Genomic DNA, 57,671 nt, shown 5'->3' on the forward strand with positions numbered 1-57,671 from the left:
CACGGTGCGGGGCGGCAGCGCGCCGTGCTCGCGGATCACCTGCTGCAGCGAGGGCCCGGGCACGTACGCGGTGACCAGCCACGGGGCATCGGCGTCCGGGCCGGCGTCGATCACCTGAGCGGTGTACAGGCCGTGGATCCGCTGCGCGTTGGCGACCTCCTGGGCGAAGCGCCGCCGGAACTCGCCGTCCTCGGCGAACTCCGCGCGCACCACCTTCAGCGCGACCGGCCGCCCGCCCGGGGTGTAGGAGAGGTACACCCGGCCCATGCCGCCGGCGCCGAGCCGGGCGAAGACCCGGTAGCCGCCGACCTCCCTCGGGTCCTCCGGCTGCAGCGGCTGGAACACGGACGGCAGATCGTTGGACATGCGGCGGCTCCCCCGGAGGTGCGGTACGACGGGCCCTACCGTAGCGACCTGACACCCCGGCAGGAGAGCCGGGGCGCCGGGGACGCCGGAGCGTGGGTGGGGAAAGGCCGGGGCCCGGCCCCGCCTGGACGGCGGGACCGGGCCCCTGTGACGGTGCGTCAGCGGCGACGCGTCAGAGCGAGAACACCTCGTCGACGAGGGCCTGCTGCTCGGCGGCGTGGCGCTTGGCCGAGCCGACCGCGGGGGCCGAGGAGGCCGTCCGGGCGACCCGGCGCAGGCGGGCGCCGTTGGCGTTGCGGCCGACGACGACCTGCAGGTGGTCGACCAGGTTCATCGCGATGAACGGCCAGGCACCCTGGTTGGCCGGCTCCTCCTGCGCCCAGACGAACTGGACGTCGTCGCCGTAGCGGGCCAGCTCCTCCTGGAGCTCGGCCACCGGCAGCGGGTAGAGCCGCTCGACGCGGACGAGGGCGGTGTCGGTGACACCGCGCTCGGCGCGGGCCGCCTCCAGGTCGTAGTAGAACTTGCCGGAGGTGATGACGACCTTGCGCACCTGCGACGGGTCCACCGTGGTGTCCCCGATGACCGGCTTGAACGAGCCCGACAGGAACTCGGCCCGGGCCGACGCCGCGGCCTTCAGACGCAGCATCGACTTCGGGGTGAAGACGACGAGCGGCTTGTGGTGCGGGTTGTGGGCCTGCCAGCGGAGCAGGTGGAAGTAGTTCGACGGCGAGGTCGGCATGGCGACCGTCATGTTGTTCTGCGCGCAGAGCTGGAGGAAGCGCTCCGGGCGGGCGGACGAGTGGTCCGGGCCCTGGCCCTCGTAGCCGTGCGGCAGCAGCAGGACGACGCCGGAGTGCTGGCCCCACTTCTGCTCGGCGGAGGCGATGTACTCGTCGACCATGGTCTGGGCGCCGTTGACGAAGTCGCCGAACTGCGCCTCCCACATGACCAGCGCGTTGGGGCGGGTCAGCGAGTAGCCGTACTCGAAGCCCATCGCCGCGTACTCCGACAGCAGGCTGTCGTAGACGGTGAAGCGGGCCTGGTCCTCGGTCAGGTACAGCAGCGGGGTGTAGTCCTCGCCGGTGTTGCGGTCGATGAGGACGGCGTGGCGCTGGCCGAAGGTGCCGCGGCGGCTGTCCTGGCCGGCGAGGCGGACGGGGTGGCCCTCCATCAGCAGCGAGCCGATGGCGAGGGTCTCGCCCATGGCCCAGTCGATGGTGTTGTCCTCGACCGAGGCGGCGCGGCGCTGCAGCTGCGGCAGCAGACGCGGGTGGACGGTCAGCCACTCCGGCAGGTTGACCTGCGAGGCGGCGATCCGCTTCACCATCTCCTCGGAGATGCCGGTCTGGATGGAGACCGGGAAGTCGGCGACCGGCTTGCCGTTGGTGGCCGGGGCCGGCGCGGTGGCCGCCTCGCGCACCTCGGCGAAGACCTTCTCCAGCTGGCCCTGGAAGTCCTGGAGCGCCTGCTCCGCCTCTTCCATGGTGATGTCGCCGCGGCCGATCAGGCCCTCGGTGTACAGCTTGCGGACCGAGCGCTTCTTGTCGATCAGGTCGTACATCAGCGGCTGGGTGAAGGACGGGTTGTCGGCCTCGTTGTGACCGCGGCGGCGGTAGCAGATGAGGTCGATGACGACGTCCTTGTGGAACTCCTGCCGGAATTCGAAGGCGAGCCGCGCGACGCGGACGACGGCCTCGGGGTCGTCGCCGTTCACGTGGAAGATCGGCGCCTCGATCATGCGCGCCACGTCGGTGCAGTACATCGACGAGCGGGAGGAGGCCGGGGCGGCGGTGAAGCCGACCTGGTTGTTGACCACGAGGTGGATCGTGCCGCCGGTGCGGTAGCCCCGCAGCTGCGACATGTTCAGGGTCTCCGCGACGACGCCCTGGCCGGCGAAGGCCGCGTCGCCGTGGACCTGGATGGGGAGCACCGGGAAGGTGGTGCCGCCCTGGTCCAGGACGTCCTGCTTGGCGCGGACGATGCCCTCGACGACCGGGTCGACCGTCTCCAGGTGCGAGGGGTTCGCCGCGAGCGAGACCTTGATGGTCTCGCCGTCCAGGCCGGTGAAGGTGCCCTCGGCGCCCAGGTGGTACTTCACGTCGCCGGAGCCGTGCATCGACTTCGGGTCGAGGTTGCCCTCGAACTCGCCGAAGATCCGGGCGTACGGCTTGCCGACGATGTTCGCCAGCACGTTCAGGCGGCCGCGGTGGGCCATGCCGATGACGGCCTCGTCCAGGCGGTGCTCGGCGGCGGCGTCGATCGTCGCGTCGAGCAGCGGGATCAGGGACTCGCCGCCCTCCAGCGAGAAGCGCTTCTGCCCGACGTACTTGGTCTGCAGGAACGTTTCGAAGGCCTCGGCGGAGTTGAGGCGGCGCAGGATGCGCAGCTGCTCCTCGCGCTCGGGCTTGGTGTACGGCTTCTCCAGGCGCTCCTGCAGCCACTTGCGCTGCTTCGGGTCCTGGATGTGCATGTACTCGATGCCGACGGTGCGGCAGTAGGTGTTGCGCAGCAGGCCGAGGATGTCGCGGAGCTTCATCATCTTCTGGCCGCCGAAGCCGCCGACCGCGAACTCGCGCTCCAGGTCCCACAGGGTGAGGCCGTGCTGGACGACGTCCAGGTCGGGGTGCTTGCGCTGCTTGTACTCCAGCGGGTCGGTGTCGGCCATCAGGTGGCCGCGCACGCGGTACGCGTGGATGAGCTCCATGACGCGGGCGGTCTTGTTGACCTCGTCGTCGTGGGTGGCGGCCACGTCGGTCGCCCAGCGCACCGGCTCGTAGGGGATGCGCAGCGACTCGAAGACCTCGTCGTAGAAGCCGTGCTCGCCCAGCAGGAGCTGGTGGATCGTGCGCAGGAACTCGCCCGACGCGGCGCCCTGGATGACACGGTGGTCGTAGGTCGAGGTCAGCGTCATGATCTTGGAGACGCCGAGACGCGCGAGGGTGTCGGGGGAGGAGCCCTGGAACTCGGCCGGGTACTCCATGGCGCCGACGCCGACGATGGTGCCCTGGTTCTGCATCAGGCGGGGCACGGAGTGGACGGTGCCGATGCCGCCGGGGTTGGTCAGCGAGACGGTGACCCCGGTGAAGTCGTCCATGGTCAGCTTGTTGGCGCGGGCGCGGCGGACGATGTCCTCGTAGGCCTGCCAGAAGCCGAAGAAGTCGAGGGTCTCGGCCTTCTTGATCGCCGCGACCACGAGCTGGCGGTCGCCGTTCGGCTTGACCAGGTCGATCGCCAGGCCGAGGTTCACGTGCTCCGGCTTGACCAGGTAGGCCTTGCCGTCCTCGACCTTGTAGCTGTGGTTCATGCCCGGCGAGGCCTTGACGGCCTGGACGAGCGCGTAACCGATCAGGTGGGTGAAGGAGACCTTGCCACCGCGGGCGCGCTGCAGGTGGTTGTTGATGACGATGCGGTTGTCGATCAGCAGCTTGGCCGGGACGGCACGCACCGACGTCGCGGTCGGCACCTCCAGCGAGGCGTCCATGTTCGTGGCGACGGCCTTCGCGGGGCCGCGCAGCTGGACGAGCTCGGTTCCCTGCGCGGCCGGCGCGGGCGCAGCCGGGGCGGCGGCCTTCGGCGCGGGCGGCGCGGCAGGGGCTGCTGCCAGCGGCGCGGCGGCCGGCTGGACCGGCGCGGCCGGTGCAGCGGGCGCCGGCGCGGCGGCGGGAGCAGCAGGGGCAGCAGGAGCAGCAACGGGGGTCGGCACGGAGCCGACCTGGGTTGCGGCCTGGGTCACTGGAGTCACCTCGGTACCGGGCTTGTAGTCGGCGAAAAAGTCCCACCAGGCTCGGTCGACCGAGTTCGGGTCCTGGAGGTACTGCTGGTAGATCTCGTCGACGAGCCACTCATTGGGGCCGAAGCCAGTGGAGCTTGCCGAGCTGGGGGTTTCAGGGTGTGGCGACATCGGGGCAACCGCCCTCTTCCGCTTCCTTTTGGGATGGTGGACAGCGGGGATTAAGGCTACGCCTCCGACCAGTGATCGCGCAGTCCCCCCTGGCCAGGCGTCGCCCAGATCACAGTGATAGGCCGGAATTTGGCCGGTTGTGCGCGTTAGAAACCCGCGGGTAGGGGTAGCTGGACACGTTCGGTCTGCACCATTATCCCCACAAAATCAGACAACATGGGCACCCGGAGGTGGACGGGGGCCGGTCCGATGCCGGGCCGGCCCCGTTGTGTCCCAGTTGTGTGACAACGTTCGGGTACGGCGTGTCACCCGGTGGGGAGCCTCGTGGCGAGGGGTGCCTCGCCGGGCAGCGTGACCTCGATCCGGCAGCCCCGGTCCGTCTCGGCGACGCGGATCTCGCCGCCGTGCAGGTCCACCGCCCAGCGGGCGATGGCCAGGCCGAGTCCGGTGCCGCCGTCGCTGCCGGGGCCCTGCGCGGTCGCGCTGCCGCTGCGCCCGAAGCGCTCGAACACCCGCGCGCGGTCCTGCAGCGGGATGCCGGGGCCCTCGTCCTCGACCTGCAGCAGCAGGGCGCCGCCCTGCTCGCCCGGCCGGGCCCGCACGGTCACCGTGCCGCCCGCCGGGGAGTGCTTGCAGGCGTTGTCGACGAGGTTGGCGACCACCTGGTGCAGCCGTTCCTCGTCGGCGACGGCGGTCAGGCCGTCCGGCTGCACGTCCAGGCTCAGCCGCACGTCGCCGCGGCGACCGTAGGCGCCGCCCGCGGTGGCGCCGTCCACCGTCACCCCGCGGAGCACGCCGTCCAGGAACGGCCGCACCTCGAACGGGCGGGTGTCCAGCGGCACCACGCCGTCGTCGAGCTTGGAGAGGTCCAGCAGGTGGGTGATCAGCCGGCCCAGCCGCTCGGTCTGCTCCAGCGCGGCGCCCAGCGTCTTGGGCTCGGGCCGGACGACGCCGTCCACCACGTTCTCCAGGACGGCCCGCAGCGCCGCGATCGGCGTGCGCAGCTCGTGCGAGACGTTGGCGATCAGCTCCCGGCGGTGCCGGTCGGCGGCCTCCAGATCGGCCGCCATGCGGTTGAAGGAGTCGGCGAGCTCGCCGATCTCGTCCCGGGAGGAGGTGTCCACCCGGGTGCTGTAGTCGCCGCGGGCCATCGCCCGGGCCGCGGCGGTCATCGCGCGCAGCGGCGCGGTCAGTCCGTGCGCGAGGAACTGCATGAACAGCAGCGACGCGATCATCGAGAAGATCATGATGATCCGGATCTGCGTCTCGGACCGGATCGCCACGACCACCATCCCGGTGGCCAGGCAGACGGAGACGATCACCAGCAGGGCGAGCTTGCCCTTGATGGACCGCACCGGGTCGAACGGCCGCATGTCGTCCCACACCCGGCGGGCGGCCCGGCCGGCCAGGCCGGGGCCGGGACGCTCGGCGGCGTCCCCTCTGCGTTGCTGTGGAAAGGTCATCGTGCCCCTGCGGTCGGAGCGGTGCATCGGCTGAAGGCGTGGGCCCCCCGGCGGCCCAGCCCTCGGTGCACCGGCTCAGGAAAGGGGTGCCTCCAGGGCGTACCCGACGCCGTGCACCGTGCGGATCCAGCTGGCGCCGATCTTCCGGCGCAGCGCCTTGACGTGGCTGTCGACCGTGCGGGTGCCCGAGGCGTCCGTCCAGTCCCAGACCTCCGCGAGCAGCTGCTCGCGGGTGAGCACCGCGCGCGGCTGCGCGGCGAGGCAGGCGAGCAGGTCGAACTCGGTCGGCGTCAGGTGGACGTCGCCCGAGCCGAGCCGCACCCGGCGCTGCACGTGGTCGATCTCCAGCTCGCCGAAGCGCAGCGAGCCGAGCGCCGGCGTCCTCGCCGCCTGCTGGGCGCGCTCGACGCGGCGCAGCAGCACGTTGACGCGGGCCGCCAGCTCGCGCATGGAGAACGGCTTGGTCATGTAGTCGTCCGCACCGACGCCGAGGCCGACCAGCAGGTCCGTCTCGTCGTCCCGCGCGGTCAGCATGAGCACCGGCACCGGGCGCTGCGCCTGGATCCGGCGGCACACCTCCAGGCCGTCGAAGCCCGGCAGCATGATGTCGAGCACCACCAGGTCGGGCTGCCAGGTGTGGAAGCCGTCCACCGCGCCGGGCCCGTCGTGGGCCACGGCGACCTTGAAGCCCTCCGCTCCCAGGCGGGCTGCGATGGACTCGGCGATGGTCGGTTCGTCCTCCACCACCAGTACTCGCCGCTGCGTACCGACCGGGCTGCTGCCGGTCTCTTGCTGAATCTCTGTCACGGTCACGCCACCGCCCCCAGGGCTGCGGGCCGACACCTGTGGGGGTGGCGGCGCCGCGTCGTAGTCGTTTCGGTCCGTATGTGGGCTGTGCCCGGCCTGCCGCGTCGGCTGGGTGCCGTTCCGCCGTCGGCCCCCTGCGCGGCGTGGATGCGCCGTGTGTGGTCCGCACACCCGACCCGCACTCCACGCAGAGTACGGACACCGGGGGCGTTCCGGCAGGTGGCCCGGACACATCCGGGCCACGGATCGATGCCGATCCCCGTCGGGACCGGGCACGGGGCGATACCTTACCGGGCGAAATTCGCAGTTGTAACGATCCGTATGGTTCCGAATGCGGCTTGCGCCCCTTACTTTTGGGCTGCTCCTCCGTGAACGGAGGGCAGGTACGGACCAAGGCGTGCAGCCGGTGCGTCGAAGCTCAAGCATTCTTCACAGCTCTTCCCCAGCGGGCTCCCAGCCTGGGAACGTATCGTGGTCACGACAAGGGCCACCGGTGTCTCCGCGGGCACCGTCCGTGCGGATCCCCGCACGCCCTCGACACGTTGCACACGGGGGCGGGTGACGGCAGTCCGGCGGACGGAGGGCCCCATGGCGGCGAGCGGTACCGGCCGTGCGGCGGCACGCCGCGACCTGGTCCGCGACCGCGCGCGCGACCTGCTCCGGGGGCTGCGCGCAGCGCTCCCCACTCCGCGGCGCAACCCCTTCGCGCTCGGCTACCTGGCCCTGCTGCTCGGCACCACCCTCTTCACCCGGTTCGGGGACCCGCAGCTGGTGCACCGGCTGCAGGCGCTCTCCTCCACCGACGTTCACAACCTCGCGCACCACCCCGTGCTCGCCCTCGCGGCCAGCGGCCTCTGGGTGGCCGGCCCGGTGTGGACCCCTTATCTGTGGGTCTTCCTGCTGACGGTCGCCCCGCTGGAGCGCCGGGTCGGCGGCCGCCGGGCGGCCGGGGTGTTCGCCGCCGGGCACGTCGGCGCCACCCTGCTCTCCCAGGCCGTGGTGCTGGCGGCGGTCGCCGTCCGCGCGCTGCCCGTCGACGCCCTCGGCGACCTCGACATCGGCGTCAGCTACGGCGTCCTCGCCAGCCTCGGCGCGCTCGCCGGCCTGCTGCCCCCGGCCGGCCGGAACCTCGCCCTCGGCATCGCCGCCGTCCTGGTCGGCGAGCAGTTCCTCGACGGGACCGACCTCGTCACCGGTATCGGCCACCCGGCCGCGCTGCTGATCGGCATCGCCCTCTGGCGCCCGCTGCGCCGCGGCCCCCGGCCCCCGCTCCGGCGCCGCCGGCCCGCCCCGGCCCCGCTGCCCGTCCGCGTCTGACCGGCGCTTCCCTGCGCCTCCGCGCGCCCGACCTGCGCTTCCCCGGTCACCGCCGGTGATCGCTCACAGCGAACGACGCCCCGGGAACAATCGCGCCCCGCCAATCCTTAGTCAGGTCAGCTCAACTTCACTGACTGGGGAGAGATCATGGCATCGACGTCCGTTCCGCTCACCCTGCCCGTGCTGCCGCTCGACGACGAGGTGGTGCTCCCGGGCATGGTCGTCCCGCTCGACCTGTCCGACGCCGAGGTCCGCGCCGCCGTCGAGGCCGCCCGGGCGGCGGCGACCGGCCCGGGCAAGCCCCAGGTGCTGCTGGTGCCGCGCCTCGACGGCTCGTACGCCGCCGCCGGCACGCTGGCCACCGTCGAACAGGTCGGCCGCCTCGCCGACGGCGACCCGGCCGCGCTGGTGCGCGCCGTGCGCCGGGTGCGCATCGGCGCCGGCACCACCGGCCCCGGCGCCGCCCTCTGGGTCGAGACCACGCCCTTCCGGGAGTCCTCCGCCGGCACCGCCGTGGCCGGCCGGGCCGCCGACCTCGTGAAGGAGTACAAGGCGCTCTCCACCCAGTGGCTGCGCAAGCGCGGCGCCTGGCAGATCGTCGACCGGGTCGCGGCCATCGACGATGTCGGCGAACTCGCCGACAACATCGGCTACGCGCCCTTCGCCACCGCCGAGCAGAAGCTCAAGGTGCTGCTGGAGGCCGACCAGCTGGCCCGTCTGGAGTACGCGCTCACCCTGCTGCGCGACCACCTCGCCGAGGAGGAGGTCAACGACACCATCCGCAAGGACGTGGAAGAAGGGGTCGCCAAGCAGCAGAAGGAGTTCCTGCTCCGCCGCCAGCTGGAGGCCGTCCGCAAGGAGCTCGCCGAGCTGAACGGCGAGTCCGCCTCGGAGGAGGACGACTACCGGGCCCGCGTCGAGGCCGCCGACCTGCCGGAGAAGGTCCGCGGGGCGGCCCTCAAGGAGGTCGACAAGCTGGAGCGGTCCAGCGACCAGTCGCCCGAGGGCTCGTGGATCCGCACCTGGCTGGACACCGTCCTCGAACTGCCCTGGAACGAGCGGTCCACCGACTCCTACGACATCGCCGGCGCCCGCGCCGTGCTCGACGCCGACCACGCCGGCCTCTCGGACGTGAAGGACCGGATCGTCGAGTACCTGGCCGTCCGCAAGCGCCGCGCCGACCAGGGGCTGGGGCAGATCGGCGGCCGCCGCGGCGGTGCGGTGCTCGCCCTGGTCGGCCCGCCCGGCGTCGGCAAGACCTCGCTGGGCGAGTCCGTCGCCCGGGCCATGGGCCGCTCCTTCGTCCGGGTGGCGCTCGGCGGCGTCCGCGACGAGGCCGAGATCCGCGGCCACCGGCGCACCTACGTCGGCGCGCTGCCCGGCCGCGTCGTCCGGGCGATCAAGGAGGCCGGCTCGATGAACCCGGTCGTCCTGCTCGACGAGATCGACAAGGTCGGCTCCGACTACCGCGGCGACCCGGCCGCCGCCCTGCTCGAAGTCCTCGACCCGGCGCAGAACCACACCTTCCGCGACCACTACCTGGAGGTCGAGCTCGACCTCTCCGACGTGGTCTTCCTCGCCACCGCCAACGTGCTGGAGGCGATCCCCGAGCCGCTGCTCGACCGGATGGAGCTCGTCCGGCTCGACGGCTACACCGAGGACGAGAAGGTCGTCATCGCCCGCGACCACCTGCTGCCCCGGCAGCTCGCCAAGGCCGGGCTGAGGGACGACGAGGTGGCGGTCGACGAGGGCGCGCTGCGCAGGCTCGCCGGCGAGTACACCCGCGAGGCGGGCGTGCGGAACCTGGAGCGTTCGATCGCGCGCATCCTGCGCAAGGTCGCCGCGCAGAGCGAACTCGGCGAGCGCGAGCTGCCCGCCGCGATCGGCGCCGACGACCTGCGCGGGCTGATCGGCCGGCCGCACCACACCCCCGAGTCCGCCCAGGAGCCCGCCGAGCGGCGCACCGCCGTCCCCGGCGTCGCCACCGGGCTGGCCGTCACCGGCGCGGGCGGCGACGTCCTCTACATCGAGGCCTCGCTCGCCGACGCCGAGACCGGTTCCACCGGGCTCACCCTCACCGGTCAGCTCGGCGACGTGATGAAGGAGTCCGCGCACATCGCGCTCTCCTACCTCCGCTCGCGCGGCGCCGAACTCGAACTGCCCGTCACCGGGCTGCGGGACCGCGGCATCCACCTGCACGTCCCGGCGGGCGCCGTCCCCAAGGACGGCCCGAGCGCCGGCATCACCATGACCACCGCGCTCGCCTCGCTGCTGTCCGGGCGCAAGGTGCGCACCGACGTGGCGATGACCGGCGAGGTGTCCCTCACCGGCCGGGTGCTGCCGATCGGCGGCGTCAAGCAGAAGCTGCTCGCCGCCGACCGGGCCGGGGTCAGCACGGTGATCATCCCGCGGCGCAACGAGGCGGACCTGGACGACGTGCCCGCCGAGGTGCTGGAGCGGCTCACCGTGCACGCCGTCGCCGACGTCCGCGAGGTGCTGGAGCTGGCCCTGGAGCCGGCGGAGGTACTGGTCGCCGCCTGAGGCGCGGCGGGCGCAGGGGCGCGGGGTGCCGAGCGGCACCGCGCGCCCCTGCGGCGTGCGCCCCGGGTCGTTACCCCGTGCGGACGTCACGAATACGCCGCACGGACCCGGGCGTGCGAGACTGCCGAAATGCCGTCCCCTACGCAACGCGCGTTGGCCCGAGTCCCGGAGCGGTACCGGCCGTTCCTGGTGCGGCACCGCAAGCTGGTGAAGTTCCTGCTGGTGGGCGGCACCTGCTTCGTGCTGACCACCGTCGTCGACCTCGGGCTGAAGTTCACCGTGCTGCAGCACAAGCCGGTGGTCGCGCTGACCGTCGCCACGGTGATCGCGACGGTGGTCTCCTACGTCCTCAACCGCCAGTGGTCGTTCCGGGCGAACGGCCGGCAGCGCGAGGCGATCCTCTTCTTCGTGGTCAGCGCGCTCGCGGTGGTCGTCAACGACCTGCCGCTGATCTTCTCCCGGTACGTCCTGGACCTCCGCGAGCCGGACGTCACCGCGCTCACGCAGGAGGTCGCCGACTTCCTCAGCGGCATGATCGTCGGCACCTTCCTGGCCATGATCTTCCGCTTCTGGGCGATGAACCGCTGGGTCTTCACCCGCAGCGGGCTCCAGCCGCCCGCCGAGGACCTCGAACCCGAGCGGGTCTGAGCGCCCCCGGCGGACGGCCGGTGCGGCACGCCGCTCAGCGGACGCCGAGCAGGTGCTCCATGGCGAGCTGGTCGAGCTGCTCGAAGGCCATGCCGCGGGCGGCCGCCGCGTCCACGTCGAAGTCCTCGAACGCACCGCGGTCGGCGACCAGCGCCGCCAGGCCGTCCTCGGCGGTCGGCCGGGCCAGCTCGTCCAGGCGGGACGCCCGCAGGGCCTCCTGCACCGCAGGGTCGGCACGGAACGCCAGGGCCTTCTCCTTGAGCATCAGGTAGTTGCTCATGCAGGCGGCGGCCGAGGCCCACACGCCCTCGAAGTCCTCGGTGCGCGGCGGCTTGAAGTCGAAGTGCCGCGGGCCGTCGTAGCCCGCCGACTCCAGCAGGTCCACCAGCCAGAAGGCGCTGCGCAGGTCGCCGGCGCCGAAGCGCAGGTCCTGGTCGTACTTGATGCCGGACTGGCCGTTGAGGTCGATGTGGAAGAGCTTGCCGTGCCACAGCGCCTGGGCGATGCCGTGCGCGAAGTTCAGCCCGGCCATCTGCTCGTGGCCGACCTCCGGGTTGAGGCCGACCCGCTCCGGGCGCTCCAGGCTCCCGATGAAGGCCAGCGCGTGGCCGACGGTCGGCAGCAGGATGTCGCCGCGGGGCTCGTTCGGCTTGGGCTCGATGGCGAAGCGCAGGTCGTAGCCCTGCTCCTCGACGTACTCGCCGAGCAGGTCGAAGGCCTCCTTCAGGCGGTCCAGCGCGACCCGGACGTCCTTCGCGGCGCCGTGCTCGGCGCCCTCGCGGCCGCCCCAGGCGACGTAGGTGGTGGCGCCGAGCTCCACCGCGAGGTCGATGTTGCGGATCGTCTTGCGCAGCGCGTAGCGGCGGACGTCGCGGTCGTTGGCGGTGAAGGCGCCGTCCTTGAAGACCGGGTGGGTGAAGAGGTTGGTGGTGGCCATCGGGACCTTCAGGCCGGTGGCGTCCAGGGCGGTGCGGAAGCGCTTGACGATCGCGTCGCGCTCCGCGTCCGAGGAGCCGAACGGGATCAGGTCGTCGTCGTGGAAGGTCACGCCGTGGGCGCCCAGTTCGGCCAGCCGGTGCACCGTCTCCACCGGGTCGAGGGCCGGGCGGGTGGCGTCGCCGAAGGGGTCGCGGCCCTGCCATCCGACGGTCCACAGGCCGAAGGTGAACTTGTCCGCGGGGGTGGGGGTGGGCATCTCGGTGCTCCAGGGGGTCTATTCGTCAGGGCAGAAAACAAACTAATATCCCAGCGTACGGAAGGGAAGGCCCCGACGCGGCGGACGGAGAGGAAGTCATGGCAGGGATCGTCATCGGGGTGGACAGCTCCACCCAGTCCACCAAGGCGCTCGCGGTGGACACCGCCACCGGCGAGGTGCTCGGCGAGGGCCGGGCGGCGCACACCGTCACCGGCAGCGGCGGCGCCCGGGAGAGCGATCCGCGGCAGTGGTGGCAGGCACTGCAGGAGGCGATCGCCGGCACCGGCTGCGCCGGGCGGGCCGAGGCCCTCGCGATCGGCGGCCAGCAGCACGGGCTCGTCGCCCTCGACGCCGCCGGCGACCCGGTGCACCCCGCGCTGCTCTGGAACGACACCCGCTCGGCCGGACAGGCCGCCGCCCTGGTCGACGAGCTCGGCCGGGAGGACTGGGCCCGGCGCACCGGCAGCGTCCCCAACGCCTCGTTCACCGTCGCCAAGTGGGCCTGGCTGCGCGACCACGGCCTCACCGGCCGGGTCGCCGCCGTCCGGCTGCCGCACGAGTACCTCACCGAGCGGCTCACCGGCCGCCCCGCCGCCGAACGCAGCGACGCCTCCGGCACCGGCTGGTGGGGCGAGCACGGCTGGGACACCGGCATCCTCGACCTCGTCGGCCTCGACCCCGGCCTGCTGCCGCCGCTCGCCGCACCCGGCACCGCGGCCGGCGAGACCACCGGCCCCTTCGGCGGACTGCGGTCCGGCATCCCCGTCGCCCTCGGCGCCGGCGACAACGCGGCCGCCGCCCTCGGACTCGGCCTCGGCGGCGGCACCGGCGCCGTCCACGGACAGCCCGCCCTCTCGCTCGGCACCTCCGGCACCGTCTACGCCGTCACCCGCGGCCGGCCCGCCGACCCGACCGGCACCGTGGCCGGCTTCGCCGCCGCCCACGGCGACTGGCTGCCGCTCGCCTGCACCCTCAACTGCACCCTCGCCGTCGACCGGTTCGCCACCCTGCTCGGCCTCGACCGGCAGGCCGTCGAACCCGGCGGCGAGGCCGTCGTCCTGCCGTTCCTCGACGGCGAGCGCACCCCCGCCCTGCCGCACGCCGCCGGCCTCGTCCACGGCCTGCGCCACGACACCACCCCCGGCCAACTGCTCCAGGCCGCCTACGACGGCGCCGCGTACGCCCTGCTCGCCGCCCTCGACCTGGTGCTCGCCGCCGGCAGCGAGACCGCGGGTGGCGCGCCGCTGCTGCTCATCGGCGGCGGAGCCCGCGGACGGGCCTGGCAGGACACCGTGCGGCGGCTCTCCGGCCGGGCCGTCCAGGTGCCCGCCGCCGGCGAACTCGTCGCCCTCGGCGCCGCTGCCCAGGCCGCCGGTCTGCTCACCGGCGAACACCCCGCCGAGGTCGCCCGCCGCTGGGGCACCGCCGCCGGACCCGTCCTCGACCCGGTCGAGAAGGACGAGGCCGCGGCCGCCAGGATCGCCGCCGTGCTCGCCGCCGGCGCTCCACTGCTCGGCGCCTGACCGGCCGCCCGCGAGCCGGCCCGCGACGAGCGCGGCCGCGGGCCCCCGGTGCAGGTCGGGGCCCGTGCGGCCGGTACCGTTCGCGCGGCCCCGAGTGCCGCGCGAACGGGACCGGCGCACGTGGATACCCTGCAACCGGTCGACCGGGTGTTCGGCCGTCGAACGAGAGGTGACGAGGAGATGAGGGACACGGACGCCAGACGGGCCCGGCCCGCGAGTCAGCAGGGCATGCGCCGGGCCAACCTGGCCCTCGTCCTCGGCGAATTCGCGGCCGGACCGCGCTCCCGCGCCGAGGTCGCGGCCACCACCGGCCTCACCCGGGCGGCCGTCTCCTCCCTGGTCGACGAACTCACCACGGCCGGCCTCCTCGCCGGATGCGGCCCCGCCGTCCCCAGCGGCAAGGTCGGCCGGCCCGGCACCGCCCTCGCCCTCGACCCGCAGGGACCCGCCGGCCTCGGCGGCGAGATCGGCGTCGAACACCTCGCCGCCTGCGTCGTCGACCTCCGCGGCGAAGTCCGCGGCTGGCTGCGCCAGGACGTCACCAACCGCGACCGCCCCGCCGAAGCCGTCCTGCGCGACCTCGCCGTCCTGCTCCGCGAGGTCGCCGACTCCTGCGGCCTCACCCCGGCCGGCCTCGCCGTCGCCGTCCCCGGCCTCGTCGGCGCCGCCGAGGGCGTCGTCGAACGAGCCCCCAACCTCGGCTGGTCCGACCTGCCGCTCGCCGCCGAACTCCGCCGCGCCCTGCGCGAGGCCGACGCCCACCCCCTCGCCGACCTGCCCATCGACGTCGACAACGAGGCCAACCTCGGCGGCCTCGCCGAACTCTGGCTCGGCGAAGGCCCCGACGACTTCCTCCACCTCTCCGCCGAAGCCGGCATCGGCGCCGCCCTCGTGGTGGACGGCCGCCTCCTGCGCGGCGCCCGCGGCTACGCCGGCGAGCTCGGCCACGTCCCCGTCCACCCGGACGGGCCCGCCTGCCCCTGCGGCGCCCGCGGCTGCCTGGAGCAGTACGCGGGAGAGGCCGCCGTGCTCCGCGCCGCCGGACTCGCCGACACCGGCGGCGACTGGGTCGCCCTGCTCGCCCGCCGCGCCGCCGACGGGGACCCGGCCGTCCTCGCCGCGCTGGAGGCCGCCGGCTCGGCGCTCGGCGTGGCCGCCGCCGGCGCCGTCAACCTGCTCGACCCGGCGGCGCTGGTGCTCGGCGGCGGCTACGCGGAGCTGGCCGCCTGGCTGCTCCCCGCCATGCGGACCGAACTCGCCGACCGCGTCACCGTCCGGGCCTGGCACGACGACTGGCTGACGGCCTCACGGCTGGGGCGGCGGGGGCCGCTGCTCGGCGCGGGGATCGGGGTCGTCCGCGCCGTCGTCGCCGACCCGGGCCGCTTCGCCGCCGCCGAAGCCTGAGGGCACGCCGCCGACGGGGCTCATCGCTTCGGACGGTTCGCCGTACGGGGGGTGCGCGGTTCCCCACGCCCCCGGGCCGCATCCTCCGCCGGGGTCTGGCTGGTGCGGTCGGCGGTGAGGAGGGTGATGGCGACGCCGGCGACGGCCCAGGCGGCGAGGACGAGGAAGGGCGGGGTGAGGGCGGTGCCGCCGAGGTAGACGATGGAGCGGGCGGCGTCGGTGCCGGCGCCGTTCGGGATCCAGGAGCCGATCGCCCGCCAGAACGGCGGCAGCAGCGGCGGCGGATAGACCCCGCCCGCGCTCGGGTTGCCGAGCACCACGAAGATCAGCACGGCGATGCCGATCCCGACCACCCCGAAGAGGCACTGCATCGCCATGGTGAAGGCCCCGACCGCGAAGACCACCAGGGTGCCGAGCCCCCAGATCGGCAGGACCGGGCCGGGCAGGGCGTCCAGGACCGGTCCGGTGATCAGCGCGCCGCCGAGGCCGGCCGCGGCGGAGTAGAGGAGGAGCGTGCCGAGCCGCAGCAGCGCGCGGTCGGTGTCGGCGGGCCGGGAACCGGCGCTGATGCCGAGGATCGAGGCCACCAGGTAGCCGCCGACGCACCAGCCGACCACCAGGTAGAAGGAGGAGAGGCCCTCGGCGTCGCCGGGGGCGAGCGGGACGACGTCCTCGGTGCCCAGGGTCCGCTGCTGGGCGGACTCCAGCGAGCCGACGATCCGTTCGGCGGCGGTCGCCGCGGCCGGTCCGCGGGCGGTGGCGACCAGCAGGGTGTCCTCGCTGCCGGTGGGGTCGATCAGCCAGGCGGCGTACACCTTCTGGTCCTTGATCAGCTGGACGGCGCTCGCCCGGTCCTCCGCCGTGCTGGGCCGGACGGCCCGGTCCGGGACGTCGTGGAGGGCCGAGGTGCCCTGGAGGACGGCCTGGGCGGGGCCGACCACGGCGATGGAGAGCTGATGGGGGGTCGGGTCGTGGAGCGCGCCGACGTAGCTGGCGGTGAAGGCGAGTTGGAGCAGCAGCACCCCGAGCACGAGCAGGAAGGCGCGCGGGGTGACCGCGTCCTTGACCTCGGTGAGGAATCCGGGGCGCGGGCCGGCCATGGGTCGCCTCCTTGAGGGCGAGGGGCAAAGGGTGTGAAACGGATGCTTCATAACATGAAGCAGTTGTCCGGGGGTGGAGGCGCGGCCTACGGGATACTGGCGCCATGAATGACCAGGAGTCGGCCGACCAGGCGTTCCGCGCGGTCGAGCGGGAGGTGGCGCTGCTCTTCCGCCGCGGGCGGACGCGGGCTGCGGAGATGGCGCGGCGGGTGCATCCGGAGCTGGAGGCCGCGGCGTACGTGATGCTCGCGTACGTGGAGGAGTCGGGCCGGGTGCGGCTGACCGACATCGGGCTGCACTTCGGGATCGGCAAGGCCTCGATCAGCCGGCAGGTGAAGCACCTGGAGGTGCTGGGCCTGCTGCGCCGCGAGGTCGACCCGCTGGACCGCCGTTCCTCGCTGCTCTCGCTCACCGAGGACGGCGCCGCCCGCTACCTGCGCGCCCGGGACGCCCGGATGGAGCGGTTCCGCGAGCTGATGTCGGCCTGGGGCGAGGAGGACGTGGAGCGCTTCGCCGAGTTGCTGCACCGCTTCAACGAGCTGGCCGCGGAGTCCATGCGGGCCGAGGGGTCCGCCCCGGCCTGACCGGTCCTCCGGGTGCTGCCCGGCCCTCCGCCGTCGCGGCAGGGCCGGGCTTTGCTTGCGCTTGAAGAAAGTTGCCTAACTCAACCATCACGCTTACGGTTGCTTTAGGCAACGAAAATTCACGCTGAAGGACCTCCATGACCCCGACGACCCCCATGACGCACCGGCAAGTCCTGGAAGCGCTGTCAGGCCTCCTGCTGGGCCTCTTCGTGGCCGTGCTCTCCTCGACCGTCGTCTCCAACGCCCTGCCCACGATCCTCACCGACCTGCACGGCGGCGAGTCCGCCTACACCTGGGTGATCACCGCGACCCTGCTGTCGCTGACCGCCTCCACCCCCATCTGGGGCAAGCTCTCCGACCTGGCCAGCAAGAAGCTGCTGGTGCAGATCGCCCTGGTGATCTACATCCTGTCCTCCGCCCTGGCCGGCCTCTCGCAGAACACCGGCGAGCTGATCGCCTGCCGCGTGCTGCAGGGCATCGGCGCCGGCGGCGTCACCGCACTCGCCCAGATCTGCCTCGCCGCGATGGTCACGCCCCGCGAGCGCGGCCGCTACAGCGGCTACTTCGGCGCGGTCTTCGCCCTGGCGACCATCGGCGGCCCGCTCATCGGCGGCGTCATCGTGGACACCGACTGGCTCGGCTGGCGCTGGTGCTTCTACGTCGGCATCCCGTTCTCGCTGCTGGCGATCGCCGTACTGCAGCGCACCCTGCGGCTGCCGGTCGCCCCGCGGCGCAAGGCCCGGATCGACTACCTCGGCGCGCTGCTCGTCACCGCCGCGGCCAGCCTGCTGATGATCTGGGTCAGCCTGGCCGGCAAGAACTACGACTGGGTGTCCTGGCAGTCCGCCGCGATGCTCGCCGGCACCGCCGTGCTCGCCGTGCTCTTCGTCGCCGCCGAGCGCCGCGCCGCCGAACCGGTCATCCCGCTCCACCTCTTCCGCCACCGCACGGTGACGCTCTCCGCGGTCGCCAGCGTCCTGGTCGGCGTCGGCATGTACGGCGCGACCACCTTCCTCAGCCAGTACTTCCAGCTGGCCAAGGAGAAGTCGCCCACCACGGCCGGCCTGCTCACCCTGCCGATGATCCTCGGCCTCGCCGTCTCCTCCACCGTCGCCGGCAAGCTGATCACCCGCTACGGCCGCTGGAAGGGCTACCTCGTCGCCGGCACCCTGCTGCTCGCCGTCGGCTTCGGACTGCTCGGCACCGCCCGCGCCGACACCGCGTACGGGCTGCTCGCCCTCTACATGGCGGTGGCCGGCCTCGGCCTCGGCCTGACCATGCAGAACCTCGTGCTCGCCGTGCAGAACACCGTGCCGCGCGAGGAGCTCGGCTCGGCCAGCTCCGTCGTCACCTTCTTCCGCACCATGGGCGGCGCGGTCGGCGTCTCCGCGCTGGGCGCCCTGATGGCCGACCGGGTGGCGCGCTACCTCGCCGAGAACCTCGCCCGGGCGGGCGTCCACCCGACCGGCAGCGCCCTCGGCGGCGGCGAGATCCCCGACCTGCACCGACTGCCCGCCCCGATCGTCCCGCTGGTGACGGACGCCTTCGGCCACGGCGTCGGCACCGTCTTCCTGCTGGCCGCGCCGTTCGCGCTGCTCGCCTTCCTGGTCGTGCTGTTCATCCGGGAGACCCCGCTGCGCACCACCATGGACGCGCCGGCGGCGCGCACCCCGGAGCTCGTCGAGGACTGAGACCCGGCCGGCCGGGTCGGTCCGGCCGGCCCGGGCACGCGGAAGGGCCCGCGGGGTGCGTACCCCGCGGGCCCTTCCGTCGTGCGTGCGGCTCAGTGCCCGGCGATCAGGGTGATCCCGTAGAAGACCACCGAGGCGCAGATGCTGAAGCAGAGCGCGGCACCGGCCAGGGCCAGGTTGCCGCTGCCGGCCCCCGGGATCCCGGACCGGACGGCCTCCTGCGCGGCCTCGCGGCGCGACAGCGCCAGGATGCCGAGGGCGAAGGCGGCGACCACCGCGACGGTGATGGCGAAGCTGAGGCCCGCGGTCTGCGCGAGGGCGTCCCACTTGATGTGCACGGCTACCCGTCCTCTCTGACTGGTCGGCCGGTCAGGCCGCGACGGTGGTGGTGGCCGGGGTCGGGGTGGCCTGCGCGGGCACCTCGACCTCCTGGACGTCGTTGACGTTGCCGGCGTGCACCGGCTGCCGGCGGGAGGCGATCCACATCGCACCCGAGCCGGCGACCAGCGTCGCACCGACCAGGGCCACGCCCCAGGCGCCCTGGTCCGCGACGAAGGCCGCGAGACCGGCCACCGCGGCGGCGGCGGGCAGGGTCAGGCCCCAGGTGTAGACCATGCGGCGCACCAGGCTCCAGCGCAGCTCGCGCTTCGGGCCGCCGAGGCCGGCGCCCATGATGCCGCCGGAGCAGACCTGGGTGGTGGACAGGCCGTAGCCCATGTGGGTCGAGGTGAGGATGACCGTGGCGGCGGCCGTCTCGGTGGCGAGGCCCTGGCGGGGGCGGATCTCGGTCAGGCCGTTGCCCATGGAGCGGATGATGCGCCAGCCGCCCATGTAGGTGCCGAGCGCGATCGCCGCACCGGCGCTGACGATGACCCAGGTCGGGGGCAGCGCGCCGGGCTTGAGGGCGCCGACGGAGACCAGGGTCAGGGTGATGATGCCCATGGTCTTCTGCGCGTCGTTGGTGCCGTGCGCCAGCGAGATCAGCGAGGAGGTGAACATCTGGCCGCGCCGGAAGCCCTTCTCGGTGGTCTCCTCGCGGCCGCCGCGGGTGATCAGGTAGGCGAGGCGGGTGGCGCCCCAGGCGGCCAGACCGGCCACCAGCGGGGAGGCGACCGCCGGGATCAGGATCTTGGTGACGACGACGTCGAAGTTCACGCCGTTCATGCCGACGCCGACCACGGTGGCGCCGATGAGGCCGCCGTACAGCGCGTGCGAGGAACTGGAGGGCAGGCCCTTCAGCCAGGTCAGCAGGTTCCAGAGGATCGCTCCGACCAGGGCGGCGAAGATGATCGACGGCTGGAGGCCGGCCTTCTCGTTGACGATGCCGCCGGAGATGGTGGTGGCCACCTTCACGGAGAGGAAGGCTCCGGCGAAGTTGAGGACTGCGGCGATGGTGACCGCGACCTTGGGCTTGAGGGCTCCCGTCGCGATGGAGGTGGCCATCGCGTTGGCGGTGTCGTGGAACCCGTTGGTGAAGTCGAAGGCGAGCGCCGTGATGATCACAACGGCCACCAGGAACGTGATGTGTTCCATAACCAAACAATCGTCGTAGTTGTCGGACTGACGCTGCTGTCAGGCGTGACCGTAGGGAGCCCGGGTGAACGGAAGGTGAACAGGGTTGGGAATCGTGGTTCCGATGGTGGATCGGGGGTTGCACGAACATTGCGAAAGTGTGGAAACCGAGGCTCTGTAGGGCCGTTGTGTCCGCTTGGATCCACCTTCGTGGGGGTTTGGTGAGACTTGCCTCACACCCCCTCGGCCGGGCCGGTGAACCCCCCGGGTGAGGACTCGCTGAGAATTCACCGGACGGACCGCAGGCCCCCTGCCGTTACCTGCCGGTCACATGGCAGGATTCTCCGGAGAGATCACCGGGCGCGGGCCCGGGCCGGGCTGGACTGGGGAGGGCGGCCGATGTCGGCTGGGCAGCGTACGGAGAACGGCGTCCGACCTTGGGTGCGGGCCGCCATGCGGTGCGGGGCCGTGCTCGCCGCGGCCGCGCTGTCGCTGCCGCTGGCCACCGCCGCGTACGCCGCGCCGACCCCGGCGCCCACCCTCACCGCGGCCGCCGGCGCCGACCCGTTGGCCGACGCCAAGACCACCCTCGGCCCGATGCTCGACCGGCTGCACCAGCTCTACCAGGAGGCCGAGGCCGCCACCGAGCAGTACAACGCCGCCGTCGCCCGGCAGGCCGCCCAGCAGGCCCAGGTCGCCGACCTCCGCGCCCGGGTCGAGTCCCAGCAGGCCGCGGTCAACGCCGGCGTGGAGATCGCCGCCCAGCTCGCCGCCGCCCAGTACCGCAGCGGCCGGGCCTCCGACCTCGCCGACTTCATGCTCGCCGAGAACCCCTACCAGGCCGTCGTCATCGCCCAGCTGCTCGACGCCGCGGGCCGCTCCCAGAAGGCCTTCCTGGACCGCCTCAAGTCGGACCGCGCCACCCTCGTCGAGCTGCAGGCCCAGGCCGAGCAGGCGCTCGTCCAGGCCACCGCGCTCGCCACCCAGCAGGAGGCCGCCAAGGCCGACGTGGCCAAGCGGCTCGCCGCCGTCGAGGACATGGTCGGCTCGCTGACCGGCGCCCAGCGCAGCGAACTGGAGGCACTGGAGCGGCAGCAGGCCGACGAGGCCCAGCTCGCCTTCCTCGCCTCCGGCGCGCTCGGCAAGGGCGAGCGCACCCCCTCCGAGGCCGGCCGCAAGGCGGTCGCCTGGGCGCTCAAGCAGCTCGGCAAGGACTACGTCTGGGGCGGCGCCGGCCCGGACGTCTTCGACTGCTCCGGCCTCACCTCGCAGGCCTGGCTGAACGCCGGCAAGCCGATCCCGCGCACCAGCCAGGAGCAGTGGGCGCAGCTCAAGCACGTCCCGCTGAACCAGATCCGCCCCGGCGACCTCGTGGTCTACTTCGGCGGCGCCACCCACATCGGCATGTACATCGGCGGCGGCCTGATCGTGCAGGCGCCGCACACCGGAGACGTGGTCAAGGTCTCCAAGATCGGCGCCATGCCGATCCTCGGCGCCGTCCGGCCCGACCCGGACTCGGCCGCCGACGACAAGGGCGGCGACTGGAAGGTGCCGCAGGTCACCGTCGGCGCCTCGCGGATCGCCCCGGCCAAGCCGACCACCCTGCCGCCGCGGCCCACCCAGCCCACCCCGACCAAGCCCACCCCGCCGCCCGCCACCGGCGCCCCGACCGGCTCCGGAACGCCCACCGGCAGCGGCACGCCGTCCGGCTCCGGCACCCCGTCCGGCTCGGGCACCCCGTCGGGCTCCGGCACGCCCACCGGCAGCGGCACCCCGTCCGCCTCGGCCGGCTCCACCGAATCCGCCTCCCGCACCGCCTCGGCCCCGGCCTCCGGCAGCCCGACCGCCCAGTAGGCAAAGGGCCGGCGGCCCACCGTTCACGGACACGACGCAGAGCGGCGCGCGGGGGAGCCCCCGTGCGCCGCCGTGCGTTGCCGTCTAGCCGACGGGCGCGCCGGTGTCCGGCTCGAAGCGGATCACCACGGCCTTGGAGGTCGGGGTGTTGCTGATCTCCGCCGTGGAGTCCAGCGGCACCAGCACGTTGGTCTCCGGGTAGTAGGCGGCCGCGCCGCCCGGGGCCACCGGGTAGTGCACCACCCGGAAGTGCGGGGCCCGCCGCTCCACGCCGTCCTTCCACTCGCCGACCAGGTCGACGTACAGGCCGTCGGCGAGGCCGAGCCGTTCGGCGTCGGCCGGGTTCACCAGCACCACGCGCCGACCGCCGGTGATGCCGCGGTAGCGGTCGTCCAGGCCGTAGATCGTGGTGTTGTACTGGTCGTGCGAGCGCAGCGTCTGCAGCAGCAGCCGGCCCTCGGGCACCTCGGGCGCGGTGAGCGGGTTGACCGTGAAGTTGGCCCTGCCCGTCGCGGTCGGGAAGGTCCGGCTGTCGCGCGGCCCGTGCGGCAGCGCGAAGCCGCCGGGCCGGCGCACCTTCTCGTTGAAGTCCTCGAAGCCGGGCACCACCCGGGAGATCCGGTCGCGGACGGCGTCGTAGGAGACCGCGAACTCCTCCCACGGGGTCGGGTCCTCGGGGCCGAGGGCGGCCCGGGCCAGCCGGCAGACGATCGCCACCTCGGAGAGCAGGCCGTCGGACGGCGGCCGCAGCCCGCCGCGCGAGGAGTGCACCATGCCCATCGAGTCCTCGACCGAGACGAACTGCGCGCCGGCCTGCGTCCAGTCGCGGTCGGTGCGGCCGAGCGTCGGCAGGATCAGTGCGCGGGCACCGGTCACCACGTGCGAGCGGTTGAGCTTGGTGGAGACGTGCACGGTGAGCCGGCAGCGGCGCATCGCGGCCTCGGTGACCTCGGTGTCCGGGGTCGCGGCGACGAAGTTGCCGCCCATGGCGAAGAACACCTTCACCCGGCCGTCGCGCATCCCCCGGATGGTGTCGACCGAGTCCAGGCCGTGCTCGCGCGGCGGCTCGAAGTCGAACTCCCGGCCCAGCGCGTCCAGGAACGCCGTGCTCGGCCGCTCGAAGATGCCCATCGTCCGGTCGCCCTGCACGTTGCTGTGCCCGCGCACCGGGCAGACGCCCGCCCCCGGGCGGCCCACGTTGCCGCGCAGCAGCAGGAAGTTGACGACCTCGCGGATCGTCGGCACGGCGTGCCGGTGCTGGGTCAGGCCCATCGCCCAGCACACGATGATCTTCTTCGAGGCCAGCACCAGGCGGGCCAGCTCCTCGATCTGCTCCCACGGCAGACCGGTCGCGGCCAGCACCTCGGCGCGGTCGGTGGACTTCGCCTCGGCGGCGAACTCCTCGAATCCGTGGCAGTGTTCGGCGATGAACGCCTCGTCCGTGCCGCCCTCGGCGGCCAGCACCAGCTGGTTGAGCGCCCGGAACAGCGCCAGGTCGCCGCCGAGCCGGATCTGCAGGAAGAGGTCGGTCAGCTTGGTGCCGTTGGCGGCCAGGCCGCGGGCGTTCTGCGGGTTCTTGAACCGCTCCAGGCCGGCCTCCGGCAGCGGGTTGACCGAGACGATCGTCGCCCCGGCCCGCTTCGCCCGCTCCAGCGCGGAGAGCATCCGCGGGTGGTTGGTGCCCGGGTTCTGGCCCGCCACGATGATCAGGTCGGCCTGGTAGAGGTCCTTCAGCGAGACGCTGCCCTTGCCCACGCCGAGCGTCTCGGTGAGCGCCGACCCCGACGACTCGTGGCACATGTTGGAGCAGTCCGGCAGGTTGTTGGTGCCGAGCCGGCGGGCGAACAGCTGGTAGGCGAAGGCCGCCTCGTTGCTGGTGCGGCCCGAGGTGTAGAAGGCGGCGCCGTCCGGGGTGTCCAGGGCACGCAGCTCCTCGGCCACGATCTCGAAGGCCCGCTCCCAGGAGACCGGCACGTACCGGTCGGAGCCCTCGTCGAGCAGCATCGGCTCGGTCAGCCGGCCCTGCTGCCCCAGCCAGTAGCCGGAGCGCTGCGCCAGCTCCGGGACGGGGTGCGCGGCGAAGAAGTCGGCGGTGATCCGGCGCTCGGTGGCCTCCTCGGCGACGGCCTTGGCGCCGTTCTCGCAGAACTCCGCGGTGTGCGTCTTGCCCGGCTCGGGCCAGGCGCAGCCGGGGCAGTCGAAGCCGTCCGGCTGGTTCACCTTGCTCAGCACGGCCAGCGTGCGGCGGGCGCTCATCTGCTCGCCGGCCATCCTCAGGCTGTGCAGCACGGCCGGGACGCCGGCCGCCGCGTGCTTCGGCGCGGAAATCTGCGGCGCGTCCTGCGCCGGATCGCTCTGCGGGGCCTGCTTGGCCATGACGGGTCCTCCTCCACCCGGGCGGCGGCATCGTCGCCGCGGCCCGCCTCCATCCTCGCACCGGGGCCGTCCGGGGGACCCGGACGGCCCCGGTCGATGGGAGGATGGCGCCCGTCCACCGCCGACGACCCGCAGCGAACGAGGACCGAGGATGCCGCCCATCGAGGAGCCCGCCGACCGGTTCGGCCAGGTGCCCGAGCCGACCGCCCCCGCCGCCCCGCCGCAGGCCCCCGGGGCCGCCGACGCCGCGTCCGTGGACGGCCCGTCCGTGGACGGCCTGCCGGCGGACGGCTGGGCGCTGGCCGCGCCTGCCGCCGCCCTGCCCACTGCTGCTGCCGACGTCGCCCCGGCCGCCGAGGAGGCCGCGCAGGACTACGTGCTGCCCGCCCCGGCGGCGCCGTCGGGGATCCGGCTGGCCAAGACCGGTGCCGCGGGAGTGCCGGCCCCGGCCCCCTCGCCGACTCCGGCCCCGGTGCGGGCGGTGGCCGCGCCGCCGGTCGCGACCGTGCTGGAGACCGCCGTACCGCAGGGCTTCGGGCCGTCGGTAACAACGGGTGCCCCGCCGGTTCAGCCGCTCGCCGGATTCCCGCCCGCACCGCCCGCGCAGCCGGCGCCCCCCGCGCCGCCCGTGTCCGCGGGCCCGGTCGGCGTTCCGGCCCAGCCCGCCGCTCTGCCGGGCTTCGGGCCCTCGCCGGTGCCGGCCGGCCCGGTCGCCCCCGCCCCCGCCCCGGTCCCAACCCCGGCAGCGGCCCCGGCCCCGGCCGCTCCGCACGGGGCCGTGCCCGCGGGCCCCGAAGCCCCTTCCGCCGTACGGGAGTTGCTGGTGCGACTGCGGGACCGGGCGGACGAGGCGCCGACTCCGGACGCGGCCGTCCACCTGCTGGAGTCGGTGGCCCGCGAGATGACCGCGCTGCTCGGCCGCTACGACCGGGACGCCCTCGCGGCCTGGCGGCGGCTCGGCGACCGGCGGTGCGCCGCGGGCGACGCCGCGGGCGCCGTCCACCTGCTCGGCCAGGTCGCCGCCGATGCCGCGCAGGCGCTCGGCCCGGGCGACCCCGACACCCTGGAGGTCCGGCTGGAGCAGGCCCGGGCGCTGGGCGAGGCCGGCGACCCGTTCGGCGCCGTGCACCTGCTGCGCGAGGTGCAGCCGGCGCTGGTGCAGGCGCTCGGCCCGTACGACGCCCGGGCGCTCGCCTCGCAGGCCCGGCTGGCGCACGCCGTCGCGCTGACCGGGGACCTGGTGTCGGCCTTCGGCATGCTGCTGGAGCTGATCCCGGTGGTGCAGCACCACCTCGGCCCGGCCCATCCGCTGGTCGGCGAGGCCCGCTGCTCGCTCGGCCGGCTGGTGCCGCAGTGGCGGCGCGCGGCGGGCGGCGGTGGGCTGCCGCAGGTCGCGGCGGTCGCGATGGTGCACCGGCTGCTGGTCTGGGACTTCGCCTCCGACCAGGAGGCGGACGCCTTCCTCACCGAGCTGGAGCGGGCCACCGGCCACCGCAGCCTGGCGGCCCGACTGGCCGCCGTCCCCGAGGAGATGACGGCGGAGCAGGCGGCGCAGCTGATGCTCGGCCCGGCCTGACCGGGGTGACCCGCGCCCCGGGGCGCGGGTCACCAGCCGTGCGGAATGCGCTCCAGGACGCCGCCGGCGAAGACGTCGTACAGCGGCAGGTCCTCCAGGTGGACGTAGCCGATGTGGCAGTCGCAGACCGGAAGCGGGCACGGCCGGGGCAGCAACTCGGCACGGTAGGAGCCGTCGTAGAGGTTGCCCAGCGGCGGGCGGACGAAGTGGCAGCGCCGCACCGTGCCGTCGCCGTCCACCGAGACCACCGACTCGCCGGTGCGGCAGGGGCGGCCGCCGCTCGGGTGCGGATCCCTGCTCCAGCCGAACAGCGGGTCGACCGCCGTCCAGGCGGCGGCCTGTTCGTCGGTGTAGCTCCGGCCGTCGGCGGCGTTCACCCACAGGTAGGTCGAGGTGGGCAGCTCGGCCCGCAACTCCCGTGCGGCATGGAGGTGTTCCGGCTCTCCGACGATGCCGACGCTGTGTCGCACCCCGAGTGCGGCCAGCTCCCGGAGCTTCGCCAGGAAGCGTCCGCGGTCGACCTGCCCCGGGTGGTAGGTGATCCACAGGGCCAGGGTGTCGAGATCGGCCGCGGCCAGCCAGTCGGTGCGGCAGCTGAGGTTGGTCTGGATCGCCGCCCGGCGCACGTGCGGCAGGTGCGAGAGGTCGACGAGGGCCCGCCGGTACCAGGAGCGCACCAGGCCCTCGCCCCACGGGGTGAACAGCAGCGACAGGGTGTCGCCGGTCCGCGCGGCGGCCCAGGCGGTGAACCGCTCCAGCGCGGCACGGTCCGCGCGCAGCCGCTCGGGGCTGTCCCGCCGCTTGGCGAACGGGCAGTACGGGCAGTCGTAGTCGCAGGAGGCCAGCGGGCCTCGGTAGAGCAGGGTGAGGTCCATCGGGGTCTCGGCCGGGCGCGGCCCCGGCATCCCCAGGTCGACGGTCACTTCGCCTCGTACGCGTCCATCGCGGCCCGGACCGCGGGCGAGAACAGCATCGGACCGACGGCGTCCGAGTGCGCCAGGCCCTCGGCGGAGAGCGCCAGCCGCCCGGAAGTCCCGGCGAGCCAGCCACGGGCCTCGAAGGCGGCCAGTTCGGCGGCGAAGTCCTCGGCCGGGAGGGAGCCGAACCGCCGCCGGTAGGAGGCGAGTTCGAGCCCGTCGGCCTGCAGCAGCGACTGCAGCAGGTGGCGGCGGCGCGACTCGTCGGCGTCCATCGCCCGGCCGACCTCGGCCCGGGTGAAGTCCTCGGCGGCGACGTAGTCGTCGATGATGCCGCGCACCTCGCGGGCGTCCACCGCGTAGTCGAAGGAGTAGTGCAGGGACGAGGTGTACGAGCGGGCGCCGCAGCCGAGGCCGACCATGCCGTCGGTCTGGCAGGCGTACTCGCCGGCGCTCGCGGTGGCCGCGCCCGTCCGGCGGAACATCCGCATCGACACCTGCTCGTAGCCGGACGCCAGCAGGTGGTCCCGGCCGGCCCGGTAGAGCGCGAGCCGCTGGGCGTCCCACTCCGGGGTGGGGCCGTCGGCGGTGCGCCGGCCGAGACCGGTCAGCGGCCGCACGTACAGCGGGTAGAGGTACAGCTCCTCCGGCTGCCAGGCGAGCGCGGCGTCCAGGGAGGCGAGCCAGCTCTTCTCGGTCTGGCCGTCGATGCCGTAGATCAGGTCGATGTTGAGCACCGGGATGCCCGCCGCCCGGACGCGGCCGAGCGCCGCCTCCACCGCCGCGCGCTTCTGCGGGCGGACGGCCGAGCGGGCCTCCTCGTCGAGGAAGGACTGCACGCCGAGGCTGAGCCGGGTGGTGCCGCGCTCGGCGAGGACGGCGAGCCGGTCGGCCGTCGCGGTGTCGGGGGAGGCCTCCACCGAGAGCGGGACGGCCTGCAGGTCGGCGCCCATCCGCTGCTCGGCGATGTCGCAGAGCCGCTCCAGCTCGGCCGCGGTCAGATAGGTGGGCGTGCCGCCGCCGAAGGCCGCGAGCGCGAACCGGGCGTCCGCGTCCAGAGCCTCGCGCACCGCCGACGCCTGCCGCTCCAGCGCGTCCAGGTAGGCGGTGGTCAGCCCCTCGGGGCTGCCGATCCGGGTGAACAGGTTGCAGAAGCCGCAGCGCACCTCGCAGAACGGGACGTGCAGGTAGAGCGAGAGGGCGTGCTGCGGCTCGCCCGCCCAGAGCTCGCGCAGCACAGGACGCCCCGGCAGCGGCCGGTAGGCGGTCTTGTGCGGGTAGGCGTAGACGTACGCCCGGTACGGGGAGTCGGCCGTGGCCGGTGCGGTGCTCATCGGGCGGACTCCTCGGTGGCGTTCAGCACGAAGTGCGCGTAGGGGACCGTCCAGACGACCGGGTGGCCCAGCCGGTGGCCGGTGTAGCCGTCCTCGCCGTAGCAGGTGCCGTGGTCGGAGCAGACGATCGCGAAGCAGGGACGGCGCCGGCCCATCGCCGCGAACAGCCGGCCGATGTGCGCGTCCACGTACTCCAGCGCGGCGGCGTGGCTCTCCCGGGTGTCGCCGTGCCCGCGGGTCGCGCCGGGCAGGTGGAACCAGTTCGGCTGGTGCAGGGCGGAGACGTTGACGAAGAGGAACAGCGGCTGCCCGTCCGGCTGTTCGGCGCAGACCTGCTCGGCGCGGGCGACCTGCGCCTCGAAGGAGGTGGGGGAGGGCACGCCCATCTCCGGTGCCCAGTACGACTCCTGGAACAGCCCGGGCAGCACCGACCCGAGCGGGCCCTGCTTGTTGAAGAAGCCGACCCCGCCGATGCAGACCGTCCGGTACCCGGCGGCGGCCAGCGCCGAGGGCAGGTCGGGGGTGTCGAACACCCAGGTGCGCGGCTCGGTCGTCTCCGAGCCGGCGAAGCGGGCCGCGAACAGCCGCGGGTGCGGGCCGTCCGGGCTCGCCGGGGTCGGCAGGAACCCGGCCAGGATCGCCTGGTGCGCCGCGTAGGTGAAGCTGCCCGGGGTGTGCCGCTCCTCCCACCGCCCGCCGGGCAGGTGCGCCGCCAGGTGCGGGATGCGGCCGGCCGCGGCCAGCTCCTGCGCGACGTCCAGGCGCAGCGTGTCCAGGGTGACCAGCAGCAGGTCGTGGCTGCCGATCACGTCGTTCATGTCGGGCATCTGATGGTTCATCGGGGTGGTTCCGTCCGGGTGGTGCGACCGGGCGCCCGGTGGGGGCCGGTGTGCAGCAGTGCGGCGATCTGGGCGCCGTAGGTGTCCAGGCCCTCGGCGGGGCCGCCGGGCAGGCCGGTGAGGCCGGGCAGCAGGTCACCGAAGGCGTTCACCTCGCCGACCACGGCACCCCGCCAGCCGGCGGTCGGCAGGACGTCCACGCCGACCGCGGGGGAGTTCGGGAAGCAGGCCGCGGCCCGCTCCGCCGTCTCCAGCAGCCGGGGCCAGGCGGGGCCGGCGGCCTCCCGGGCGAGCGCCAGGTCGCCGCGGGCGCCGCCCAGGTGCAGGTTGGTCATCGGGCGGGTGCTGGTGCGCACCACCGCGTGGGTGGCCAGGCCGGCGACGACGACCACCCGCAGGTCGGCCGAGCAGCCGCCCTGGGAGGCCTTCGGCACCCACTGCTCGACGTGCAGGCCGTCCGGCGCGAGCGCGTCGACCAGGGCTGCGACCTCCGCCGGGGTGCGGTAGCGGCGGACCCGCAGCGAGTTGTGCAGGCCGTCCGGGGCGAGCTCGGCGGAGGTGGTGGCCTGCACCTGGCCGCGCGGCCCGAACTCCAGGGCCACCACGCCGGAGGCCGAGGAGCCGTGCACCGGCTTCAGGAACACCCGGCGCATCCGGGCCGCGGCCAGCCGGTCCGCCAGCTCCGCCCAGTCCCGCGGCGGCGGCCCGTCGAGCGCGGGCGGCACCGGCACGCCGGCCGCGGCGAGCCGCCGGTGCGCGGACCGCTTGTCGAACATCACCGCGATCTCCGCCGGGTCGCCGAGCAGCCGCACCCCGGGCAGCGCCGCGAGGCCGTGCAGCGCCGCGCACACCCCGGCGTACCAGGCGGCGCCGCCCTCGACCCGGGTCGGCGCGTACCCGGCGCCGAGCACCGGCCCGCGCAGCAGCGCGTCGACCGCCGTGTCCTCGCCGGGGGAGTCGATCCGCAGGACGGTGCCGGGCGGCAGCGCGTACCCGCCGCGCAGCACGTCCAGCCAGGGCAGTACGGCGGGTTCGGGCAGCCCGGCGGCCCGCGCCGCCGCCGCGAACAGTGCGACGCGGCGGTGGCCCGGGTTGCCGAGGACGGTGAGCCGATCGGTCATGGGCTACTCGGAGACCGCCACGTAGCGGTCCTCCTCGTCCTCCTCGTCCTCCGCCTCGGACAGGTCGACGTCGACACCGGCCAGCGCCTCGGCGACCCGCTGCTGCATCTCCGCGGTGAGGTAGTGGTGGTGCAGGTCGAGGGAGGCGAGGTGGGTGAGCGGCTGCCCCTCCAGCAGGGCGGCGGCGCCCTCGTCCGTCAGCACGCCCATGCCGAGGGCCAGGTGCTCCAGCCGGGCCACGACCGGGGCCTGCGCGACGGCGGCGGCGATGTCGTCCTGGTACTCGCTGTTCTGCAGACCGAGGCTGCGCAGCGCGGGCAGCCGGGTGGCGGTGAGCAGCGGCGCCAGGTCCTCCGGGGTGTGGTCGCCGCCGTACTCGTCGACGCCCAGCCACAGGTCGAGCTCCTCCAGCGCCGGGAACTCGCACTCGCCGAGGGCGCGGACCACCCGGGCCGGCAGGCCGCCGGACTCGAAGGCCAGCGACCGGAGGCGCTCGTGGCGGACGGGCCGCAGCCGCAGGCCGTTGCCGCCGCGCACGGCGAGGTCGGTCAGCCGGGGGAAGGACTCGAACAGCGGGGTGATGTCGCACATCTCCAGCCAGGAGATCTCGCACTCCTCGGAGCGGACGTCGCCGACGAACAGCGCCTCCAGCGCGGGCAGCCGGTCGGCGCCGTCGACGATCCGGGCGAGCGGGCCGGCCAGGCCGTCGTAGTCGCCGGCCCACCAGGCGCCCACGACGAGTGCGCGCACCTGCGTGGTGTCGACCGCGTCCAGGAAGCGCTGCCAGGCCTCCGCGAACTCCGTCTTGCCGCCGTACCGGTGGCCGAGGGCGATCCGCCAGGCGGCCGCCCCGGCGGCGGGCAGCTCCTCGCCCGCGTCCAGGGCGGTCGGCACGTCGCACACGGGAAGCCCGTGGAAGGTCCTGCTCATCGGAGGCTCCTGCCTGTCCGGGTCACTCGGAGACGGCGACGTAGCGCCAGTTGTCGTCCCACTTCTGGGCGTCGGAGAGGTCGATCGCCACGTCCGGCAGGGCCTCGCGCAGCCGCTGCTGCATCTCCGCGGTGAGGTAGTGGTGGTGCAGGTCGAGGGAGGTGAGGTGGGTGAGCGGCTGCCCCTCCAGCAGGGCGGCGGCGCCTTCGTCGGTGAGCGCGCCCATGGAGAGCGCGAGGTGCTCCAGACGGGCCACGACCGGGGCCTGCGCGGCGCGGGCGCAGACCTCGTCCTGGCGGGTGGTGTTCTGCAGGCCGAGCCTGCGCAGTGCCGGCAGCCGGGTGCCGGCGAGGAAGGGCGCGAGGTCGTCCAGCGTCCAGTCGCCGCCGTACATCTCGACGCCGAGCCAGAGCTCCAGGCTCTCCAGCGCGGGGAAGTCGCAGGCGGCGACGGACCGCAGCACGCTGCCGGGCAGGCCGCCGGCCTCCAGCCGCAGCCGGCGCAGGTGCTCGTGCCGCAGCGGGGCGATCTCCAGCCCGCCGTTGCCCTCCCAGTCCTGGCCGGCGCCGCGCACGACCAGCTCCTCCAGTCGCGGGAAGGACGTGAACAGCGGGGTGATGTCGCACATCTGCAGCCAGGAGATCTCGCACTCCTCGAAGGTGATGTCACCGACGAACAGGGCACGCAGCGCGGGCAGCCGGCCCGCGGCACCGGTGATCTCGGCGAGCGGGCCGGCGAGCGGCTCCGGCTCCTCCTGCGACCAGTTGCCGATCACGACGGCGGTGACCCGCCCGGTGTCGACGGCGCCGAGGAAGCGCTGCCAGCCCTCGGCGAAGGTCTTCTCGTCGTCGTAGTCCAGGGCGATCCGCCAGGCGGCGGCGTCGGCGGCGGGCAGCTCGCGGCCGTCCTCCAGGGCGGCCAGGACGTTCACGACGGGGAGCCCGCCGAACTCCTCGATGTGCTTGCTGATCGCCATGCGCTGCTCCTGGGGACGTCCGGTCGGCCGGGTTCTGTCTACCAGGCCGCGCCGACACCCCGGCGCGAGGGGCCGCGCGCCGACGCGCTGTCAGAGCCGGGCCCTAGCTTTCCCCTCGTTGCGGCCGGCACCCCGTCGGCCCGGAGCCGGGGAGTGCCGCATGTACCGCCAGGGTGACGTGCTGATCGTGCCGGTGGGGGAGGCGGCGGTGCCGCGCGTGGTGGCCGACCTGCCGCCGCTGCCGCGGGACGCCCGCGGCCGGCTGGTGCTGGCGCTCGGCGAGGTCACCGGGCACGCCCACGCGGTGGTCGGGCCGGGCACGCTGCGGCGGGAGGCCGGGCCGTTCGGCACCGCCTGGCTGCACCTGCCCGAGGGCGGCCGGGTGGTGCACGAGGAGCACGCCGTGATCCCGCTGCCCAAGGGCTGGTACCGGGTGGTGCGGCAGCGCGAGTACGTGCCCGGCGCCGTGCGCGTCGTGGCGGACTGAGCACCGTCCGGGCACGGACCCGGGCACCGGGCGAGCACGGACGGGACGAGGAAGGACAGCACGATGACCGACACCCTGCAGCAGAGCGCCCCCGCCGGGGCGACCGCCCGCTGGCGGGCCGCCGCGGCGGCCACCGGAGCGGCGGACCGCGCCGCGGCCGAACGGGCGGTGCGCGCCGCGTACCGCGCGGCCGGCCTGCCCGAGCCCGCCGAGGTGCGCTGGTACGACTCGCCGCTCGCCGCCGTCCGGGCCGCGCTCGCGCTGCGCGCCGAGGGCGCGGCCGGCGTCCGCGAGGAGGTCCGCACCCACCCCTGGGAGCAGGCCCGCGCCCGGGTGCACGCCCGGCTCGGCGCCCCCGGCTGGGCCGAGCTGTGGGCGCTCACCGGCGGCGAACTGTGGACGCAGAACCAGGCCATGGCCGGCCGGATCCGCGGCGCCGTCCTGGACGGCCTCGCCCCGGAGGCCGGTCCGGACGACGACACCGGGATCCGCAGCCGGGCGCGTGCCGCCCGCGCGGCCGTCCGGGTCGCGCTGCTCGACGCCGTCCTCGGCCAGCACGACGCGCCCTGGCTGGCCGCCTTCGACGCTGCCGGCGAACTCGACGGGCCGGCGCTCGCCCCGCTCGCCGACGCCGCCCGGCAGGCCGGCTGGTGGTGGCCGTACGAGCAGGTCGCGCTGATCGCCGAGCGGCCCACCGAACTGCACCGGGACGAGGCCGGCCGGCTCGACCGCGCCGACGGCCCGGCCCTCGCCTGGGCGGACGGCACCGCCCTGCACGCCTGGCGCGGCATGCCGGTGCCGGCGGACTTCCTGGACGGCCTCGGCGGCCTCACCCCGGAGCGGATCCGCGCGGAGGAGAACGCCGAGCTGCGCCGGGTGATGCTGGAGCACTACGGCTACGACCGGTACCTCGCCGAGTCCGGCGCCGAGCCGCTGCACCGCGACGAGACCGGCGTGCTCTGGCGGATCGTCCTGCCGGACGACGAGCCGGTGGTGATGGTCGAGGTGGTCAACTCCACCGCGGAGCCGGACGGCACCTTCCGCACCTACTGGCTGCGCGTGCCGCCGTCGACCCGCACCGCCCGGGCCGGCGTCGCCTGGACCTTCGGAGTGCCGGAGGAGGAGTACCGGCCGGAGCGCGAGACCTGACCGGTGGTGCCGGGCGGTGGCGGTCGCGCCCTGCGGTGGTCGGCCGGGCGGAGGTTGTCAACCGTACGGCCAGCCGATTCCGGCCCTCCCGGCCTTGTGTGAATTGATAGGAATTCGCCGAAGGTCACCCACTGGTTCGCAGGTCAGAGCCCCTGATATACCTCGGATGCATAGGGCGGCGAGGCGTGTGAGCTCCCGTCGACATGCGACGAACCAGGTGGTGACGGCCAGTGAAGCTCCTCCGAGTCGGCCCCGCGGGCGCCGAGCGTCCCGCGGTCCTCGGCCCCGACGGCACCGCGTACGACCTCTCCGGGCGCACCCGCGACATCGACGGCGCCTTCCTCGCCGGCCTCGACCGGGCGGCCACCGCCGCACTGGCCGCCGAGGCGGCCTCCGGCGCGCTGCCCCGGATCGACCTCGACGGCCTGCGGATCGGCGCCCCCGTCGCCCGCCCCGGCAAGGTGGTCGGCATCGGCCTCAACTACCGCGACCACGCGGCCGAGGCCGGCGCCGCGATCCCCGCCGAACCGGTCGTCTTCCTCAAACCCAGCAACACCGTGGTCGGGCCCAACGACACCGTGCTCATCCCGCGCGGCGCCGAGAAGACCGACTACGAGGCCGAACTCGCCGTGGTGATCGGCCGCACCGCCCGCTACCTGGAGAGCGACGCCGAGGCGGCGGCCGTCGTCGCGGGCTACACCACCGCCAACGACGTCACCGAACGCGCCTTCCAGCACGAGCGCGGCGGCCAGTGGGACAAGGGCAAGTCCGCCGAGACCTTCACCCCGCTCGGACCCTGGCTGGTCACCGCCGACGAGGTCGGCGACCCGCAGCGGCTCCCGCTCAGGCTCTGGGTCAACGGGGCGCTGCGGCAGGACGGCAGCACCGCCGACATGATCTTCCCGGTGCTGGAGACCGTCCGCTACCTCAGCCGCTTCATGGTGCTGGAACCCGGCGACGTCATCGTCACCGGCACCCCGGCCGGCGTCACCCTCGGCCACCCCGGCGCGTCCTTCCTGCGCCCCGGCGACGTCGTCGAACTCGAAGTCGGCGACCTCGGCCGCCAGCGCCAACTCCTCGGCAGCGCGTAGGGGTCGGCTTCAAAGGGCGCTCGGAGGCCGATTCAGAGGCGCGTGGGGGCACCTCCCAGGCCGGCCATCCGTACGCCGTTCAAGAGACGCCCTCAGGCCCTGCCCCGGTCCGGTGCGCCCGGCTGTGCCGGCAGGAGCGCCCGCAGCCGCGCCACCAGCGCGGCCGCGGGCCCGTCCGGCGGCTCCAGTGCCAGCACCCCGGCCAGCATCCGGGCCGCCTGCCGGTCGTGCACCGCCGTCGCGGCGCTCATCGCGACGAACTCGTCCACCAGCCAGTCCCGCAGCGACTCCTTCGGGATCTGCCGGCCCTCGTCCAGCCAGCTGAGCGCCGACGCCTCCACCACGGAGATCCACGACCGCACCAGCAGGGTCATCCGCGGCCCGGGCGAGCGCACCCCCAGGTGCCGCAGCGTGCGCCTCAGCGCCGCCCGCCGCACCTCGTCGACGATCGCCGAGGTCCGTGCCGTCTCCACCACCGAACCGCCGCGCAGCAGCGCGCCGTAGCCCGCCGCGTGCTCGGCCACGAAGTCGAAGTACGCGTCCAGCACGCTCGACAACTGCTCGGTCGGCGAACCCCCGCCGTGCACCGTGAACCGGCGGCTCAGCTCCTCGGCCGCGCTGCGCAGCGCCGCCTCGTACAACTGCTGCTTGCCGCCGGCGAAGTAGCGGTAGACCAGCGGGCGGGAGGCGCCGGCGGCCTGCGCCACGTCGTCCAGGCCGACCTCCTCGGGCGGCCGCGAGCTGAACAGTTCCAACGCCACCGCGATCAGCTGCTCCCGGCGCTGCTCGACCGACAGCCGGCGGTACGCGGCGCGGCGCGGCCGCTCCTCCGTCGAAGCGTCGTCGTCGGAAGCGGCGGGAGCGGCGGGAGAACTCGCTGGTCTGGCTGCCATGGCCGCCAGCCTAGGGCTTCGGCCCGCCGCGGGGGAGCGCCCGCACCGCCCGTTTCCGCACCTCGCCGCACCTCGCCGCACCGGGGCCGCACCGGGGCCGCGGCCGTGTCCCGGCACCCTCGGCGCAGGCCCGCGCACACCTGGTGACCCGTTGCGCCACGGCGTCCACCCCGGGCGGGCCGGACCCTCCGTCAATCGTGCGAGCCCGTACCGAAAGGGTCTTGAAATCGCCGAATGCTGCGACAGGATGGCCGAATGGTCCAAGAACCGATCACCCCCGCTGTCGACGGCCCCACCCCGCGCCGTATCGCCGACGCCTACGTCCACGCCCTCGCCGACCTCGACCCGCTGACCGCGGTGTACCTCGGCCTCAACCCGGACGACGACCGCATCACCGACCTCTCACCGGCCGGCCGCGCGGCGCTCGCCGACCTCGCCCGCTCCACCCTCTCCGAACTCGACGCCGCCGAGGCCGCCGGCACCGCCGACGACGAGGCGGAGCGGCGCTGCGCCCGTCTGCTCCGCGAGCGCCTCACCGCCGAACTCGCCCTGCACGAAGCGGGCGAGGAGTACCGCGCGGTGCGCAACCTCGGCTCGCCGGTGCACGACGTGCGCGAGGTGTTCACCCTCATGCCGACCGGCACCGAGCAGGAGTGGGAGCTGATCGGCCGCCGCCTCGCCCGGGTGCCGGCCGCGCTCGACCAGTACCGCGCCACCCTCGCCGAGGGCGTCGAGCGCGGCCTGCTGTCCGGCCCCCGCCAGGTCACCACGGTGGTCGGCCAGATCGGCGAGTGGCTGGAGGGCGAGGCCCCCGGCGGCTGGTTCGGCGCGTTCGTGCAGGACGCCCCCGAGTCGCTGCGCGAGGGCCTGACCGCCACCGCCGTCGCCGCCTCGGACGCGCTCGCCGCCCTGCGCGACTGGCTGCGCGACGTGTACGGCCCGGCCGCCGCCGACGTCCCGGACACCGTCGGCCGCGAGCGCTACACCCGCTGGGTGCGCTACTGGACGGGCGCCGCCCTCGACCTCGACGAGGCGTACGCCTGGGCCTGGGAGCAGTTCCACGACCTGGACGCGCAGATGCGCGCCGAGGCCGAGAAGGTGCTGCCCGGCGCCACCCCGATGGAGGCGATGCACTGGCTGGAGACCGACGGCCCGGCGATCAAGGGCGAGGAGAACGCCCGCGACTACCTGCAGGGCCTGATGGACGGCGCCATCGCCGACCTCCAGGGCACCCATTTCGACCTCGCCGAGCCGCTGCTGAAGGTCGAGTCACGGCTCGCCCCGGTCGGCAGTGCCGCAGCGCCCTACTACACCCAGCCCTCGCTCGACTTCTCCCGTCCCGGCCGCACCTGGCTGCCCACCCTCGGCCGCGAGTCCTTCCCGGTCTGGGACCTCGTCTCGACCTGGTACCACGAGGGCGTCCCCGGCCACCACCTGCAGCTCGCGCAGTGGACGTACCTCGCCGACCGGCTCTCGACCTACCAGGTCACCCTCGGCAGCGTCAGCGCCAACCTGGAGGGCTGGGCGCTGTACGCGGAGCGCCTGATGGACGAGCTCGGCTACCTCACCGACCCCGGCCACCGGCTCGGCTACCTCAACGCGCAGATGATGCGGGTGCTGCGGGTCATCGTCGACATCGGCATGCACGCCGGCCTGGACTTCCCGGCGGACTCCCCGTTCAAGCCGGGCGAGGCGGTGCTGCCCGACGACGCCCGGGAGTTCTTCGGCCGGTACTGCGGCCTGTCCGCCGACTTCCTGGACAGCGAGCTGGTCCGCTACCTCGGCATGCCCGGCCAGGCCATCGGCTACAAGCTGGGCGAGCGCGCCTGGCTGACCGGCCGCGCCGCCGCCCGGGCCGCCGCCGAGGCCCGCGGCGAGGAGTTCGACCTCAAGGCCTGGCACATGGCCGCGCTGTCGCAGGGCTCGCTCGGCCTCGACGACCTGGTGGCGGAGCTGTCCGCGCTCTGACCGCCGCCGTCGGATCCCCGCGCCCGGGGGTCGCACCGGTCCGGACCGCCGCCACGGCGGGCCGGTGCGACCCGTGACCCGGCCGGAGGATCGGCCGGGGTCGGCCGGAAGACGGTGAGATGTTTAGGACTTTAGTCCTAATTCAGACATTTACTGACAAAAAACCTTGCCCCTCGCCATCCCGAGAGATTCCCTGGGAGGAGCGCTGCGTGCGCCCTTCCCACCATCCCCTCCGGAAGGCGGCCCACGGTGTCCCTCCAGCACGCACAGGACGAGCAGGCGGTCGACCCCCGTCGCTGGTGGGCCCTGGCAGTCATCGCCATCGCCCAGCTGATGATCGTCCTCGACGCGACGATCGTGAACATCGCCCTGCCCTCCGCCCAGAAGGACCTGGGCATATCCGACGGCAACCGGCAGTGGGTCATCACGGCCTACACCCTGGCCTTCGGCGGCCTGCTGCTCCTCGGCGGCCGGATCGGAGACCTCTTCGGCCGCAAACGCACCTTCCTGATCGGCCTGCTGGGCTTCGCGCTGGCCTCCGCGATCGGCGGATTCGCCACCGAACCCTGGATGCTGTTCGGTGCACGCGCCCTGCAGGGCGCCTTCGGCGCACTCCTCGCACCCTCCGCGCTGTCGCTGCTCTCCACGACCTTCACCGACGCGAAGGAACGTGCCACCGCCTTCGGCATCTTCGGCGCCCTCGCCGGCGGCGGCGCCGCGATCGGCCTGATCATGGGCGGCCTGCTCACCGAGTACCTGAACTGGCGCTGGTGCCTGTTCGTCAACATCCCGATCGCCATCGGTGCCGCCCTCGCCGCGTACGCCCTGCTGAAGCGCGACCACGTCGCCAAGGGCCACCGCGTCAAGCTGGACCTGCCCGGCGCCGTCCTCGGCTGCGGCGGCCTGCTGCTGATCGTGTTCGGCACCTCCGAGGCCGTCTCCCGCGGCTGGGGCGACTGGCTGGTGCTGACCTCGCTGTGCGTCGGTGTCGCGCTGCTCTTCGTCTTCGTCCTCTTCGAGCGCCGCACCGACCACCCGCTGCTGCCGCTGCACATCGTCTCCGACCGCAACCGCGGCGGCGGCGCCATCGCCGTCGGCCTGGCCGTGATCGGCATGTTCGGCCTGTTCCTCTTCCTCACCTACTACATGCAGGTGGTCAAGGGCTTCTCGCCGGTCATGGCGGGCGTCTCCTTCCTGCCGATGACCGCGGCCATCATCATCAGCGCCACCGGCATCGCGGCCAACCTGATGACCCGGGTGCCCTCGCGGGCGCTCGTCGTCCCCGGCCTGCTGCTCGGCGCGGGCGGCATGGCCTGGCTGACCCAGATGAAGGTCGACAGCCCCTACGCGACCATGGTGCTGCCCGCCGAACTGCTGCTCGGCTTCGGCATGGGCCTGGTCTTCATGCCCTCGCTGAGCCTGGCCACCCTCGGCGTCGCGCCGAACGAGACGGGCGCGGCCTCGGCCATCATCAACAGCGCCCAGCAGGTCGGCGGTTCGATCGGCGTCGCGCTGCTCAACACCATCGCGGCCAGCGCCACCGCGACCTGGCTGGCCACCCGCAACGCGGCCGATCCGCTCGTCCTCAAACAGGGCCAGGTGCACGGCTACGCGATCGCCACCACCGTCGCCATGGGCATCCTGCTGGTCGCCGCGGTCATCGCCTTCCTGATGATCGACCACAGACCGGCGCCAGGCGAGGCCGGGAGCGCCGCGGCCGAACCGGCCCAGGCCACCGCCCGCCCCGCCGCCGAACCGCGCTGAACCGCACCTCCCCGGTCCGGCGACACGCCGCCCCGGCCCTGGACCCCTCCGGGGCCGGGGCGGGATCGTGTACGGATCTCTCACCGCTTTCCCACCTTCGGATCACCCGCTTCACAGCCCGGCGGCCCAGAGTGGAGCCGACACCCCCGGCCAGGAGGAGTTCGCCGATGAGCAGCCCCCGCACGTCCCGCCCCCGGCTCCGGTCGCTGCTCGCCACCCCGGCGGCGGCCCTCGCCACGGCGGGACTGCTCGCCGCCGCCCACGTCCTCGGCAGCTCGCCCGCCACCGCCTCGCCCGCCGCCACCGCCGTCCTCGACGCCGCCCCCGTCCTCGGCACCACCGCCACCGCCCCCGCCGACCCGTCGGCCGCCCGGGTCGGCGCCCTGTTCAGCGGCACCGTCGGGCCGGGCCACCACTTCTGCTCCGCCAGCGTGCTGCAGAGCCCGACCCGCGACCTCGTCCTCACCGCGGCCCACTGCGTCGGCAGCACCGACGGCCTGAGCTTCGTCCCCGCGTACCGCGACGGCAGCGCCCCGTACGGCAGCTGGAGGGTCACCGCGATCTACGCCCCCGACGACTGGACGCAGGACCGCGACGAGGACGCCGACTACGCGATCCTCCGGGTCGCCCCGGCCTCCGACGGCCACCGGATCGAGGACGTCGTCGGCGGCAACGCCCTCGGGCTGGACGACACCTTCACCTCGCAGGTCCGCCTCTACGGCTACCCGGCCCGCACCGAGGCCCCGCTGCTGTGCACCGACACCACCACCCGGCAGTCCACCACCCAGCGCCGCATCGACTGCCCCGGCTACCCCGGCGGCACCAGCGGCGGCCCCTGGATCAGCACCCGCACCGGCGAGGTCATCGGCGTCATCGGCGGCTACCAGGAGGGCGGCGACACCGACGACATCTCCTACAGCTCGTACTTCGACCACACCATGACCACCCTCTACCGCCAGGCCGTCACCGCGGCACCCTGACGCGGCGGCCGCGGCGTGCCGCACAGCCGGCAGCGCTGCGCCGGGACGGACGGCGGCTCCGCCTCCGGTGCAGGGGCGTCGTCCGCGGGGGCCGCAGGACCGACGGGGCCGGCGGGGTCGGCGGTCCGCTCCGGCGGGCCCTCGCCCCGGGCGGGTGCCAGTTCGGCCCAGACGGTGCGCCGTCCGTCGGCCGCCTCGCCGACCGACCCCCAGCGCGCCGCCAGCGCGTCGACGATCCGCAGCCCCCGGCCGAAGTCGCCCGCGTCGACCGGCGGCCGGTGCGGGAGCGGGTGCGGCGGGCCGTGCGGCGCCGGGCCGGCCGCCGTGCCGCCGTCGGTGACCGACACCCGGACCGTCCCGTACCGGCGCCGGACCTCCACCCACAGCACGCCGCCCGCGCCGGACCGGCTGTGCACGACCGCGTTGGTCACCAGCTCGGACACGACCAGCGCCGCGTCCTCGGCCCCGGGCGAAGGGCCGAGCGCCTCGCGGACCATCCGCCGCGCCGCGCGCACGGACTCGGGCACACCGGGGAACCGGGCGATCCACATCATGCTGCTGCACCCCTCCGACGAACACTCCGCAACCGGCCGACCACGCATCGTCAGCCTCGAATGCGAGCTTGAAAGCTCGCGTACGGCGTTGTCAAGCTGATCCGAGGATCCGTGAGACGGGGGTTGACGTGGGCGAGTTGGGGCGACCGGCCTATCTGCGACTGGCCGACCTGCTGCGCTCGCGGATCCTCTCCGGCGAGCACCAGCCGGGCGCGCGGATGCCCAGCATCGCCGACCTCTGCCGCCAGCACGGACTCTCCGAACAGCCCGTCCGGCAGGCGCTCCGGGTGCTCAACGCCGAGGGCCTGACCGAGGGCCGCCCGGGCTCCGGCACCTACGTCCGCCGCCGTCCGGCGCCCGCCCGGATCCCCCGCGGACGCTACGACGCGGCCGGCAGCCCCTTCGCCGGGGCGTCCCGCGACCCCGGACCCGGCGGCGTCCCGCACTGGACGCACGACTCCCAGAAGACCTGGGCCACCGGCGCACTCGCCCTGCGGCTGCGGATCGCCGAGGGCGACCCGATCATGCAGACCCAGTACGTCTTCCTCGCCGCCGACCGGCCCGCGCAGCTCTCCACCAGCTGGGAGCCGCTCGCGCTGACCGGCGGCACCGCGGCCGCCCGGCCCGAGTACGGACCGCTGGCCGGGCTCGGCGTGGTCGAGCGGATGGCCCGGATCGGACTGACCGTCACCCGGGTCACCGAGGACGTCACCGCCCGCCCGGTGCTGGAGGCCGAGTCCGGCCCGCTGGACGTGGCGCTGGGCTCCACCGTGCTCTCGATCGAGCGCACCCACTGGGCCGGAAGCCTGCCCGTGGAGACCGCCGACATCGTCCTCGCGGCCGAGCGCAGCCGGCTGGTCTACGAGATCGGCGTGCCCGCCGAGATCACCCCGGAGAGTGACGTCCTCCGCTGATCCGGGGCATTCGCGCCTACCTCGCGCGCGCCGGGGGCGCGTTCCGGCTCGCGTGCGCCGGTTGCCCCGTACACTCCCGGCACCGGGACAACGGGAGGTGCCGCACACCGTGACCGCCGCCGACAGCGCGCCGGCCGCAGCCGAGCCCGAGGAGCGCCGGGCGGACTGGTTCGAGCTCTTCTTCGACCTGGTCTTCGTGGTGACCGTGGCCATCCTGGCCCGCGGCCTGCACGGCGACCCGGGCGGCGCCGAGTTCGGCAGGTTCCTGGTGCTCTTCTTCCCGGCCTGGTGGGCCTGGGTCAACCTGATGGCCACCGTCAACGTCTCCGGCCGGGACATCGACCGCGCGCTCAGCCAGCCCATGCTGATCGCCGCCATGCCCGGCCTCGGCGTGATGGCCGCCGCCGCCCCCGAGGGCCTCGGCGGACACGCCTGGCTCTACGCCCTCGGCGCCGCCTGGGTGCGGGTGGTCTGCTTCCTGGTCTGGCTGCGTCCCGCCCTGCGCCGGGAGACCGCACTGCCGCTCTGGCGCCCGGTGACCTACTGCCTCGTCCCGGCCGCGCTGTGGACGGTCTCCGCCCTCCTCCCGGACGGCTGGCGGTTCGCCCTCTGGGGGATCGCCATCGCCCTGGAGATCGCCCTGCTCGCGATCCGCAGCGAGTACGGCACCGCGCTGTACGCCCGACTGTCGATCGAGCACCTGGTCGAGCGGATCACCCTGTTCGTGGTGATCGTCCTCGGCGAGAGCGTCTTCACCGTCGTGGCGACCTTCGCCGACCACCTCACCGCCGCCTCCGGCGCCGCGGCCCTCGCCGCCTTCCTGCTGGTCGCCGAGCTCGCGGCGGTCTTCTTCGTCTGGGGCACGACCGTCGCCGCCCGCGGCCTCGGCCGCGCCCAGGCCGACCGGGCGCACCGGATCATCCGCGACACCGTGATGTACCTGCCGTACTTCCTGGTCGCCGCGATCACCCTGCTCGCCGCCGCCCTCGGCACCGCCGTCGCGGAACCCACCCACCACCTGCCGTCCGGCGCCGACTGGGCGCTCTGCGGCGGCGTGCTCGGCTTCTACACCACCAACGCGGCGATCGCCCTGCGCTACGGCGAGCCGACCCGGTCCGTCCTCGGCTGGTACGTCCCCTGCCTCGTCCTCACGGCCGTCCTGCTCGTCCCGGGCGTCCTGCTGCTCCCCGCCTGGGCCGCCGTCCTCTGCGGCGCCGCCGAGGTCCTCGCCCTCACCCTCCTCGTCAAGCACCGCACCCACCGCACCCGCCCGGCCTGACCGCGCGCCGCGGCCCGCACCCGCAGGTGCCGCGTCAGCCGCCGGGCCGGTCGGCCTCCGGGCCGCGCTCGGCGAGCGCCTTGATCCCGGCGAGGGTGGCCCCGATGCCGGTGCGGAGTTCGTCGAGCCGGCGGGCGACCAGTTCCTCCTCCCGCTCCGGCATGCGCTCGATCCAGGCGCTGACCCCGGAGCGGCCGGGCCCGATCCGCACGGACTGCCGGACGAGGGTGCCGTCCGCCTGCGGCGACAGCTCGAAGCGCCAGGTGGCCATCCGGTCCCGGAGGTCGTCCGCCGGCTCGCCGAACCGGCCGTCCGCGTCCAGGACGGCCCAGCCGAAGACCCGCTCGGCGTCGAACTCGACGATCTGCGAGACCGTCCGCCAGTCGCCCGCCACGGGGTGCCGGTTGAAGCCCGCGAAGCGCGCACCCACCGCGGGTGCGACGACCCCGCCGAGCCATTCGACCCGGTGCAGTTCGGGGCTGAGCCGGGAGGGCAGCCCGATGTCGGTCACCAGCTCCCAGACCCGCGAGGGCGCCGCCCCGACCCGGATCCCGCCCTGCGCCGTGGGCCCGTCCGCGTACCGCATGCCGTCTCCTCCGCCGCACGAACCAGAGTGTGCGGCCCAGTCTCCCCGAGCGGCTGACGGACGCTCAGCCCGGGGTCCGCCGTCCGGCGCGAAGCCCGCGGACACGACGAAGGCCCGGGTCCAGTGGACCCGGGCCTTCGTGACGCTTGCGGTGAAGTGCCCCCGGTAGGATTCGAACCTACGCACCCGCCTCCGGAGGGCGGTGCTCTATCCCCTGAGCTACGGGGGCCTTTCGGCCGTCGCTTGCTGCGACGTGGAGAACACTACCAGGCCCGACGGGTGATCCGTGCACGGGTTTCGCGGGGCGGCGCGGCCGCGGCCCGGGGGGTGGAAGTGAGGAAAGGCCGGACGCGGGGGTGGGCGCGCGGCTACCCTCGGTGATGTGCCGGGAACGTCCGGGCGGGTCCTCGTGGTGGACGACAGCGAGGTGATCCGCCAGCTGATCAGAGTGAACCTCGAGCTCGAGGGCTTCGAGGTGGTCACCGCTGCCGACGGCGCCGAGTGCCTGGAGGTCGTCCGCCGGGTGCGCCCCGACGTGGTGACGCTGGACGTGGTGATGCCGCGGCTCGACGGCCTGAAGACCGCCGCCCGGCTGCGCGCCTCCGCCGAGACCCGGGCGCTGCCCATCGCCATCGTCAGCGCCTGCACGCCGGCCGACCTCGACCGCGGGGAGTCGGTGGGCGTGGACGGCTACCTCGCGAAGCCCTTCGACCCGGCGGACCTGGTCGCCCTGGTGCGCCGGCTGCTGCGGCAGGGCCCGGCGGTGGGGGCCGGCGGGGGCGGCCCGTCCGGCTACGCCTTCGGCGGCGGCGAGCGCCCCGGGCCCTCCGCCGCATTCCGCTCTCGGCGAACAGATCGCCCTTGACGGTCCCGCTCCCTGGTGCAACGCGTCTCAACGGGTAAACCGGGTGGCGGACGGACACCCCGTCTCGCCTACGCTTGGCGTCGTGACACCCGCAGAGCTTTCCCAGGCAGTCCAGGCCGCAGTGAGCGCCGCCGTCGAGGCGGGCGAGCTGGCCGTCGCCGTGCCCGAGCACGTGACGGTCGAGCGGCCCAAGAACAGGGACCACGGCGACTACGCCACCAACGTGGCCCTCCAGCTCGCGAAGCCGGCAGGCATGCCGCCGCGAGCCGTCGCGGACCTGCTGGCCGCCCGCCTGCGAGAGACCACCGGCGTCGCGAAGGTCGACATCGCCGGTCCGGGCTTCCTGAACATCACCCTCGACGCCGCCACCCAGGGCCTGCTGGCCCGCACGGTGGTCGAGGCCGGCCGGGCGTACGGCCGGAACGAGGCCCTCAAGGGCCTGACGATCAACCTGGAGTTCGTGTCGGCCAACCCGACCGGCCCGATCCACATCGGCGGCGTCCGCTGGGCGGCCGTCGGCGACTCGCTGGCCCGCGTGCTGCGCGCCACCGGTGCCGACGTCACCACCGAGTACTACCTCAACGACGCCGGCGTGCAGATCACCAAGTTCGCGCGGTCGCTGCAGGCCGTCGCGAACGGCAAGCCCGTCCCCGAGGACGGCTACGTCGGCGAGTACATCGCCGACATCGCCAAGGCGATCACCGACGGCGTGCCGGGCGTGCTCGACCTGCCCGAGGACGAGCAGCTCCGGGTCTTCCGGGCCGAGGGCCTCACGCTGATGGTCGCCGAGATCAAGCGGTCGATGGAAGAGTTCGGGGTGCACTTCGACACCTGGTTCTCGGAGAAGTCGCTGCACGACTCGGGCGCCGTCGAGCAGGCCATCGACCGGCTGCGGGAGCAGGGCCACGTCTTCGACCGGGACGGCGCCATCTGGCTGCGCACCACGGACTTCGGCGACGACAAGGACCGCGTCCTGATCAAGGCCGACGGCGAGACCACCTACTTCGCCGCCGACGCCGCCTACTACCTGAGCAAGCGGGACCGCGGTTCCGAGGTCTCCGTCTACATGCTCGGCGCCGACCACCACGGCTACGTCAACCGGCTCAAGGCCATCGCGGCCTGCGCCGGCGACGACATGGACCGCAACATCGAGGTCCGCATCGGCCAGTTCGTGAAGATGCTGCGCGACGGCCAGGAGGTCCGCCTCTCCAAGCGCGCCGGCAACATCATCACCATCGACGACGTCGTCGACTGGATCGGCGTGGACGCGGCGCGGTACATGCTGGCGCGTTCCTCCACCGACTCCACCATCACCATCGACATCGACCTGGTCACCAGCCAGTCGAACGAGAACCCGGTCTTCTACGTGCAGTACGCGCACACCCGGATGTGCGGCGTCGCGCGCAAGGCCGCCGAGCTCGGCGTCGACAAGGGTGCGGCCGAGGACTTCAAGCCGGAGCTGCTCGCCACCCAGTGGGAGAACGACATGCTCGGTGCGCTGGGCGAGTTCCCGCGCGTCATCGCCACGGCCGGCGAGCTGCGCGAGCCCCACCGGGTCGCGCGCTACCTGGAGGACCTCGCGGGCAAATACCACCGCCTGTACGAGAACTGCATGTTCCTGCCGAAGGGCGACGAGGAGCTCACGGACACGCACCGTGCGCGCCTCTGGCTGGTCGAGGCGACGCGAACGGTGCTCGCCAACGGCCTGACGCTGCTCGGCGTCTCCGCCCCCGAGCGGATGTAAGCACGACCCCCACGCGCACGACGGGGGCGGCGGACGGTCGAAGGAGACCGTGCGCCGCCCCTCGCCATAAGCCAAGGAAGTAGCCAAGATGAGCCGCTCCGCCCACCCCGCAGGCCCCCGCCACGGCGACGTGCTGCCCGAGGGGCACTACCTCGCACCGCCGAGCGACCTGAACGCGCTCGACCCGAAGGTGTGGTCGAAGACCGTCACCCGCGACGGGAACGGCGTGGTGACCGTCGGCGGCCTCGACGTGAAGGCGCTGGCGGCCGAGTTCGGCACCCCCGCCTACCTGATGGACGAGGCGGACTTCCGGGCCCGGGCCCGCGCCTGGCGGGACGCGTTCGGCACGGACGCGGACGTCTACTACGCCGGCAAGGCGTTCCTCTCCAAGGCGGTCGTCCGCTGGCTGCACGAGGAGGGCCTCAACCTCGACGTGTGCAGCGGCGGCGAACTGGCCGTGGCGCTGGCCGCCGGCATGCCGGGGGAGCGCCTGGCGCTGCACGGCAACAACAAGTCGGTGCACGAGCTGGAGCAGGCGGTGAAGGCCGGGGTCGGCCACGTCGTCGTCGACTCCTACGAGGAGATCGAGCGGCTGGCGGCGGTCGCCGAGCGGCAGGGCGTCCGCCAGAAGGTGCTGATCCGGATCACGGTCGGCGTCGAGGCGCACACCCACGAGTTCATCGCCACCGCGCACGAGGACCAGAAGTTCGGGCTGTCGCTGAACGGCGGCGCCGCGGCCGAGGCCGTCCGTCGGGTGCTCGCCCACCCGGCGGCCCTGGAGCTGCGCGGCATCCACTCGCACATCGGCTCGCAGATCTTCGACACCGCGGGCTTCGAGGTGGCGGCCCGCCGGGTGGTCGGCCTGCTGGCGCAGATCCGCGACGAGCACGGCATCGAGCTGCCCGAGATCGACCTCGGCGGCGGCCTCGGCATCGCTTACACCAGCGAGGACGACCCGCGGGAGCCCGCCGAGATCGCCGCCTCGCTGGCGGAGATCGTCCGCCGCGAGTGCTCCGCCGCCGACCTGGCCGCACCGCGGCTCTCGGTGGAGCCGGGCCGCGCGATCGTCGGCCCGACAGCCTTCACCCTCTACGAGGTCGGCACGGTGAAGACGCTGGACGGCCTGCGCACCTACGTCAGCGTGGACGGCGGCATGTCGGACAACATCCGCACCGCGCTGTACGACGCCGAGTACTCCGTCGCCCTGGTCTCCCGCACCAGCGACGCCGAGCCGATGCTGGTCCGCGTGGTGGGCAAGCACTGCGAGTCCGGCGACATCGTGGTCCGCGACGCCTTCCTGCCGGCCGACCTGGCCGCCGGGGACCTGATCGCGGTGCCGGCCACCGGCGCGTACTGCCGGTCGATGGCCAGCAACTACAACCACGCCCTCAAGCCTCCCGTGGTCGCCGTCCAGGACGGTGCGGCCCGGGTGATCGTCAGGCGCGAGACGGAGGAGGATCTCCTGCGTCTGGATATCGGCTGACGAAATCCTTGTCTCAGATCATGGACCGGCCGTAGATCCGTGCGGAAAGTCCCGGAGACTGGTAGAGACCGAATACCGTCGGGCACGGGGAATTGCCCGGCGGAGACCGAGAATGCAGAGCGGAGTCGGATGATGCGTACGCGCCCGCTGAAGGTGGCGTTGCTGGGCTGTGGTGTGGTGGGCTCCGAGGTGGCGCGCATCATGACGACGACGGCCGACGACCTCGCCGCGCGGATCGGCGCTCCGGTCGAACTCGCCGGGATCGCCGTGCGCCGGGCCGGCCGCCCGCGCCCCGGGGTGCCCGAGCACCTGATCACCACCGACGCACAGGCCCTGGTCAACCGCGGCGACATCGACGTGGTGGTCGAGGTGGTCGGCGGCATCGAGCCGTCCAAACAGCACATCCTCTCGGCGTTCGCCAACGGCGCCTCGGTGGTCTCCGCCAACAAGGCGCTGCTCGCCCAGGACGGCGCCGAACTGCACGAGAAGGCCGCCGCGGCCGGTGTCGACCTGTACTACGAGGCCGCGGTGGCCGGCGCGATCCCGCTGATCCGCCCGCTGCGCGAGTCGCTGGCCGGCGACAAGGTCAACCGGGTGCTGGGCATCGTCAACGGCACCACCAACTTCATCCTCGACAAGATGGACACCACCGGCGCCGGGTACTCCGAGGCGCTGGAGGAGGCCACCGCGCTGGGCTACGCGGAGGCCGACCCTACCGCCGACGTCGAGGGCTTCGACGCCGCCGCCAAGGCCGCGATCCTGGCCGGCATCGCCTTCCACACCCGGGTGACCGCCGCCGAGGTCTACCGCGAGGGCATCACCGAGGTGACCGCCGCGGACATCGCCTCGGCGAAGCAGATGGGCTGCGTGGTCAAGCTGCTGGCGATCTGCGAGCGCGCCGCGGACGGCGAGTCGGTGACCGCCCGGGTCCACCCCGCGATGATCCCGCTGACGCACCCGCTGGCCTCCGTCCGCGAGGCGTACAACGCGGTGTTCGTGGAGTCCGAGGCGGCCGGCCGGCTGATGTTCTACGGCCCGGGCGCCGGCGGCTCGCCGACCGCCTCCGCCGTCCTCGGCGACCTGGTCGCCGTCTGCCGCAACAAGCTGGCCGGCGCCACCGGCCCGGGCGACTCGGTGTACACCAAGCTGCCGGCCAAGCCGATGGACGAGGTCGTCACCCGCTACCACGTCAGCCTGGACGTCGACGACCGCGCGGGTGTGCTCGCCCAGGTCGCGTCCGTCTTCGCCGAGCACGGGGTCTCCATCGACACCGTGCGCCAGCAGGGCCGCGACGGCGACGCCTCGCTCGTCGTGGTCACCCACCGCGCCACCGACGCCGCGCTGTCGGCGACGGTCGACAAGCTCCGCGCGCTGGACAGCGTGCGCGACGTGGCCAGCATCATGCGGGTCGAAGGGGAGTAATCGACATGAACGCCATCGCCGAGAGCAGAGTGAGCGGCGCCCGCACCCACCAGTGGCGCGGCCTGATCGAGGAGTACCGCGACCGGCTGCCGGTCACCGCGGCCACGCCCGTGGTGACCCTGCTGGAGGGCGGTACGCCCCTCGTCCCCGCCCGGGTGCTCTCCGAGCGCACCGGCTGCGAGGTGTACCTCAAGGTCGAGGGCGCCAACCCCACCGGGTCCTTCAAGGACCGCGGCATGACGATGGCCATCTCCAAGGCGAAGGAGGACGGCGCCCAGGCCGTCATCTGCGCCTCCACCGGCAACACCTCGGCCTCCGCCGCCGCCTACGCGGTGCGGGCCGGGATGGTGCCGGCGGTGCTCGTGCCGCAGGGCAAGATCGCCCTCGGCAAGATGGGCCAGGCCATCATCCACGGCGCCCAGATCCTGCAGGTGGACGGCAACTTCGACGACTGCCTCACGCTCGCCCGCGAGCTGTCCGAGAAGTACCCGGTGGCGCTGGTGAATTCGGTGAACCCGGTGCGCATCGAGGGCCAGAAGACCGCCGCCTTCGAGATCGTCGACATGCTCGGCGACGCCCCGGACATCCACGTCCTGCCGGTCGGCAACGCGGGCAACATCACCGCGTACTGGAAGGGGTACCGGGAGTACGCCGCGGACGGCCTGGCCACCCGCACCCCGCGCATGTGGGGCTTCCAGGCAGCGGGTTCGGCCCCGATCGTCGACGGCGCCCCCGTCCGCTCGCCGCAGACCATCGCCACCGCGATCCGGATCGGCAACCCGGCCTCGTGGGAGTACGCGATCGCCGCGCGCGACGACTCCGGCGGCCTCATCGACAAGGTGACCGACCGTCAGATCCTGTCCGCCTACCGGCTGTTGGCCTCCAAGGAGGGCGTCTTCGTGGAGCCCTCCTCGGCCTCCGGCGTGGCCGGCCTGCTGGCCAAGGCCGAGGCCGGCCTGGTGGATCCCGGCCAGCGGATCGTCTGCACCGTCACCGGCAACGGCCTCAAGGACCCGGACTGGGCGGTGGCCGGCGCCCCGCAGCGCCCGGAGATCGTCCCGGTCGACGCCGAGGCCGCCGCCCTCCGCCTCGGACTGCTCGACTGACGGCGGTTCAGCCGCACCGCGTGCCCCGGGCCGACCCTTTCGGGGGTCGGCCCGCGGCCGTCCCGCGATGACACGTACGTGTTGATTCCGCGCCGATTTCCCGACCCATTTCCGCATCGAATCCGGCCACAAACGGCAACACGGCAGATCGGTGCCGAGCAGGGTGTACCGCTGTGGAACCTGTCTTCGATAGGCTGGTTCCGTCGGGACGCGCATCGGTGCGCACATTCCCGCACCCGCCGGGTGTCCCTGCAACGCGGGTCCCCCGCCGCCGTACCACCGCTGGCCCCACCCCCGTCGGGCAGCCCTCACTCCCCAGGAGAGTCCACCGCATGGCCGGTCCTGCGTTCCGTGCCGCCGCCGTCCGGGTCCGGGTCCCCGCGACCAGCGCCAACCTCGGCCCCGGCTTCGACGCCTTCGGACTCGCCCTGGGTCTCTACGACGACCTGGTCGTCCGCGTCGCCGACTCCGGCCTCTCGGTCGACATCGCCGGCGAGGGCAGCGACAGCCTGCCGCGCGACGAGCGCCACCTGGTCGTCCGCGCCATGCGGGCCGCCTTCGACCGCCTCGGCGGCCAGCCCCGCGGCCTGGAGGTGGTCTGCGCCAACCGCATACCGCACGGCCGCGGCCTCGGCTCGTCCTCCGCCGCCATCTGCGCCGGCATCGTCGCCGCCCGCGCCGTCACCATCGGCGGCGCGCACGCGCTCGACGACGACGCCCTGCTCGCCCTCGCCTCCGAGCTGGAGGGCCACCCCGACAACGTGGCCGCCTGCCTGCGCGGCAACTTCACCGTCGCCTGGACGGCCGAGGACGGCGCCCGCACCATCGTGCTCGACCCGTCCGACCGGGTCGTCCCGGTGGTCTTCGTGCCCGCCACCGAGGTGCTCACCGAGACCGCCCGCGGCCTGCTGCCCAAGACCGTCCCGCTGGCCGACGCCGCCGTCAACGCCGGCCGTGCCGCGCTGCTGGTCGAGGCCCTCACCCGCCGTCCCGAGCTGCTGCTCACCGCCACCGAGGACCGCCTCCACCAGGACTACCGCGCCTCGGCGATGCCCGACAGCGCCGCCCTGGTGGCCGCCCTGCGCGCGCACGGCGTCCCGGCCGTGATCTCCGGCGCGGGTCCGACCGTGCTGGCGCTCACCGACGAGGCCTCGGCGGAGAAGGTGCTCGGCCTCGCCGGGCCCGGGTTCGCCGCCCACCGGCTGGAGTTGGACCGTGCCGGTGCGTGCGTCCTGCCGCTCGACGGCTGAGCCGACACCGAACGCGGCCACACCCGCGGGAACGGAAACGATTGACAACAACAGGGCTGGGGAATGTGTCAGGGGGTCGGTAGTGTTAACCTCATTGCTGCACCAGACACCCTCCGGGGTTCGGTGCGCCACGTCCCGATCCCGCCCCTTCAGGTTGGCACCGTCCGCACCTGCAGGGTCCGGAAGGACGGGACCACGATTTTCCGGGAGCCCACCACAGCGCGTACGCAGCCTGCCTGCGCGATTGGGGCGCATCCCGAAGCCGTGACGGCACCTGACTCCCACCCGCGGCCTCCGCACTGAGGCACGGTCGGGCGGAGCCCGAGGTACCGCCACGCGACGGGGGCCCGGGAACCAAACAGGCAGCGAGGCCGGCACGAGAACCGGCCCACCGCGCCACTTCGCACCACAGTGCACCGCACTTTCGCAGCGTCCACCCGATCGGCTGGTCCTTTCGGGGGGACGACCGCCTCGGACCAGCGTGATTCGGCGTTGGTCAGGACAGCACAACCGGTCGCCGAGCCAGACAGGCCGACGTCCGCTCCAGGGAAGGACCCTTAGTGAGCGACACCACCGATCTGATGGGCGCGCGCCCGGACGCAGACGCGTCGGACGCAGCCGCCGCCCCCGCGGCCCCGGCCAGGCGCCGTCGCAGCGCCGCCGCAGGCCTCGACGGCCTGGTCCTCGCCGAGCTGCAGAAGCTCGCCACGGGCCTCGGTATCAGCGGTACCGGACGGATGCGCAAGAGCCAGCTCATCGAGGCCATCAAGGAGAAGAGCGGCGGCGACCCGCTGCTCGCCGGCGGCGCCGCGCCCGCTCCGGCCGCCAAGCGCACCACCGCCAAGGCCGCTGCCGCCGCCCCGGCCGAGGAGGCGCCCGCCGCTCCGGCCGCCGAGGAGAAGCCGGCCCGCCGCACCCGTGCCGCCGCCGCTGCCGCCGCCCCCGCGGAGCAGCCGCAGGCCCAGATCGAGATCCCCGTCCAGGCCGCCGCCGAGGTCGCGCCGGCCCGTACCGAGCGCACCCGCCGCCGTGCCACCTCGGCCGCCGGCGCCCCGGCCGCCGAGGCCGCCGCCGAGCAGGCCGGCACCGTGGTCGCCGAGGCCAAGGCCGAGACCCGCACCGCCGAGCAGCGTCCCGCCGAGGGCGAGACCCGCACCGAGCGCCGCGACCGCCGTGACCGGCGCGACCGCCGCGAGGGCGGCGAGCGCACCGAGGCCGCCGCCGAGGGCCAGGACGGCGAGGGCCGCGAGTCCCGCCGTGACCGCCGCAACCGCCGCGACCGCGACCGGGCCGAGCGCCAGCCCGGCCAGGGCCAGCAGCAGGCCGGCACCCAGCAGGACAGCCAGGCCGGCCGCCAGGGCCAGCCCGCCGGGCAGCAGGCCGGCGGCTACGACGACGACGAGTTCGGCGACGGCCGCCGGGGCCGTCGCGGCCGCTACCGCGACCGCCGTGGCCGCGGCCGCCGCGAGGGCTTCGAGGGCGGCACCCCCGAGCCGCAGATCGGCGAGGACGACGTCCTCATCCCGGTCGCGGGCATCCTCGACATCCTCGACAACTACGCGTTCGTCCGCACCTCCGGCTACCTGCCGGGGCAGAACGACGTCTACGTCTCGCTCGCCCAGGTGCGCAAGCACGGCCTGCGCAAGGGCGACGCCATCACCGGTGCGGTGCGCCAGCCCCGCGACGGCGAGCGCCGCGAGAAGTTCAACGCGATGGTCCGCCTCGACTCGGTCAACGGCATGGACCCGGACGGCGCCCGCAACCGCCCCGAGTTCGGCAAGCTGACCCCGCTGTACCCGCAGGAGCGGCTGCGCCTGGAGACCGACCCGGGCGTGCTGACGACCCGGATCATCGACCTCGTGTCGCCGATCGGCAAGGGCCAGCGCGGTCTGATCGTCGCCCCGCCGAAGACCGGCAAGACGATGATCATGCAGGCGATCGCCAACGCGATCACCCACAACAACCCCGAGTGCCACCTGATGGTCGTCCTCGTCGACGAGCGTCCGGAAGAGGTCACCGACATGCAGCGGTCGGTGAAGGGCGAGGTCATCTCCTCGACCTTCGACCGTCCGGCCGAGGACCACACCACCGTCGCCGAGCTCGCCATCGAGCGGGCCAAGCGCCTGGTGGAGCTGGGCCACGACGTGGTGATCCTGCTCGACTCGATCACCCGCCTCGGCCGCGCCTACAACCTGGCGGCGCCGGCCTCCGGCCGCATCCTGTCCGGTGGTGTCGACTCGACCGCGCTCTACCCGCCGAAGAAGTTCTTCGGTGCCGCGCGCAACATCGAGAACGGCGGCTCGCTGACCATCCTCGCCACCGCCCTGGTGGAGACCGGCTCCCGCGCCGACGAGGTGGTCTTCGAGGAGTTCAAGGGCACCGGCAACATGGAGCTCAAGCTCGACCGCAAGCTCTCCGACAAGCGGATCTTCCCCGCGGTGGACGTCGACGCGTCCTCCACCCGCAAGGAGGAGATCCTGCTCGGCAACGAGGAGCTGGCGATCGTCTGGAAGCTCCGCCGGGTGCTGCACGCGCTCGACTCGCAGCAGGCCATCGAGCTGCTCCTGGACAAGATGAAGCAGACCAAGAGCAACGCCGAGTTCCTGATGCAGATCGCCAAGACCACCCCCGGTTCCGGCGACTGACCCGGCTCGTTCCGCAGGGCGAGGCCCCGCACCGCACCCGCGGTGGGGGCCTCGCCCTCTGCGTGCACCCGGCGCCGTCGTGCCCGGGGCGGCCCTCCCGTCCCCGCCGATCGGCGGAGACGGGATTCCCTTATGCTCGAAAAACCCCGTTCGAGCAGAAAGGGGGAGGGATGTCCGATCAGCGAGAGCCCCGGAGCAGACGCCGCAAGGTGCTGCGCATCGCGGTGTTCACCGCGGTCGGGCTGCTGCTGGTGGGTGCGGGTGCGGCCGGCTACGCGTACTGGAAGCTCAACGGCAACATCCGCAGCGTCGACATCGACACCCAGCTCGGCCCCGGCCGTCCGCCCGCCTCGGTGGGCGGCGCCTTCAACATCCTGCTGCTCGGCTCGGACTCCCGGGCGGGCGCCAACCACTCGCTGGCCGGCGGAGCGGTCGGCGACACCGCGCGCTCGGACACCGCGATGGTCGTCCACGTCAACCGCGAGCACACCACCGCCTCGGTGATCAGCATCCCGCGCGACACCCTGGTCGCCCGGCCGGCCTGCACCGCCCCGGACGGCACCGGCACCCCGGCCCTGCGCAGCGCGATGTTCAACTCCGCGTACGAGGTCGGCGGACCGGCCTGCGCGGTGAAGACCACCGAGCAGCTGACCGGGATGCGGATGGACCACTTCGTCGAGGTGGACTTCGCCGGGTTCGCGGGCCTGATCGACGCCATCGGCGGGGTGGACGTCACCACCACGGTCGACATCTCCGACCAGGACAGCGGACTGCACCTGGCGGCCGGCGACCACCACCTCAGCGGCACCCAGGCGCTGGCCTTCGTCCGCACCCGGCACGGCGTCGGCAACGGCAGCGACCTCGGCCGGATCGAGCTGCAGCAGCAGATGGTGAAGTCGATCATGAAGCAGATCGGCGCGCTCGGGCTCACCTCCAACCCGGCGCACCTGTGGTCGATCGCCGACAAGCTCACCAAGTCGATGACCACCGACTCCGAGCTCGCCTCGGTCAGCGCCCTGGTCGGCCTCGCCAACACCCTCAAGGGCATCGGCCCGGACCAGATGACCATGGTGACGCTGCCGGTGGTGTCCGCCCCCGGCGACCCGAACCGGGTCGTGCCGCGCACCCCCCAGGCCGGCCAGCTGTGGGCCGCCCTGCAGGCCGACGGGGCCGTCCCGCAGTCGGTGGTGAGCATCCAGCCGTCCAACCCCGCCGACAGCACCCCCGGCCCCTCCACGGGCACCGCCACCCGCACCCCGGGCGGCGCGACCCGCAGTCCGGTCGGCGCGGCGGGCCGGGAATAGTCCGGGCCGCCTCCCGGTTTGGGAAGAGGCGGCCGGTGCTGGCACACTGGTCCGTCGGTCCCGGTTCACGCGCGGCTGCCTGCCGCCGACCCGGTGCCCTCCCGAAACCTAGGAGAGACCCTTGAAGGCCAACGTTCACCCCGAGTACGTCGTGACCAAGGTGACCTGCACCTGCGGTAACGAGTTCACCACCCGCTCGACCGAGACCAGCGGCGAGATCCGCGCCGAGGTCTGCTCGGCGTGCCACCCGTTCTACACCGGCAAGCAGAAGATCATGGACACCGGTGGCCGCGTGGCCCGCTTCGAGGCCCGCTTCGGCAAGAAGCACAGCGGCGGCAAGGCCTAGCGCTTCCACGGCGCCGGTCTCGGCGTCCCCGCGCATCCGCGGGGACGCCGGGCCGGCGCCGTTCGCATCTCCCCGCTCCGCGCCGCCGTCCGGCGGCCGGACCACCCCTCTCGTCCCACCGGCACCCACGGGAAGTAGGCCCACCCCATGTTCGAGGCAGTCGAAGAGCTCCTCGCCGAGCACGCCGACCTCGAGACGAGGCTGGCCGATCCCTCCGTGCACGCCGACCAGGCGAACGCCCGCAAGCTCGCCAAGCGCTACGCGGAGCTGACCCCGATCACCCGCACCTACCGCGCCTGGAAGCAGACCGGCGAGGACATCGAGGCCGCCCGCGAGCTCGCCGCCGAGGACCCGGAGTTCCTCGCCGAGGCGAAGGCCGCCGAGGCCCGCCGCGAGGAGCTGACCGAGGAGCTGCGGCTGCTGCTCGTCCCGCGCGACCCCAATGACGACAAGGACGTCATCCTGGAGGTCAAGGCGGGCGAGGGCGGCGAGGAGTCGGCGCTGTTCGCCGGCGACCTGCTCCGGATGTACCTGCGCTTCGCGGAGCGGGTCGGCTGGAAGACCGAGATCATCGACTCCAACGAGTCCGACCTCGGCGGCTACAAGGACGTCTCCGTCGCCGTGAAGACCAAGGGCGGCGCCGAGCCCGGCCAGGGCGTCTGGGCCCGGCTGAAGTACGAGGGCGGCGTGCACCGCGTGCAGCGCGTCCCGGCCACCGAGTCGCAGGGCCGCATCCACACCTCCGCCGCCGGCGTGCTCGTCACCCCGGAGGCCGAGGAGGTCGAGGTCGAGATCCACGCCAACGACCTGCGGATCGACGTCTACCGCTCGTCCGGCCCCGGCGGCCAGTCCGTCAACACCACCGACTCGGCCGTCCGGATCACCCACCTGCCGACCGGTATCGTGGCCTCCTGCCAGAACGAGAAGAGCCAGCTGCAGAACAAGGAGCAGGCGATGCGCATCCTGCGCTCGCGCCTGCTGGCGGCGGCCCAGGAGGAGGCCGAGCGGGAGGCCTCGGACGCCCGCCGCAGCCAGGTCCGCACCGTCGACCGCTCCGAGCGCATCCGGACGTACAACTTCCCGGAGAACCGCATCTCCGACCACCGCACCGGCTTCAAGTCCTACAACCTGGACCAGGTGCTGGACGGCGACCTGAACGCGGTGATCCAGTCCTGCGTGGACGCCGACGCGGCGGCCAAGCTGGCCGCCGCCCAGGAGAACTGAGAGCCGGGCCCGGCGCCCGAGAAGTCAGAGGTGTGGTCGGATGAACCTGCTGCTCGCCGAGGTGGCGCAGGCCACCCAGCGGTTGGCCGCGGCCGGAGTGCCGTCGCCGCGCTTCGACGCGGAGGAGCTCGCCGCGCACGTCCACGGCGTCAAGCGCAGCCAGCTGCACACCGTGCCCGACGGCGACTTCGACGCCCGGTACTGGGAGGCGGTCTCCCGCCGCGAGGCCCGTGAACCGCTGCAGCACATCACCGGGCACGCCTTCTTCCGCTACCTGGAGCTGGAGGTCGGCCCGGGCGTCTTCGTGCCCCGACCGGAGACCGAGACGGTCGTCGAGTGGGCGATAGACGCCGTCCGCGACATGGACGTCGCCGAGCCGCTCGTCGTCGACCTCTGCACCGGCTCGGGCGCCATCGCCCTCGCCCTCGCCCAGGAACTGCCCCGCTCCACCGTGCACGCCTTCGAGCTGGACGGGGGCGCGCTCGCCTACACCCGGCGCAACGTCGCGACCAGCCCCGACCGGGCCCGGGTCCACCTGCACGAGGGCGACGCCACCCGTGCCTTCGAGGACGACCGCTCCTGGGACGGCCGCTTCGACCTGGTCATCAGCAACCCGCCGTACATCCCGCTCACCGAGTG

46 protein-coding genes and 1 tRNA gene (2 of these 47 running past the window's edge) are annotated in these 57,671 nt (G+C 73.8%); 28 read left to right on the forward strand and 19 right to left on the reverse strand.

Translation table 11 applies throughout. From position 1 onward, the window contains the following. The 4 genes from AB0442_RS04945 to AB0442_RS04960 form a co-directional block, all read right to left on the reverse strand. Nucleotides 1-366, reverse strand: the 5' end (the start) of a protein-coding gene (locus AB0442_RS04945; RefSeq protein WP_366160646.1) for a protein kinase. The gene continues 1,473 nt to the left of window position 1, outside the view; only the first 366 of its 1,839 coding nucleotides appear in the window; the start codon lies at nt 364-366; its stop codon lies off the left edge, out of view. A gap of 172 nt (nt 367-538) precedes the next feature. Next, nucleotides 539-4,270 (reverse strand): multifunctional oxoglutarate decarboxylase/oxoglutarate dehydrogenase thiamine pyrophosphate-binding subunit/dihydrolipoyllysine-residue succinyltransferase subunit, encoded by a 3,732-nt coding sequence (locus tag AB0442_RS04950; RefSeq protein WP_363542504.1) that lies wholly within the window; start codon nt 4,268-4,270, stop codon nt 539-541. A 305-nt stretch (nt 4,271-4,575) separates the two neighbouring features. Further along, nucleotides 4,576-5,733, reverse strand: a complete 1,158-nt coding sequence (locus AB0442_RS04955; RefSeq protein ID WP_366160647.1) for a HAMP domain-containing sensor histidine kinase — start codon at nt 5,731-5,733, stop codon at nt 4,576-4,578. Nucleotides 5,734-5,808: 75 nt separating this feature from the next. Beyond that, entirely contained in the window at nt 5,809-6,540 is a 732-nt protein-coding gene (locus AB0442_RS04960; RefSeq protein WP_030267975.1) for a response regulator transcription factor, read from the reverse strand. Between the two features lie 588 nt (nt 6,541-7,128). Between AB0442_RS04960 and AB0442_RS04965 the strand changes: the two genes are divergently transcribed. The 3 genes from AB0442_RS04965 (at nt 7,129) to AB0442_RS04975 (ending at nt 11,046) form a co-directional block, all read left to right on the forward strand. Then, nucleotides 7,129-7,857: a rhomboid-like protein gene (locus AB0442_RS04965; RefSeq protein WP_366160648.1), complete on the forward strand. Its 729-nt coding sequence runs from the start codon at nt 7,129-7,131 to the stop codon at nt 7,855-7,857. A 147-nt stretch (nt 7,858-8,004) separates the two neighbouring features. After that, entirely contained in the window at nt 8,005-10,398 is a 2,394-nt protein-coding gene (gene lon, locus AB0442_RS04970; RefSeq protein WP_366160649.1) for an endopeptidase La, read from the forward strand. Between the two features lie 153 nt (nt 10,399-10,551). Next, nucleotides 10,552-11,046 carry a GtrA family protein gene (locus AB0442_RS04975; protein ID WP_344624424.1) on the forward strand — a complete coding sequence of 165 codons (495 nt, stop codon included), beginning with the start codon at nt 10,552-10,554 and terminating at the stop codon, nt 11,044-11,046. A gap of 34 nt (nt 11,047-11,080) precedes the next feature. Here the strand turns inward: AB0442_RS04975 and xylA are convergent, their stop codons facing one another. Further along, nucleotides 11,081-12,241, reverse strand: a complete 1,161-nt coding sequence (xylA, locus tag AB0442_RS04980; RefSeq protein ID WP_359980713.1) for a xylose isomerase — start codon at nt 12,239-12,241, stop codon at nt 11,081-11,083. 98 nt (nt 12,242-12,339) lie between these two features. Between xylA and xylB the strand changes: the two genes are divergently transcribed. Together xylB and AB0442_RS04990 are read left to right on the forward strand one after the other, a co-directional pair. Beyond that, a complete protein-coding gene (xylB, locus tag AB0442_RS04985) occupies nt 12,340-13,764 on the forward strand; it encodes a xylulokinase (protein WP_366160650.1) in 1,425 nt (474 codons plus the stop codon). 180 nt (nt 13,765-13,944) lie between these two features. Further along, a complete protein-coding gene (locus tag AB0442_RS04990; RefSeq protein ID WP_366160651.1) occupies nt 13,945-15,168 on the forward strand; it encodes an ROK family protein in 1,224 nt (407 codons plus the stop codon). 20 nt (nt 15,169-15,188) lie between these two features. Here AB0442_RS04990 and AB0442_RS04995 read toward each other — a convergent pair whose 3' ends face one another. Beyond that, nucleotides 15,189-16,268: a DUF3533 domain-containing protein gene (locus tag AB0442_RS04995; protein WP_366160652.1), complete on the reverse strand. Its 1,080-nt coding sequence runs from the start codon at nt 16,266-16,268 to the stop codon at nt 15,189-15,191. Between the two features lie 104 nt (nt 16,269-16,372). On the opposite strand from AB0442_RS04995, the gene AB0442_RS05000 reads away from it, so the two are divergent. Together AB0442_RS05000 and AB0442_RS05005 are read left to right on the forward strand one after the other, a co-directional pair. Continuing rightward, nucleotides 16,373-16,852 (forward strand): MarR family transcriptional regulator, encoded by a 480-nt coding sequence (locus tag AB0442_RS05000; RefSeq protein ID WP_366160654.1) that lies wholly within the window; start codon nt 16,373-16,375, stop codon nt 16,850-16,852. Nucleotides 16,853-16,989: 137 nt separating this feature from the next. Beyond that, nucleotides 16,990-18,543, forward strand: a complete 1,554-nt coding sequence (locus tag AB0442_RS05005) for an MDR family MFS transporter (protein WP_366160655.1) — start codon at nt 16,990-16,992, stop codon at nt 18,541-18,543. Between the two features lie 92 nt (nt 18,544-18,635). Here the strand turns inward: AB0442_RS05005 and AB0442_RS05010 are convergent, their stop codons facing one another. Beyond that, nucleotides 18,636-18,881 carry a hypothetical protein gene (locus AB0442_RS05010; protein ID WP_363542514.1) on the reverse strand — a complete coding sequence of 82 codons (246 nt, stop codon included), beginning with the start codon at nt 18,879-18,881 and terminating at the stop codon, nt 18,636-18,638. 31 nt (nt 18,882-18,912) lie between these two features. Continuing rightward, complete coding sequence (locus tag AB0442_RS05015; RefSeq protein WP_366160657.1) at nt 18,913-20,076, reverse strand: inorganic phosphate transporter; 1,164 nt, start codon at nt 20,074-20,076, stop codon at nt 18,913-18,915. Between the two features lie 378 nt (nt 20,077-20,454). Between AB0442_RS05015 and AB0442_RS05020 the strand changes: the two genes are divergently transcribed. Further along, nucleotides 20,455-21,909, forward strand: a complete 1,455-nt coding sequence (locus AB0442_RS05020) for an NlpC/P60 family protein (RefSeq protein ID WP_366160659.1) — start codon at nt 20,455-20,457, stop codon at nt 21,907-21,909. A gap of 84 nt (nt 21,910-21,993) precedes the next feature. Here the strand turns inward: AB0442_RS05020 and AB0442_RS05025 are convergent, their stop codons facing one another. Beyond that, a complete protein-coding gene (locus tag AB0442_RS05025; protein ID WP_366160660.1) occupies nt 21,994-24,285 on the reverse strand; it encodes an FdhF/YdeP family oxidoreductase in 2,292 nt (763 codons plus the stop codon). 151 nt (nt 24,286-24,436) lie between these two features. Between AB0442_RS05025 and AB0442_RS05030 the strand changes: the two genes are divergently transcribed. Continuing rightward, nucleotides 24,437-25,861 carry a hypothetical protein gene (locus AB0442_RS05030; RefSeq protein WP_366160661.1) on the forward strand — a complete coding sequence of 475 codons (1,425 nt, stop codon included), beginning with the start codon at nt 24,437-24,439 and terminating at the stop codon, nt 25,859-25,861. 29 nt (nt 25,862-25,890) lie between these two features. On the opposite strand, the gene AB0442_RS05035 is transcribed toward AB0442_RS05030, so the two are convergent. From AB0442_RS05035 to AB0442_RS05060, 6 genes are read right to left on the reverse strand one after another with little or no spacing between them, the layout of a single operon-like run. Further along, nucleotides 25,891-26,736 (reverse strand): STM4011 family radical SAM protein, encoded by an 846-nt coding sequence (locus tag AB0442_RS05035; protein WP_366160725.1) that lies wholly within the window; start codon nt 26,734-26,736, stop codon nt 25,891-25,893. A 44-nt stretch (nt 26,737-26,780) separates the two neighbouring features. Beyond that, nucleotides 26,781-28,112, reverse strand: a complete 1,332-nt coding sequence (locus AB0442_RS05040) for an STM4012 family radical SAM protein (protein ID WP_366160662.1) — start codon at nt 28,110-28,112, stop codon at nt 26,781-26,783. Beyond that, nucleotides 28,109-28,930, reverse strand: coding sequence for an STM4013/SEN3800 family hydrolase (locus AB0442_RS05045; protein ID WP_366160727.1), 822 nt, complete (start codon nt 28,928-28,930; stop codon nt 28,109-28,111). Before AB0442_RS05045 ends, AB0442_RS05040 begins: the two co-directional genes overlap by 4 nt. Before the next feature lie 17 nt (nt 28,931-28,947). After that, complete coding sequence (locus AB0442_RS05050; RefSeq protein WP_366160664.1) at nt 28,948-30,072, reverse strand: STM4014 family protein; 1,125 nt, start codon at nt 30,070-30,072, stop codon at nt 28,948-28,950. 3 nt (nt 30,073-30,075) lie between these two features. Then, nucleotides 30,076-31,002 carry an STM4015 family protein gene (locus tag AB0442_RS05055; protein ID WP_366160665.1) on the reverse strand — a complete coding sequence of 309 codons (927 nt, stop codon included), beginning with the start codon at nt 31,000-31,002 and terminating at the stop codon, nt 30,076-30,078. 22 nt (nt 31,003-31,024) lie between these two features. Then, entirely contained in the window at nt 31,025-31,978 is a 954-nt protein-coding gene (locus tag AB0442_RS05060) for an STM4015 family protein (protein WP_366160666.1), read from the reverse strand. 160 nt (nt 31,979-32,138) lie between these two features. Between AB0442_RS05060 and AB0442_RS05065 the strand changes: the two genes are divergently transcribed. The 3 genes from AB0442_RS05065 (at nt 32,139) to AB0442_RS05075 (ending at nt 34,705) form a co-directional block, all read left to right on the forward strand. After that, entirely contained in the window at nt 32,139-32,465 is a 327-nt protein-coding gene (locus AB0442_RS05065) for a hypothetical protein (RefSeq protein WP_366160668.1), read from the forward strand. 63 nt (nt 32,466-32,528) lie between these two features. Next, entirely contained in the window at nt 32,529-33,614 is a 1,086-nt protein-coding gene (locus AB0442_RS05070; protein WP_366160670.1) for a DUF6745 domain-containing protein, read from the forward strand. 230 nt (nt 33,615-33,844) lie between these two features. Next, nucleotides 33,845-34,705, forward strand: a complete 861-nt coding sequence (locus AB0442_RS05075; RefSeq protein WP_366160671.1) for a fumarylacetoacetate hydrolase family protein — start codon at nt 33,845-33,847, stop codon at nt 34,703-34,705. 92 nt (nt 34,706-34,797) lie between these two features. Here the strand turns inward: AB0442_RS05075 and AB0442_RS05080 are convergent, their stop codons facing one another. Then, on the reverse strand, nt 34,798-35,598 hold the full coding sequence (locus tag AB0442_RS05080) for a helix-turn-helix domain-containing protein (protein ID WP_366160672.1): 801 nt from the start codon (nt 35,596-35,598) through the stop codon (nt 34,798-34,800). Between the two features lie 255 nt (nt 35,599-35,853). Here AB0442_RS05080 and AB0442_RS05085 point away from each other — a divergent pair, with 255 nt between their 5' ends. From AB0442_RS05085 to AB0442_RS05095, 3 genes are all read left to right on the forward strand, one after another. Continuing rightward, the gene (locus tag AB0442_RS05085; protein ID WP_366160674.1) at nt 35,854-37,566 is read left to right on the forward strand and encodes a DUF885 domain-containing protein; all 1,713 of its coding nucleotides are present in this window, start codon (nt 35,854-35,856) and stop codon (nt 37,564-37,566) included. 249 nt (nt 37,567-37,815) lie between these two features. Further along, entirely contained in the window at nt 37,816-39,330 is a 1,515-nt protein-coding gene (locus tag AB0442_RS05090; RefSeq protein WP_366160676.1) for an MFS transporter, read from the forward strand. A 167-nt stretch (nt 39,331-39,497) separates the two neighbouring features. Further along, nucleotides 39,498-40,310 carry a serine protease gene (locus tag AB0442_RS05095; protein ID WP_366160678.1) on the forward strand — a complete coding sequence of 271 codons (813 nt, stop codon included), beginning with the start codon at nt 39,498-39,500 and terminating at the stop codon, nt 40,308-40,310. Here the strand turns inward: AB0442_RS05095 and AB0442_RS05100 are convergent. After that, on the reverse strand, nt 40,280-40,864 hold the full coding sequence (locus tag AB0442_RS05100) for an ATP-binding protein (protein WP_366160680.1): 585 nt from the start codon (nt 40,862-40,864) through the stop codon (nt 40,280-40,282). The genes AB0442_RS05095 and AB0442_RS05100 overlap by 31 nt on opposite strands. A gap of 128 nt (nt 40,865-40,992) precedes the next feature. Here AB0442_RS05100 and AB0442_RS05105 point away from each other — a divergent pair, with 128 nt between their 5' ends. Both AB0442_RS05105 and AB0442_RS05110 read left to right on the forward strand, forming a co-directional pair. Continuing rightward, nucleotides 40,993-41,778, forward strand: coding sequence for a GntR family transcriptional regulator (locus AB0442_RS05105; RefSeq protein WP_363542531.1), 786 nt, complete (start codon nt 40,993-40,995; stop codon nt 41,776-41,778). Nucleotides 41,779-41,887: 109 nt separating this feature from the next. After that, nucleotides 41,888-43,057, forward strand: coding sequence for a low temperature requirement protein A (locus tag AB0442_RS05110; RefSeq protein ID WP_366160681.1), 1,170 nt, complete (start codon nt 41,888-41,890; stop codon nt 43,055-43,057). Nucleotides 43,058-43,091: 34 nt separating this feature from the next. Here AB0442_RS05110 and AB0442_RS05115 read toward each other — a convergent pair whose 3' ends face one another. Both AB0442_RS05115 and AB0442_RS05120 read right to left on the reverse strand, forming a co-directional pair. Beyond that, on the reverse strand, nt 43,092-43,643 hold the full coding sequence (locus tag AB0442_RS05115; protein WP_366160683.1) for an SRPBCC family protein: 552 nt from the start codon (nt 43,641-43,643) through the stop codon (nt 43,092-43,094). Nucleotides 43,644-43,800: 157 nt separating this feature from the next. Next, nucleotides 43,801-43,872 (reverse strand) — tRNA-Arg (locus AB0442_RS05120). A gap of 153 nt (nt 43,873-44,025) precedes the next feature. On the opposite strand from AB0442_RS05120, the gene AB0442_RS05125 reads away from it, so the two are divergent. The 11 genes from AB0442_RS05125 to prmC form a co-directional block, all read left to right on the forward strand. Beyond that, nucleotides 44,026-44,508 (forward strand): response regulator, encoded by a 483-nt coding sequence (locus AB0442_RS05125; RefSeq protein WP_366160684.1) that lies wholly within the window; start codon nt 44,026-44,028, stop codon nt 44,506-44,508. An 82-nt stretch (nt 44,509-44,590) separates the two neighbouring features. Beyond that, nucleotides 44,591-46,252, forward strand: coding sequence for an arginine--tRNA ligase (argS, locus tag AB0442_RS05130; protein ID WP_366160685.1), 1,662 nt, complete (start codon nt 44,591-44,593; stop codon nt 46,250-46,252). Between the two features lie 88 nt (nt 46,253-46,340). After that, nucleotides 46,341-47,735, forward strand: a complete 1,395-nt coding sequence (lysA, locus tag AB0442_RS05135) for a diaminopimelate decarboxylase (protein WP_366160686.1) — start codon at nt 46,341-46,343, stop codon at nt 47,733-47,735. Between the two features lie 129 nt (nt 47,736-47,864). Then, the gene (locus AB0442_RS05140; RefSeq protein WP_363542537.1) at nt 47,865-49,157 is read left to right on the forward strand and encodes a homoserine dehydrogenase; all 1,293 of its coding nucleotides are present in this window, start codon (nt 47,865-47,867) and stop codon (nt 49,155-49,157) included. 5 nt (nt 49,158-49,162) lie between these two features. Beyond that, nucleotides 49,163-50,263 (forward strand): threonine synthase, encoded by a 1,101-nt coding sequence (gene thrC, locus AB0442_RS05145; RefSeq protein WP_344625896.1) that lies wholly within the window; start codon nt 49,163-49,165, stop codon nt 50,261-50,263. 332 nt (nt 50,264-50,595) lie between these two features. Beyond that, entirely contained in the window at nt 50,596-51,513 is a 918-nt protein-coding gene (gene thrB, locus AB0442_RS05150) for a homoserine kinase (protein WP_366160688.1), read from the forward strand. Nucleotides 51,514-52,073: 560 nt separating this feature from the next. Next, a complete protein-coding gene (gene rho, locus AB0442_RS05155) occupies nt 52,074-54,158 on the forward strand; it encodes a transcription termination factor Rho (protein ID WP_366160689.1) in 2,085 nt (694 codons plus the stop codon). Between the two features lie 170 nt (nt 54,159-54,328). Then, a complete protein-coding gene (locus AB0442_RS05160; RefSeq protein WP_366160691.1) occupies nt 54,329-55,462 on the forward strand; it encodes an LCP family protein in 1,134 nt (377 codons plus the stop codon). Between the two features lie 121 nt (nt 55,463-55,583). Continuing rightward, nucleotides 55,584-55,808, forward strand: coding sequence for a 50S ribosomal protein L31 (gene rpmE, locus AB0442_RS05165; RefSeq protein ID WP_263103648.1), 225 nt, complete (start codon nt 55,584-55,586; stop codon nt 55,806-55,808). 147 nt (nt 55,809-55,955) lie between these two features. Beyond that, nucleotides 55,956-57,032 carry a peptide chain release factor 1 gene (prfA, locus tag AB0442_RS05170; protein ID WP_366160692.1) on the forward strand — a complete coding sequence of 359 codons (1,077 nt, stop codon included), beginning with the start codon at nt 55,956-55,958 and terminating at the stop codon, nt 57,030-57,032. Nucleotides 57,033-57,072: 40 nt separating this feature from the next. Beyond that, nucleotides 57,073-57,671, forward strand: partial view of a peptide chain release factor N(5)-glutamine methyltransferase gene (gene prmC / locus AB0442_RS05175; RefSeq protein WP_366160693.1) — the 5' portion only. The gene runs 268 nt beyond the window's last position; 599 of the gene's 867 nt are visible here — the first part of the coding sequence; its start codon is at nt 57,073-57,075; its stop codon lies off the right edge, out of view.

The sequence above is a fragment of the Kitasatospora sp. NPDC085895 genome (genome assembly GCF_040702125.1).
Classification (GTDB): Bacteria; Actinomycetota; Actinomycetes; order Streptomycetales; family Streptomycetaceae; genus Kitasatospora; species Kitasatospora arboriphila.

What these genes read in the sequence shown, in the direction of transcription:
- AB0442_RS05080 (WP_366160672.1), bottom strand. Translation starts at nt 35,598, where the DNA reads ATGGCAGCCAGACCAGCGAGTTCTCCCGCCGCTCCCGCCGCTTCCGAC.
- AB0442_RS05005 (WP_366160655.1), top strand. Translation starts at nt 16,990, where the DNA reads ATGACCCCGACGACCCCCATGACGCACCGGCAAGTCCTGGAAGCGCTG.
- AB0442_RS05085 (WP_366160674.1), top strand. Translation starts at nt 35,854, where the DNA reads ATGGTCCAAGAACCGATCACCCCCGCTGTCGACGGCCCCACCCCGCGC.
- AB0442_RS05040 (WP_366160662.1), bottom strand. Translation starts at nt 28,112, where the DNA reads ATGAGCACCGCACCGGCCACGGCCGACTCCCCGTACCGGGCGTACGTC.
- AB0442_RS05025 (WP_366160660.1), bottom strand. Translation starts at nt 24,285, where the DNA reads ATGGCCAAGCAGGCCCCGCAGAGCGATCCGGCGCAGGACGCGCCGCAG.
- AB0442_RS05160 (WP_366160691.1), top strand. Translation starts at nt 54,329, where the DNA reads ATGTCCGATCAGCGAGAGCCCCGGAGCAGACGCCGCAAGGTGCTGCGC.
- AB0442_RS05000 (WP_366160654.1), top strand. Translation starts at nt 16,373, where the DNA reads ATGAATGACCAGGAGTCGGCCGACCAGGCGTTCCGCGCGGTCGAGCGG.
- AB0442_RS04965 (WP_366160648.1), top strand. Translation starts at nt 7,129, where the DNA reads ATGGCGGCGAGCGGTACCGGCCGTGCGGCGGCACGCCGCGACCTGGTC.
- AB0442_RS05055 (WP_366160665.1), bottom strand. Translation starts at nt 31,002, where the DNA reads ATGAGCAGGACCTTCCACGGGCTTCCCGTGTGCGACGTGCCGACCGCC.
- AB0442_RS05030 (WP_366160661.1), top strand. Translation starts at nt 24,437, where the DNA reads ATGCCGCCCATCGAGGAGCCCGCCGACCGGTTCGGCCAGGTGCCCGAG.
- lysA (WP_366160686.1), top strand. Translation starts at nt 46,341, where the DNA reads ATGAGCCGCTCCGCCCACCCCGCAGGCCCCCGCCACGGCGACGTGCTG.
- thrB (WP_366160688.1), top strand. Translation starts at nt 50,596, where the DNA reads ATGGCCGGTCCTGCGTTCCGTGCCGCCGCCGTCCGGGTCCGGGTCCCC.
- AB0442_RS05095 (WP_366160678.1), top strand. Translation starts at nt 39,498, where the DNA reads ATGAGCAGCCCCCGCACGTCCCGCCCCCGGCTCCGGTCGCTGCTCGCC.
- thrC (WP_344625896.1), top strand. Translation starts at nt 49,163, where the DNA reads ATGAACGCCATCGCCGAGAGCAGAGTGAGCGGCGCCCGCACCCACCAG.
- AB0442_RS05070 (WP_366160670.1), top strand. Translation starts at nt 32,529, where the DNA reads ATGACCGACACCCTGCAGCAGAGCGCCCCCGCCGGGGCGACCGCCCGC.
- AB0442_RS05045 (WP_366160727.1), bottom strand. Translation starts at nt 28,930, where the DNA reads ATGAACGACGTGATCGGCAGCCACGACCTGCTGCTGGTCACCCTGGAC.
- lon (WP_366160649.1), top strand. Translation starts at nt 8,005, where the DNA reads ATGGCATCGACGTCCGTTCCGCTCACCCTGCCCGTGCTGCCGCTCGAC.
- AB0442_RS04990 (WP_366160651.1), top strand. Translation starts at nt 13,945, where the DNA reads ATGAGGGACACGGACGCCAGACGGGCCCGGCCCGCGAGTCAGCAGGGC.
- AB0442_RS05065 (WP_366160668.1), top strand. Translation starts at nt 32,139, where the DNA reads ATGTACCGCCAGGGTGACGTGCTGATCGTGCCGGTGGGGGAGGCGGCG.
- AB0442_RS05115 (WP_366160683.1), bottom strand. Translation starts at nt 43,643, where the DNA reads ATGCGGTACGCGGACGGGCCCACGGCGCAGGGCGGGATCCGGGTCGGG.
- AB0442_RS05020 (WP_366160659.1), top strand. Translation starts at nt 20,455, where the DNA reads ATGTCGGCTGGGCAGCGTACGGAGAACGGCGTCCGACCTTGGGTGCGG.
- AB0442_RS04955 (WP_366160647.1), bottom strand. Translation starts at nt 5,733, where the DNA reads ATGACCTTTCCACAGCAACGCAGAGGGGACGCCGCCGAGCGTCCCGGC.
- prfA (WP_366160692.1), top strand. Translation starts at nt 55,956, where the DNA reads ATGTTCGAGGCAGTCGAAGAGCTCCTCGCCGAGCACGCCGACCTCGAG.
- AB0442_RS05140 (WP_363542537.1), top strand. Translation starts at nt 47,865, where the DNA reads ATGATGCGTACGCGCCCGCTGAAGGTGGCGTTGCTGGGCTGTGGTGTG.
- xylB (WP_366160650.1), top strand. Translation starts at nt 12,340, where the DNA reads ATGGCAGGGATCGTCATCGGGGTGGACAGCTCCACCCAGTCCACCAAG.
- AB0442_RS04995 (WP_366160652.1), bottom strand. Translation starts at nt 16,268, where the DNA reads ATGGCCGGCCCGCGCCCCGGATTCCTCACCGAGGTCAAGGACGCGGTC.
- AB0442_RS05060 (WP_366160666.1), bottom strand. Translation starts at nt 31,978, where the DNA reads ATGGCGATCAGCAAGCACATCGAGGAGTTCGGCGGGCTCCCCGTCGTG.
- AB0442_RS05035 (WP_366160725.1), bottom strand. Translation starts at nt 26,736, where the DNA reads ATGGACCTCACCCTGCTCTACCGAGGCCCGCTGGCCTCCTGCGACTAC.
- AB0442_RS04950 (WP_363542504.1), bottom strand. Translation starts at nt 4,270, where the DNA reads ATGTCGCCACACCCTGAAACCCCCAGCTCGGCAAGCTCCACTGGCTTC.
- AB0442_RS05050 (WP_366160664.1), bottom strand. Translation starts at nt 30,072, where the DNA reads ATGACCGATCGGCTCACCGTCCTCGGCAACCCGGGCCACCGCCGCGTC.
- AB0442_RS05100 (WP_366160680.1), bottom strand. Translation starts at nt 40,864, where the DNA reads ATGATGTGGATCGCCCGGTTCCCCGGTGTGCCCGAGTCCGTGCGCGCG.
- xylA (WP_359980713.1), bottom strand. Translation starts at nt 12,241, where the DNA reads ATGCCCACCCCCACCCCCGCGGACAAGTTCACCTTCGGCCTGTGGACC.
- AB0442_RS05015 (WP_366160657.1), bottom strand. Translation starts at nt 20,076, where the DNA reads ATGGAACACATCACGTTCCTGGTGGCCGTTGTGATCATCACGGCGCTC.